Raw genomic sequence first — 57671 nt, 5'->3', positions numbered from 1 at the left:
AGTAGAGCCTAAGCTTGACTACGATAAAGCTATGGCAAGCTTGTCCGAAGCCATTAAAAGTAAAACAGCTGAGTTGGGTGATGACAAGGAAGCTAAGAAGAAACTAGTTGAACTAGCAGAACAAGCCTTAGCTGCTATTGAAGAAGCCAAAACTCAGGATGCAGTAGATAAGGCCTTGCAAGATGCTTTGACATCTATCAACAATCTTCAGGCGACACCAAAAGAGGAACCAGCTCCAGAAGAGCCAAGTAAGCCAGAGGAGCCTGCAAGACCAGAGGAGCCAAGTAAGCCAGAAGAGCCTGCGATACCAGAGGAGCCAAGTAAGCCAGAAGAGGAAGTGAAACATTCAAATCTTCCAGCTGAAGGTGTTAAAGAATTGAGTGTAACTCAACCAAGCCTTGAAGTAACGACAGAGCCGATTGCCTTCAATACGATTCGTCGTGAAAATTCTCTTCTACCTAAAGGTAAGGAACAAGTCGTTTCTGAAGGAAAAGACGGACAAATAAGGACCTATGTAGAAGTTGACGGTAGCGATCGTAAGGTTGTTAAGGTTGAACGTGAGGAAGCTCAAGACCGCATCGTTGAAGTCGGTACTCAAGAAGGAACTGCTATGCCGACAGAAGGCGTTATGAATTTGGACTTTAATCTACCAAATCTAAAAGTAGAGAAAGAACCAATCGCCTTCAAGACTGTTCGCCGTGAGAATGCTGATTTAGCTAAAGGTAAGGAACAAGTCGTCTCTGAAGGAAAAGACGGACAAGTAACGACTTATGTAGAAGTCGATGGTGACAACCGTAAGGTTCTTAAGGTTGAACGTGAGGAAGCCCAAGACCGCATCGTCGAAGTTGGAACCAAGGAAGAAAGTCCATCAACTGATAGCACATTGAAGGTCTTGAAAGATTCATCAACAAACTTGAAACTGATTGCTCGAGAAGGGGACCTCAATGGTGGTTCTGTTCTAGAGGTCGATAAGGTTGCTAACCAAGTCTTGGAAGGTCGCCGTTTCGATGCTTATCAAATTCAATTGAAGAATGAGAAAGGCGAACTTGTTCAATTGAAAGGTGCAGCCCTTGTTCAAGTTGCTGTGGCGTCTGATGTAGCCAATGTCTATGCCATGAATGCAAATCGAGAATTGCAGGAAGTGAAGTTTGAACAGAAAGGTTCAGCACTTGAATTTGTAGCTCCACACCTAGGTGTCTATGCGGTAGTGTACAAGGATGCAGCTCAACCAAGTGCACCAGCAAATGTAGAAACTCCTGCTCCACAACCTATGGGAGAAGATAAGCCATTAGCAGAGGCTAAAGGAACTGTAGCAGATTCTACAAGTAAACAGTTGCCGGCAACAGGAGAAGAAGTAAGTTCAGCTCTCTTGCCTGCTCTCACTCTAGTTTCAGGAATGATGCTATTATTCTTCAAAAAAGAGATGAAGGATTAGCAGAGACTAAATCAAAGAAAGTGTTTTAAAACACTTAAAAAGGGGGTCCCATAGTGGACTCCCTTTTGTTGATAAAGTTATTCCAAACAGAAAACCCTGAATGGTTTCCAATTTCAGGGCTTTCTATGTCTTGTATTTCTACGATAACCATTCAGTCTATTATTCTCCCAATAGCTATTAAAGATTTTTTCTTTACTTTCGCGATCGATCTCTAGGAAATAAGCGTAGAGTAAATCAATGATAATCAGCATTGGAATCTGAGCAGAAATTCGTTGAATATAAGATGCTTGGTTTTGGCTTGCGACCAAAATAGTTTCTGTAAATGCTTGAGTATCCTTATTCGGTGCACTTGTAAATAGAACTGTCTTAGCTCCCATATCTTGGGCATCTAATAAACTATCGATGATGGACGGTGTTGTTCCTGAGAGGGAAAAACCAAAGACCAAACATTTTTCATCAATGATACTAGTCGTCCAGGCAAAACCGTCTGGATCTGTTAAGGCTTCACAGACGACACCCAATCTCATAAAACGTAGCTTCATCTCACGTGCGACTAGACCAGAACTCCCAGTTCCGAAAAAATACACGCGTTCTGATCGCTCAATCATCTGAGCTACACGTTCCAACTGCTCATCGTCAATCAATCCTTGAGAAATTTCTCGCACATTTGCATAACTTCTGAGAACTCGTTGAGTCAAAGGATTCATATCCTGTTGAGGAGCAGAAAGAGTGTCTTTTTGTTGTTGATATTTGAAGATGAATTCTCGATAGCCCTTAAAACCACACTTCTTGGCAAAACGAGTGAGCGCCGCCTGGGAAATATGAAGTTTTTGCGTGACTTGTTGAGAGGATAAATCATCATTTATGGTGTCTGCCTGCAGAAAATAGCGGGCAATTTCTTGCTCTAAATCGGTCATTTCTTCAAAGTGAAGGTCGATAATCGTAGAGATATCTTGCTTATTCATGGAACTCCTTTTATAGCTATTTGCCAAAATTACTTTGACAAATCTAACAAATAAAATAGCGCTTACCTCCATTATATCATAGAAAATAATTTTTGGACCAAAAAGGAAAAGTCTTTTCTTTTTCCATAATTTTCTACCTAAATTATGGTACAATGAAGAGTGTGATTTTGATTAGAAATGAGATTGATGTGTATGAGAAAATTCAATAGCCACTCGATACCGATACGGCTTAATTTGTTATTTGCAATCGTCATTTTGCTCTTTTTAGCAATTATTGGTCGTTTGCTTTATATGCAAGTTCTTCATAAGGATTTTTATGAAAACAAACTCGCTTCTGCTAGCCAAACTCGAGTAACCATGGGTTCCGCTCGTGGAGAAATTTATGACGCAACAGGAAAACCTTTAGTCCAAAACACGGTTAAGCAAGTTGTTTCCTTTACACGAAGCAACAAGATGACTGCGGCTGATTTGAAGGATATTTCTAAAAAATTGTTGACCTATGTCACAGTCACCTCTCCAGAGTTGACGGACCGTCAAATGGCTGATTACTACTTGGCTGATGCTGAAGTTTATAAGAAGACAGTTGAAGCTCTTCCAAAGGATAAACGATATGATTCAGATGGCAATCAACTTTCCGAATCTGAACTCTATAACAACGCTGCTGAGAGTATTACTTCCAGTCAATTAGACTACTCAGAGGATGAAAAGAAGGCAATCTATATCTTTAGTCAGCTCAATGCAGTAGAAAATTTTGCGACAGGAAATATTCAAACGGATCCTTTGAGCGATACACAGGTAGCTGTGATTGCTTCTGCATCTAAGGAATTACCAGGTATTTCCATCTCTACTTCATGGGACCGAAAAGTCTTAGAAACCTCTCTTTCATCAATAGTTGGAAGTGTTTCTAGTGAAAAATCTGGTCTTCCAGCAGAAGAAGTGGACGCTTATTTGAAAAAAGGTTACTCACTCAATGACCGTGTTGGGACTTCCTATCTTGAAAAGCAATACGAAGAAGTCTTGCAAGGAAAACGTACCGTCAAGGAAATCCATTTGGACAAGCACGGAGACATGGAGAGTGTAGAGAATATCGAAGAAGGAAGCAAGGGTAAAAATATCAAATTAACCATTGATTTGGCCTTCCAAGATAGCGTAGACAACCTCTTAAAGAACTATTTCAACTCAGAACTTGCAAATGGGGGAGCTAGATATTCAGAAGGTGTCTATGCAGTAGCCCTCAATCCTAAGACAGGTGCTGTATTAGCCATGTCAGGGATGAAGCACAATGTAGAGACTGGAGAACTGACCACAGACTCACTCGGAACTGTCACCAATGTCTTTGTTCCAGGATCTGTCGTTAAGGCAGCTACCATCAGTTCAGGTTGGGAAAATGGGGTTTTGTCAGGAAATCAAACCCTGACAGATCAACCAATCGTCTTCCAAGGTTCTGCGCCTATCAATTCCTGGTATACCCCTTATTATGGTTCTTTCCCGATTACAGCCGTTGAGGCCTTGGAGTATTCATCCAATACCTACATGGTCCAGACAGCTCTTGGCATCATGGGGCAAACTTATCAGCCGAATATGACAGTAGGAACCAACAATCTTGAATCTGCCATGGGAAAACTTCGTTCAACCTTTGGTGAATATGGTTTGGGCGTGTCTACAGGGATCGATTTACCGGATGAGTCAACAGGCTTTATCCCTAAAGACTATGATTTGGCTAACTATCTAAATAATGCCTTTGGACAGTTCGATAACTACACACCAATGCAGTTAGCTCAGTATGTGGCGACTATTGCCAATAATGGTGTCCGCTTAGCTCCTCATATCGTGGAAGGAGTCTACGACAACAACGAACAAGGTGGTTTGGGAGAACTCATTAAGCAAACGGACAGCACAGAAATGAATAAGATTAATATTTCTGAGTCTGACATGTCTATCTTGCAACAAGGCTTTTACCAAGTATCGCATGGGACAAGTGCTCTCACGACAGGTCGTGCCTTTTCAAATGGGGCAGCAGTATCCATCAGCGGAAAAACCGGTACAGCCGAAAGTTACGTGAACGGCGGCCAAAATGCCGACAATACCAACGCCGTAGCCTATGCGCCGACCGATAATCCGCAGATTGCAGTCGCAGTTGTTTTCCCGCATAATACGAATCTAACTAATGGTGTCGGACCTTCGATTGCTCGCGACATTATCAATCTATACAACCAACACCATCCAATGAACTAGAAAGGAAGCCATGCTTTACCCAACACCTATAGCTAAGCTGATTGACAGTTATTCAAAACTTCCGGGTATCGGGATTAAGACAGCAACCCGACTGGCCTTTTATACCATTGGGATGTCGGATGATGACGTCAATGAATTTGCAAAAAATCTTCTTGCAGCCAAGCGAGAATTGACCTATTGCTCTATTTGTGGGCGTTTGACAGATGATGATCCTTGTTCTATCTGTACCGATCCTAGCCGTGACCAGTCTACGATTCTGGTTCTGGAGGATAGCCGCGATGTCGCAGCTATGGAAAACATCCAAGAATACCACGGACTTTACCATGTTTTACACGGTTTGATTTCCCCTATGAATGGGATTAGCCCAGATGACATCAACCTGAAAAGTCTCATGACTCGCCTCATGGATAGTGAAGTTTCTGAGGTCATCGTAGCCACCAATGCAACAGCAGATGGTGAGGCGACCTCCATGTATATCTCTCGACTACTCAAACCTGCAGGGATTAAGGTCACTCGTCTAGCAAGAGGTCTAGCAGTAGGAGCAGATATCGAATATGCAGATGAAGTAACGCTCCTAAGAGCTATTGAAAATCGTACCGAACTTTAGTCTGTAAGGATATGGAACAGACAATGAGCTAGTAGATACTATATACAAGAAATCAAGAGACTGGATTTATTTTTAATCCAGTCTCTTTTTTGTTATACAAGTTTCAAAAAATAGACAAATGTGATATACTAAAAAGCGAGTATTCTAGTAGAAATAGGACAATCATATGAAACAAACAATTATTCTATTATATGGTGGACGCAGTGCAGAACGTGAAGTCTCTGTATTGTCAGCTGAGAGTGTCATGCGTGCGGTTAACTATGATCGTTTCGCAGTCAAAACCTTCTTTATCAGCCAGTCTGGTGATTTCGTCAAAACCCAAGAATTTACCCAAACTCCTGGGCAGGATGACCGTCTCATGACCAATGAAACGATTGATTGGGACAAGAAAATTGCTCCAAGTGTCATCTACGAAGAAGGCGCAGTTGTTTTTCCAGTTCTTCATGGACCTATGGGAGAAGACGGTTCCGTTCAAGGTTTCCTAGAAGTCTTGAAAATGCCTTATGTCGGTTGTAATATCCTATCTTCAAGCCTTGCTATGGATAAGATCACTACCAAACGTGTCTTGGAATCTGCTGGCATTGCCCAAGTCCCTTACGTAGCCATTGTTGAAGGGGATGACTTAGCTTCTAAGATCGCAGAAGTTGAAGAAAAATTAAGGTATCCAGTCTTTACTAAACCATCTAATATGGGTTCTAGTGTTGGTATTTCTAAGTCTGAAAATAAAGAGGAACTCCATCAAGCTCTCGAACTCGCCTTTAAATATGATAGCCGTGTCTTGGTGGAGCAAGGAGTCAATGCGCGTGAAATCGAAGTTGGGCTCTTAGGGAACTATGATGTCAAGAGCACTCTTCCTGGTGAAGTTGTCAAAGACGTAGCCTTCTATGACTACGATGCCAAATATATTGACAATAAGATTACCATGGACATCCCAGCTAAGATTAGCGATGATGTGGTAGCAGTCATGCGTAAAAATGCAGAAGCTGCCTTCCGTGCTATTGGTGGACTTGGTCTCTCACGTTGTGACTTTTTCTATACAGATAAGGGAGAAGTTTTCCTAAATGAGCTCAACACCATGCCAGGATTTACCCAATGGTCTATGTATCCCTTGCTTTGGGACAATATGGGCCTTCCTTATCCAGAACTAATCGAGCGTTTGGTTGACCTTGCTAAAGAAAGCTTTAACAAGCGTGAAGCGCACCTATTGTAAAGATAGCTATAAGGGCGGGGCAAGACTCCCTGCCCCTTTTTAAAGGAGTAAACATGAAACTTACGATTCACGAAGTTGCGCGTGTTGTCGGTGCAAAAAATGATGTGACCAGCTATGCGGACAGTCCACTAGTCAAGGCAGAGTTTGATAGTCGTTTGATTGGACCTGGTGATCTATTTGTGCCACTCAAGGGGGCGCGTGATGGTCATGACTTTATCGAGACGGCTTTTGAAAATGGCGCTGTTGTAACCCTGTCAGAAAAGGAAGTAGAAGGTCATCCTTACATTTTAGTAGAGGATGTTTTGACAGCCTTTCAAGCTCTTGCAGCTTATTACCTTCAAAAGACAGGAGTAGATGTCTTTGCTGTTACAGGTTCAAATGGGAAGACAACGACCAAGGATATGTTGGCTCATTTACTTTCTACAAGCTACAAAACCTACAAAACGCAAGGAAATTACAATAACGAGATTGGCTTACCCTATACAGTTCTTCATATGCCGGATGACACTGAGAAGTTAGTCTTGGAAATGGGGCAGGATCACTTAGGAGATATCCATCTCTTGTCTGAACTAGCTCATCCAAAGACAGCCATTGTGACCTTGATAGGAGAAGCTCATTTGGCCTTCTTTAAAGACCGTTCTGAAATTGCCAAAGGGAAATTGCAAATCGCTGATGGGATGGAAAAGGGTGCCTTGTTTTTAGCACCAGCTGATCCTATTGTAGAGGATTATCTACCTACTGAGCAAAAAGTGGTTCGTTTTGGTCCAGGTGCAGAACTTGAAATTACAGAATTGATCGAGCGTAAGGATAGCTTAACCTTCAAGGCTAATTTCTTGGAACAGGCTCTCGACTTGCCAGTAACTGGTAAGTACAATGCGACCAATGCCATGATTGCATCTTATGTTGCTTTGCAAGAAGGAGTAACTGAGGAGCAAATCCATCAAGCCTTTCAAAATCTTGAATTGACCCGCAATCGTACCGAGTGGAAAAAAGCTGCCAACGGTGCAGATATCTTGTCAGATGTCTACAATGCCAATCCAACTGCCATGAAATTGATTTTAGAAACTTTCTCTGCCATTCCAGCCAATGAAGGTGGCAAGAAACTCGCAGTTTTGGCAGATATGAAAGAACTAGGAGACCAGTCTGTCCAACTTCATAATCAAATGATTTTAAGCATTACACCCGATGTCCTTGATACCGTAATTTTCTACGGTGAAGACATTGCTGACTTGGCTCAGTTAGCTAGTCAAATGTTCCCCATCGGTCATGTTTACTACTTCAAGAAAACAGCTGAGGAAGACCAGTTTGAAGCCATGGTTAAGCAGGTCAAGGAAAGTCTTGGTGCACATGACCAAATCTTGCTTAAAGGTTCGAACTCTATGAATCTAGCTAAGCTAGTAGAAAGTCTAGAAAATGAGCACAACTGATTTTGCTAAGGCTCTGCAGAGAATGTTAGCCATTACCGATACTGGTTTGACCTATACAAGGGATCCTTTTGACCGTGAACGTTATGAGGATTTACGTCAGATTTTATGGAGTGTTTTGCAGGATCAAACAGAGCTCAAACAAGAGGAATTGACTGCAATTTTAAAACCAACAGGTAGCTATGCAACTCCCTTGATGGATGTGCGAGCTTGGATTGTTCAAGACCAGAAGATTTGTTTGGTTAGAGGACAAGGAGAGGATACTTGGGCATTACCTGGTGGCTTTGGTGAGGTAGGATATTCTCCCAAGGAAAATATCCGAAAAGAAGTTCAGGAAGAAACAGGATTTTCAGCAGAAGTAGGCTCTTTATTGGCAGTTTTTGATACCAACCGCTTTCAACTTCAGAACAAGCAGTATGCAAAGTTCGTCTTTGACTGTCAGTTATTAGATGGACAATTTCAAGAAAATCAAGAAGTTGCTGAATTAGGATTTTTTGACATTTCGGCTCTCCCTCCCTTATCTGAAAAAAGAATAACCAAGGAACAAATGGATATTCTATGGCAGGTCTATAAGGGTGAGCGGGAACAATATATTGATTAGAAGCTTGGCTTTATCTTAAGGCCGATAGCTACTTTGGAACACAAAAATATAAGAAATAAATGTAAGCTAGGCTCTATAGAAATGAGTAAGAGGTCTGCTTATATGAAAATGAGGAAAGTTACATGAATGTTTGGGATGCTTTATTTAGCACGAAGCCGACAGAGCCACCCCAATTTGATCTTCTTTGGTATGGAAGTCTATTTAGTTTATTGGCATTGACTGTATTTCTTGCCTATCGCTATGGTAATAATAAGATTTGTCAGCGATTTTTCCAGATTTTACAGGCGACCCAGTTAATCCTTCTCTACGGTTGGTATTTGGTCAATCAGATGCCTTTAACAGAAAGCCTACCCTTTTATCATTGTCGATTAGCTATGTTTGTAGTGCTTTTGACCCCGGGTGTCTCTAGAGTCAAACAGTATTTTGCTGTTCTCGGAACCTTTGGGACTTTGGCAGCCTTTGTTTATCCAGTACCAGATCCCTATCCCTTCCCACATATTGCCATTTTGTCCTTTATTTTCGGACACTTAGCCCTTCTTGGAAATTCCTTGATTTATCTCTTGAAGGACTACGATGCTCGTCTGTTGGATTTCAAAGGTATTCTTATACTGACCTCTTTACTCAATGGTTTGATTTTTATAGTCAATTTAGTGACGGGTGGAGATTATGGCTTTTTGACAAAACCACCATTGGTTGGAGACCACGGTCCTTTGATCAATTATTTAGTCGTTACCCTATTCTTGACTTTCGCCATTTACATAGTCTCTAAAGCTTTTCAGACCATGCTTGAGGAGAAGGGTGAAAGAAGATTACGAATCTGGCAGAAATAAAAAAATATTTTCCCAACCGCTTGACTTTTATCTGAGAATTTTGATACAATAGTAGGCGGTATTGTTTACCCCATTTGTAAGGCCCCGGAACCTTTCAAATAACTTGCGGACCGGAACATCCGCCCTGTAAACAAAAACGACATTCATATAGGAGAAATCATGAACAAAACTACATTCATGGCTAAACCAGGCCAAGTAGAACGCAAATGGTACGTTGTTGACGCAACTGATGTACCTCTTGGACGCCTTTCAGCAGTTGTTGCTAGCGTGCTTCGCGGAAAAAACAAACCAACATTCACACCTCACACTGATACAGGTGACTTCGTAATCGTTATCAATGCTGAAAAAGTTAAATTGACTGGTAAAAAAGCAACTGATAAGATCTACTACACTCACTCAAACCACCCAGGTGGATTGAAATCAATCTCTGCTGGTGAACTTCGTTCTAAAAATGCAGTACGTTTGATCGAGAAATCAGTTAAAGGTATGCTTCCACACAATACTCTTGGCCGCGCTCAAGGTATGAAATTGAAAGTATTCGTTGGATCTGAGCACACTCACGCTGCACAACAACCAGAAGTTCTTGATATTTCAGGACTTATCTAAGGAAAGGAACAATAAAGTATGTCACAAGCACAATATGCAGGTACTGGACGTCGTAAAAACGCTGTTGCACGCGTTCGCCTTGTTCCAGGAACTGGTAAAATCACTGTTAACAAAAAAGATGTTGAAGAGTACATCCCACACGCTGACCTTCGTCTTGTCATCAACCAACCATTTGCAGTTACTTCAACTGCAGGTTCATACGACGTTTTCGTTAACGTTGTAGGTGGTGGATACGCTGGTCAAGCAGGAGCTATCCGTCACGGTATCGCTCGTGCCCTTCTTCAAGTAGACCCAGACTTCCGCGATTCATTGAAACGCGCAGGACTTCTTACACGTGACTCACGTAAAGTTGAGCGTAAGAAACCAGGTCTTAAGAAAGCTCGTAAAGCATCACAATTCTCAAAACGTTAATCAATACGATTATATCAACGTTTACAGACATTCAAGAATTATTTCTTGGATGTCTTTTTTGTTTCAAAAAATCAAAGTTCACCCCAAAATTCACCCCATATTCACCCCATCAATTTTTTAAACTACGAAAAGCAATATCACCTACAGTCTGATTGACTTTATCTTTGATATTAACGTAAGTTTTTGTAATCTCTTTATCACTATGAGTAAGAGCTTCTGAGAAGGCTTCAAGAGAAACCCCAGCTTGTTTTGCGAGTGTCGCACCAGTATGTCTTAGTTTGTGTGGGGAAGCTGGTGCTAGTTCAGGGTGCCTGCGTCTGACTGATTTCATCTTGATAAAACTTAAAATCTTTCTAATTATAACAAAGCATAGTCAAAAAGCTATGACCTCTATATTCACAAAAAAATCCAGACCAATACTAGTCCAGATTTCTTGTCTATTAAACATTCTTTTCAAAGAATGGAAGAACGGCTGTAACGGATTTGTCAACGCAATTATTTAACTGTGAGAATCCGACGCACATAAATTTTAAATGGTGTCTCAGTCACATTTAAATTTATGAGACGCTTAGACGTTAGGCTTTCAATTTATCAAATTTTGATTTGATGTTTGCCTTGAACTCTTCAAGTTTGGCCTTGCGATCTGCTTTACGTTCAGCCTTCATTTGCGCACGCGCTTGGTTGTAGAGGTCTTCTTGGACTTGCAGGGCTGCTTCAACTTCAGCTACGACGGTTGCCACATCCCAACGCATGATTTGGGTGTCGTACTTGGTGAAGTAAGCATCGATGACTGCTTCGTTGTCTTCTTGCACCAAGGCAACAACGGCTGTTTCACCGTTAGTCAATTTCTGAGAAACAACGTCAATCAGGCCAGTTTCTGCCGTATCAATGGTATCACCAGCAGCCAAACCATAGAGGCTACCCATACCATAACCAAACAAGACGCCGATAGGACCACCCAAAAGCCCGATAACTGCACCGAACAAGCCACCTTTTAGGGCTGCATCCGTCGTTGAATCTTCAAAGTCATAGCGTTCTTTTTCAACGATATGACCGTTTTCATTTTTGACCAAGGCGATTTGAGCAACCTTGGTCGTCTGAGTTTGGCGGAAAGCCTTCAAATCCGCAAAGGACTGATAAGCTTCGCTTTCAGTGTTAAAGATTGAAACTACTAGGTTTTCCATAGTTAGTACCTCTTTTCTAAAAATTACATATACATTATAACACGGTTTCAATTACTTTTCAATCATTTTAGTGCGACATTTTATTTGATATGTCGCGTTTATCAGCGTTAAAGAACAGTTTCAGGCAGCGGTATATCTTTGCCATATCCCAGCCCAGACACTCTGGAGACTCTGAGTGACTATCAAGAAAGATGTCCATTAGATTCTTAAAGCCTCCCGTGCAAAAAGTAAATAAATAGTGTTTTTCCTGTATGCCTGTCACACGGCTAAAAGACCGCTTGACCAAATCTTCCAGAAAATTATAGCAGATATTATGTACCAGCTCTGTGTAGCGAGTCTGATGAGCGTGCCGAATCACAACGACACTTTTATAGAATCTGCCAACTGTTTCCTTATGGTCGAATCCTTGAAAGAAGTCGCTTTATTCGTCGGTCAAGACAATTAATTTGGCTGGTGCAACTGATTCGCCAAGCTATGAATAAGCAATTATTACCTTTTGAAAGCGAAAATGGCAATTATGAAGGTGAATCTACTCAGGTCTTAGTTCTTCTATCTAATTACTATGCAGACAAAAAACTATTTGATGAAAATACAGATGGATATGGAAATATCTTGATTTTAAAGGATTCATCCATCATTTCTAAATTATCGGTTATCCCAGATTTATTAAAAAGGGGATCTAGTAGGTAACAATAATATCGAATATATCAAAGCACGCAATATTTGGATTTCTTCAGAGGTTGAGTTAGAGTCAGATATTGATGGGGATAAGTAGGATAATCTGCCAGTAGATATAAAAATACTAGAAAACAGGCTTGAAAAAGGCTCGTAAAGCTAGCCAGTTCTCTAAACGTTAATTCGTTGCTGGACAGCAGAATACAAACGAAAACACTTTGCATCTTGCAAGGTGTTTTTTTCTATGAGAACTGGCGGTGCGCAATTAGGATAGCTCTAGCGACTTTAGTCGCATAGAGATATGCTATGCACAGTTGCCCCAAGAAAACAAGCGAAGCGATGTTTGATTGGATGGCAACCACTGCACTCAAAACGTTCTTCGAAAGAATGACTATACTTACAAAGAGCACCTTTTTGGGGTGTTCTTTTTTAATCCTCAATAGAGAGTTCACCCCAAAATTCTCACCACTAGTCTTTGTCTTATACAATTTCTTCCTAGTATCAGTTTAGTATGATATAATTAAATACAAATAATATAAAGGAGTTATAAATGAAAATAGGAAAAGGCATCAATTGGATTTTGATTCTGTTAAGTTGCTTAATTGCTATAGTACTGATAAGTTTTATGTTCTTCTTTAATCATAAGAAGCAAGATACAGAAGCAGTAAGTACTACAAAAGAACAGGTTTCTACTACTAGTACGACAGCGACTAGTACAACAACCACTAGTTCAACGACTACTCAAGATAGTGTTGCGACTACTGAGGAAAAAATCTCGACACAAGAAGAGAAAACGAATGCTAAATCACAAAAAATAGATGAGCAAGCCATTCTAAATGGAGATTTCTCGACTCTAGTTGGAACTTGGAGAAATGGCCTTGGGCAAGAGTTTACATTCGATAAAAATGGACTAGTAAACAGTGGAAATATTGAAAAAGTGCGCATGGGTAGCCATGGAACGATTGAATTCAGCATTAGAGATGGTATCTCAGGCTATGGAATGAGTATTTATCCTGCTGGACTTATTATGGATGGGTTAGATACTGATTTAACTAAAAATAGGCTGATTGCTGGTCAAGCTGCCCCAACCAGATCAGAACAAGTCTTTTATAGAGTAGACTAAATGATTAACCATCTCATCAAATTTGAGGTGGTTTTCTTCTTTATTTGTAAGTCATGATCATTTTATGAAGATGAAGTAAACAGGGTTTAAAGTTGGATTTTCCCACTAGACATTCGTCTACTTTTTTTATATAATAAAACTAAACCAAAATGGTTGAATTTTAAAAATGGAATCAACCTAGGATGAAAGATAACGCTAGGAGGTAAAACATGTACCAACCAGAAAAACTCAAGGCTAGGAGAAAAGAGTTAAAGCTAACACAAAAAGAGATTGCAGAGCAGCTTGGCATTAGTTTTCAGGCTTATTCGGCTTGGGAGCGTGGAGTCAAGGAGCCTTCCGAAGAAAAAGTTAAACAGCTAGAAGAGATTTTAAAAGTACCAAAAGGCTATTTTACTCAAATCGAAATTGTCCGTCTCTATAATAGTCTTTCCAATAAAGGAAAAGAAAAGGTGATAGTCTATGCTCGCAACTTGGCTCAAGAAGAACAAGCCAAGAAGGTGACTGCTATTTCAGAAAAACTCTACGAGTATCATGTCTATGAACGCATGTCGGCTGGTATCGGTGCTTCGGTTTATGATGATCGAAACTTCGATACGGTTTATTTCAATGAAGAACTAGCTCACGATTTTGCTTCATGGGTGTCTGGAGATTCCATGGAACCCAAATATCAAAATGGTTCAGTAGCTTTGATTCGAGAAACCGGATTTGATTATGACGGTGCTGTCTATGCAGTGGTTTGCAATAACCAGACCTATATCAAACGAGTCTATCGAGAAGAGGATGGCTTGCGTCTGGTTTCCATCAATCCTAAATACAAGGATATTTACATCTCTTACGAAGAAGATCCGCGGATTGTAGGCATTATCGTGGGTAACTTTGTGCCAATGGAGGGATAGTCTATGGGCTACTTTGATTATTCCAGAGAGCCCAAAAGTGATATTGCCTTTGTCGATATGAAGTCCTTTTATGCCAGTGTTGAGTGTGTGGAAAGAGGACTCCATCCCCTCAAAACCTCCCTTTGTGTCATGAGCCGGGCGGATAATTCTGTTGGGCTTATTCTTGCCTCCTCGCCTATGTTTAAAAAGGTTTTTGGGAAAGCAAATGTCGGACGTGCCTATGACCTCCCCTTTGATATTAAGACGCGTAAATTTTCCTACTACAATGCCAAGAAACAAGGCTTACGGACAGACCCAGCCTATGTGAAATTTATCGAGGATTGGGCTCGGGTGACCGTCATTGTCCCTCCTCGGATGGATAAGTATATCGCAGTCAACATGGAAATTCAGCGCATTTTCCAGAATTATGGCAGTCCAGATGATATTTATCCTTATTCAATTGATGAAGGCTTTATTGACCTAACCAGTTCGCTTAATTATTTTGTCCCGGACCAGCAGATTTCTCGCAAAGATAAGCTAGATATGCTTTCGGCTCGTATCCAGAGAGATATCTGGCGGCAGACCGGGATTTATTCGACGGTCGGCATGTCGAATGCCAATCCCCTGCTTGCTAAGTTGGCCTTGGATAATGAAGCCAAGCACACACCGACCATGCGAGCCAATTGGTCTTACCAGGACGTGGAAGATAAGGTCTGGTCCATTTCAAAGATGACCGACTTTTGGGGGATTGGGCATCGGATGGAGAAGCGCTTGAATAGCTTGGAAATCTATTCGATTAAGGAATTAGCCAATAGCAATCCGGATTTCCTGAAGAAAGAACTTGGGCAAGCTGGACTTCGCTTGTGGTTTCATGCTAATGGAATTGATGAGAGTAATGTTCACAAGCCCTATAAAGCCAAATCTCACGGCTTAGGCAATTCGCAAATTTTACCGAGAGATTATGTCAAGCAGCGAGACATCGAAATTATCCTTCGAGAGATGGCTGAGCAGGTGGCTATCAGGCTTCGACGGGCTGGGAAAAAGACAACGGTCGTTTCTATACATCTTGGGTTTTCTAAGCAGGAACAAAAACGCTCCATCCATACCCAGATGAAGGTGGAGCCGACCAATAATACCAGTCTTTTAGTCAGTTATGTACTGAAATTATTCCATAGCAAATATACTTCTGGAGCTGTCAGGAGTGTAGCCGTTAGTTATTCAGGATTTGTGGACGAATCCTTTGGGTTGATTTCCCTTTTTGATGATGTTGATAAAGTAGAAAAAGAAGAAAGGCTCCAGACCGCCATTGATTCCATTCGAGAGCAATTCGGCTTTACTTCTCTCTTGAAGGCGACTGCCTTAGAGGATGCATCGAGAAGTATTGCCAGAAGTAAGCTGATCGGAGGGCACTCTGCTGGAGGATTAGATGGACTAAAATGATTGATCGCTCTTATTTGCCCTTCCAATCCGCGAGGGATTATCAGGATCCAGGCATGCAGAAGTGGATGGGCTTTTTTCTATCGGAGCATACCAGTTCACTCAGTGCAGAAAAAAATCGTGTTGATTTATCGACAGATTTGAATTCAGTCGAGAAGTTGTTGCTACTTTCTCAGCTCTACGTTGGACGACTAAAAGGCTCTTTTATGGTCAAGGAGAAAAATCATAAAAGCACGATAGTGGGTGAAGTAAGAGAATTATCTCCTCAAGAAATCTCTGTTAGAACGGATGAAGGCTATCGATTAATAAGGGTAGATGATATTCTTACAATCCAACTTTGTCAGGAGGAAGTTGATGACTAGAAAAGAGTTATATGAAAACAAATTGCAGATGGATTATTTTTCAGATGACTACATTCGTTTTGAGGAAGATTTCCAAAAATACTCTGCCATGAATGTACCCCTGACTTTCTTGATTGATGACATTCTACGAACCATGGCTATCAACCAAAAGGACTACTTTGTATTGAACAAGGAAAATGCCAAGGACGGTAGGGAACATCGGTTTTATTTTAGGGTAAAGATGTCCGAAAATAAAGCAGTTAGAGGTTTTAGCTATACTTTTTGTATCTAGAAAACGAAAAATCTTCATCTTTTACTGAAGATTTTTTATATTATATAATATTGAATAATATATATGATATAATAGGTTTGTAAAATTATATAAATTAACAAAAATGTCAGTTAATATGGAGGATTATTATGTTTGAACAAAATATAAAAAAATTAATCATTGTTTGTGATGATAATACAGTTGGCTATGCTAATTATTTGCGCCAACTTGTAAGCGCTAACGACGACGAAGATGATGTAATTGTGGGAACTAAAGATGATGCGATTAAAGTGAGTGTCTGGTTAGAACAAAACTATTTAGATAATATGTCTACAATTTCTTCTAATGAACATGTACTTTTTATTGGTGAAAATCAGGCAAGTAAGAATGAAATATCCAGTATGCATGTAAAATTTGACAAATATGGAATGAAATATGGTTGGTTAGGAAAACGTGGGATGATGATTATTTCAAAAACTATAGATAATCCGGAAGACTATAATGAATTTATTGAGCTTTGTCGAAATTATAAAACAGAATTTGAACTTATCGAATTTAAAAAATCTCTACCAGAACAAGCTATAGATGCTGCGGTAGGTGCTATGGGGGATATTCCTAATGTTATTTCGAATGTCGGGAATACACTATTTTCTTTCCTAGTAGGTTCGGCTCCAGCTATTGCAGCGGATGCAATCAATGCGGTTGCAGAAGCTACAAAATGGATTACCACAACAGAGGATCAGAGAAAAATTACTGACCAACAATTCCGAGCTTTGACTTTAATATTATATATGGATGGACTATCAGAATTCTTGGAGGCATAAAGAATGGAAGCCTTTAAAGAGGGATATGAATTCTTTGAGAAGAACGCAGGTAATTTTGCAGGACATGCTACCGGAATACATTATGTAAACGCTGTAGAATCAGAGATAAAGAAGCTGGTGAATAATCTAAATGACTTTGAAACAAGTGGTGCACGTATAGATACACTAAAGGGAGATGTTGCTGAGTTTTGGCATGCTGGGACTTTTAATATTAATGCAGCTATTAATTCTTCAAAAAACAGAGTACAAGTTGATCGTAGCCATGATTTTGGTTCTGCTGATATTACGGGAGTAAACTTCGATGCTAAGTTTGGTTTAAAATATTATAAAAACGGAGCATCCAGTGCAGAACAACAAGCTAAGAGTATTTTTCAACGTTTTAGCGAATATAAATCACAAGGTGGGAAAGAAAGTTTAGATTTATATTTGGAGAAGAGAGGATACTCAGCAGACACAATTTTGAGTGATCCAGTTTATACAGGGCAGTATAGAGTAATTCCATCAGATCAGCTAAAAGAAGCGACTATGTTTTTAGAGCGAAAAATAAGAGAAGAAGCTGTAAAGCGATCGGAGCAAGTTCATCGCTATGAAGAAACTCTAAAATTACTGAGTGATAAAGTTAAAGATAATAAGGGGAATGAATCGATTGCTTTGTCGGAACAGGAAGCACGTGAACTTGCAAGTTTGTCTAAGGAGGGTGGAGTAAATCCTGAGGGATTAAATTTTACAACCGAAGAGTTGATTAAGTTTACCAATATCTTAAGGCAGGCGTACAAAGCTGGCTTAACTGCAGCAACAATATCAATGGTGTTAAGAGTTGCTCCTGAAGTATTGAATGCCATAGCTTATCTAATTAAAAATGGAGAAATCGAAGAAGGTCAATTTAAAAAGATAGGATTTGCAGCGATTACAGGTGCAGGTGAAGGATTTGTAAGAGGTACAGTTTCAGCAGCAATTACAGCAAGTTGTAAGGCAGGATTATGTGGTAGTGCAATGAAATCTATTGATCCGTCAATTGTTGGAGCAGTAACTGTATTAGTGATGAATTCCATGAAAAATTCGTATCAAGTCACTACTGGAAACATGAGCAGAGCTGAGATGGTTAATGAATTAATCAAAGAAATGTTTGTAACAACATGTGCTTTATCTATGGGAGCTGCAAGTCAATCACTAATTTAAATTCCTGTGTTAGGATTCATGATTGGTAGTTTTGTAGGATCGATAGCTGGATCTGTAATTTACTCTTCAATATACAATCCAGTACTATCATTTTGTGTCGATTCAGGATTTACTCTATTTGGTTTAGTAGACCAAGATTACGAGTTGCCAGAAGAAGTATTAAAAGAAATAGGAATTGAAGTTTTTGAATATGAAAAGTTTGAATACGAACCGTTTGAATATGAGAAATTTGAATACGAGCGATTTGAGTATGAACAATTTGAGTATGAGAAACTTCATACGATATTCCTAAGACGAGGAGTAATTGGTGTAAATTGTGTAGGTTATATGTAACTCTATTTAACGTGATAAAAATCTTTAGAAAAACTTCTAGGAGGTAGCTTATGCTAGGTGCAGTTATTGGAGATATTATTGGTTCCCGATTTGAGGCGGATAATCATAAGAGTAAAGAGTTTGATTTGTTCACTCGTGATTCTTGTCCGACGGACGATAGTGTTATGACTTTGGCGGTTGCTAAAGCCTTATTGGCTAGTAGGGAAGACTGGAGTCAACTCTCGAAAAATGCAGTGAAATACATGCAAGAGATAGGGAGACAATATCCAAATTGTGGCTATGGCGGTCATTTTTTCTACTGGATCTTTTCAGATGATCCTCAACCCTATGGGAGTTATGGGAATGGATCTGCCATGAGAATTAGCCCTGTCGGTTTTGCGGCAGATAGTATAGAGCAGGCAAAGGCTTTGTCCCAAGCAGTGACAGAAGTGAGTCATGACCATCCTGAGGGACTAAAAGGTGCAGAAGCAGTTGCAGTAGCTATCTTCTTAGCTAGAACTGGTTCTAGCCACCATGAAATCAGAGACTACATCGATAAAAATTACTATCCGATGGACTTTACTCTGGACCAAATCCGTGAGGACTATAGCTTTGATGTGACTTGTCAAGGTTCGGTTCCTCAGGCCTTTCAAGCCTTTTTCGAGTCACAAGATTTTGAAGATGCTATCAGAAATGCTATTTCCATCGGAGGAGATAGCGACACCATCGCTGCCATCTGTGGAGGTCTTGCGCAAGCCTACTATGGAATTCCTGCTCCAATCAGAAATCAAGCTATGGCCTATCTGGATGATCGTTTAGTAGAGATAGTGGATACTTTTGAAAGTGCCTATCCCATCCACCCTAATAAATAATTGGCTACGAGGAGTGAGAAAAGATAAACTATGATATCTAGTGTTAGATAGGGTATGGATATCAGTTGATTAGCTATATTTCTAAGCCGTTCAAGAGTTATTTCTTGAATGGTTTTTTGTTTGCAGTTTAAAAGCAATTGAGCTATACCAATTTTTATTCTTGACAAGTTAAAGAAACAAGTATATACTGTTTTCACTGATTCTAAAAACAGAAAATCAGACTATACCAATTTCGATAAGGAGAAAGCACAGCTTGTCTGTGTCGTATATACTATGTGTGGAATTGTTGGTGTTGTTGGTAATACAAATGCAACTGATATTTTGATTCAAGGGCTTGAAAAGCTCGAATACCGTGGTTATGATTCGGCTGGAATTTTTGTTCTAGGTGGTGCTGAAAGCCATTTGGTCAAGGCTGTTGGTCGTATCGCAGAATTGTCTGCCAAGACAGCTGGGGTTGAGGGAACAACTGGTATCGGACATACTCGTTGGGCCACTCACGGAAAACCAACAGAAGATAACGCTCACCCACATCGCTCTGAGACAGGACGTTTTGTCTTGGTCCACAATGGGGTGATCGAAAACTATCTTGAAATCAAGGAAGAATACCTTGCAGGTCACCACTTTAAGGGACAAACGGATACAGAAATCGCTGTTCACTTGATTGGGAAATTTGTAGAAGAAGACGGCTTGTCAGTACTTGAAGCCTTCAAAAAAGCTCTTCACATCATCCGTGGTTCATATGCCTTTGCCTTGATCGACTCTGAAAATCCAGATGTCATCTATGTAGCTAAGAATAAATCACCTCTCTTGATTGGTCTTGGAGAAGGCTATAACATGGTCTGCTCAGACGCCATGGCCATGATTCGTGAGACCAACCAATACATGGAAATCCATGACCAAGAGTTGGTAATTGTGAAAGCTGATAGCGTTGAAGTTCAAGACTACGATGGCAATCGTCGTGAGCGTGCTAGCTACACTGCTGAACTTGACTTGTCAGATATCGGTAAAGGAACTTACCCTTACTACATGCTCAAGGAAATCGATGAGCAACCAACGGTGATGCGTAAGTTGATCCAAGCTTACACAGATGAGGCTGCTCAAGTAGTGGTAGACCCAGCTATCATCAAGGCTGTTCAAGACGCTGACCGCATTTACATTCTTGCAGCTGGAACTTCTTACCACGCAGGGTTTGCTTCTAAGAAGATGTTGGAAGAATTGACAGATACGCCAGTTGAACTCGGTATTTCATCTGAGTGGGGTTATGGGATGCCACTTCTCAGCAAGAAACCAATCTTCATCTTTATCAGTCAATCTGGTGAAACAGCTGATAGCCGTCAGGTTTTGGTTAAGGCCAATGAAATGAGTATTCCAAGCTTGACAGTGACAAACGTGCCAGGGTCAACTCTTTCTCGTGAAGCCAACCATACTATGTTGCTTCATGCAGGTCCTGAAATTGCCGTAGCTTCAACCAAGGCATATACAGCGCAAATCGCAGCCCTTGCCTTCCTTGCAAAAGCAGTTGGTGAAGCAAATGGCAATGAAAAAGCCAAAGCTTTCGATTTGGTTCATGAGTTGTCTATCGTGGCTCAGTCTATCGAATCAACCCTTTCAGAAAAAGAATTGATTGATAGTAAGGTTCGTGAGCTTCTTGAAACAACACGCAATGCCTTTTACATCGGACGTGGTCAAGATTACTATGTAGCCATGGAAGCCAGTCTCAAACTCAAAGAGATTTCTTACATCCAATGTGAAGGTTTTGCGGCTGGAGAACTCAAGCATGGAACCATTGCCTTGATTGAAGAGGGGACACCTGTTTTAGCCCTCTTGTCAGACCCAGTTCTTGCTAACCACACTCGTGGAAATATCCAAGAAGTGGCAGCGCGTGGCGCTAAGGTCCTCACAATTGCAGAAGAAAATGTTGCCAAAGATACAGACGATATCGTTCTTACGACCGTACACCCTTACCTCTCACCAGTCTCAATGGTCGTACCAACGCAACTAGTCGCTTACTTTGCAACCCTACATCGTGGACTTGATGTGGACAAACCACGTAACCTTGCTAAGTCTGTAACGGTAGAATAAGGAAGTCCTGTTACTGAATTCCAACATTTCTTGTCAACCTAGCAAAATCTTGTTATACTATAGAAAAGTAGTTAATAGTGAAGTATAAGGAGATTGGAGCGGAAATGAAAAAGGGGAAAATTTCATCTATCATAGGACTCTTGTTTGCAAGTTCGTTTTTGATTCGGACTGTAGTGATTCATCAAATGAGAGCTTCAAAGAAACAAGAGAGTGAAAAGATTGCTGCAGTTCAGGAATTTATCAAATCTCAAGAACAGGCTGAGGCAGAAAAGCAAAAGGATACTTTTAAGGGTATCCTTGGAAATGGATCAGGAACTTCTGAACCAAGACCTAGCTACGACAAAACCATATTTGTGAATCAACAATACGATATTGGTGTTCGAGACGGAGCCTATTATCTACTGACACTCAGTAGCAACAAAGAACTCTTGCTAGAAGGGGTCGATGACGCCTATGCCTTGGCTGTTAAGAATGAAGATAAAAACAAACAAGAAGTTGCTATGGTTGTTCATAAAGATGGAGCTTGGCATATTATAAATGGTGAAGGGGAAGTTACAACAACCCTTGACCGACAATATATAACAGCTCATACCAAGCTTGTGATTAAGAATAAGACTCTTGATTTTGAATAATGTGATTAGCTCATGATTCTTTAGAGAAAACATAGATTTACAAAAACCTCCTAGATATTTTCTAGGAGGTTTTTAAATTTATAAATCTTGCATAGAAATCTTATTGAGTTCATTAACAACTTGCAGAATAGATAGTCGACTGATATTGATGACAAGCATGTCTTCGAGACCTTTGATGTCGAAATTAGTGATGATAGCATCATAGTCGCTATCTAAGATTTCTTCAATATTAAGAGTTTCCTTATCCCAAGTTTCATACTGGATGTTGTTAGAAGTATGGAATTCGTAGAGAGATATCAAAAACTGTGGATGGGCAAAGTCATACTCACTTAGGACTAAGACTTTGACTTTCTTCTTATGTTCAAATAATTGATCTGTAAGACCCTCGGCGTGAGTAAAGAGGGTGTAGATCAGGTGAGAAAGGGCAGGTGTCTTCTCCTTTTGTCCCATAATGCTCTTATAACGCATCATTTCAAAGACAGTTGCCTCATAAAATTTGGGGAAGAATTTTTTAATCTTTCCAAGCGTGTAATCTTTATTTTGTGAAATGATTGATTCGGAGTTGATTTCTCTTCGCTCAAGCAAGGCAGTATTGTGTAAGTTCCAAATCAAGGTATCAGTATTTGAAAATTGAACACCAAATCTTCGAGTTAAGTTGTCTAGAATGTCTCGCGCAGCGTGGTAAGAACGATCAACTTGTTCGTAAGACTGACGGGCAGCTAGGAAATCTTCAACTGTAAAGAAGAGAGCAGGTTCTGCAAAGGGACTGAAAATCTGATTGAGGTTCTCTGGTGTAATTTCAACATTGAGCCCTTGGGCCAAGTCTTGTAACTGACTCTGAAAGTCAGAGAGTTGATCGTAGATAGGGCTCAACCAGGAAGTGGTTTGTTTTGGGAAACGAACAAAATAACCTCTCTTCATTCGGTGCAAATCGACTGTAGCCTGAGTTCTGATTTGGTAGAGGTTTTGATATTTTGCAGGGAATTTTGCCAAATTGATAAAGAAGGAAACAAAGCTATCAATGTCTGCTTCTTTGATTTCTGTGAAGGGCCATTCTAAAAAGCTATATGCTTCATGGAAATATTGGGAGAAGAAAAATCGAATATCTTTTTCATCACCAATAATAGAGATAGGGGTTACCTTGAGCTTGAAGCGGTAGGTTCCGTCAAGAATCTTATTGATGTCCGCAACCTTCTTACGCAAAGAAGGAAGGGAAATATCCAAAGATTCGGCAAGATGTTCATAGGTAAAGGGGCTGTTCAAGAGGAAGAAAGCTTTTAAAATTTGGAAATAATCAGATGTCTGTAAAAAATATTGGTAGATTCGCTCAATACCATTATTTTGTACATTCACCATCATAATTCCTGCAGTTGAGTGTCTGATATCAAAGTCTGGGAAGACTTCGCGTAAATCCTTGATATCACTCTTGATGATGCGAGCATTGTAGCCGATGATCTTAGATAAATCATCTAGGTAAATCCAGTCAGGATTTTCAAACAAATATTCTAAAACCTTTAATTGCCTTTGCTCTTTTTGGCTGAGTAATTCTCTCATTATAAATAAACTCCCGAAGTAATGTTAGAATAATTAGAAAAGAAGATAACCGAAGATTATCAGAATTCTAGCATAAAAGAAAGCCACCCCTTAAGAGAGATTCGAAATCTATCGAGGAGGGGTGATGCTTGATATGAAGTTCTTACGAGTCTTCAATCTACTTACGATATAAACGATCGTATTGGTAGTATGGATCAAAGGTTACGTTAATTCCCAATTTACGGAGAACGTTCTTGTCTTCATCTGTTAAGATAATCGTAGAATGAGCTTCGCTACCTTTGAGATTTCCGAGTTCTTTCATAGCACGGTCTGCATCAGGATTCTGCATAGCTGTGATTGCCAGAGCGATAAGAATCTCATTAGAATGAAGACGTGGATTACGACTACCTAAGTGATTGATTTTCAAACCTTGGATTGGTTTCACCACTTCTGGTTCAATCAATTTTGTTTCGGCATCGATGTTCGCTGACTTCTTGATAGCATTGATCACGGCAGCGGCTGTCGGACCAAAGAGTTCTGAATTCTTACCAGTGACGATTTCACCAGAAGGTAACTCAAGTGCTAGAGCAGGTCCATCTGTTTCTTCAGCTTTTTGTCGAGCGGCAACAGCAACCTTACGGTCAGCTGGCGTGATGCCGAGATCATTCATGAGAAGTTCGATTTTCTTGACAGCAGACTCAGCAACTTTTTCAGCCTTGAAGTCGAGAACTGTTTGGTAGTAGCGACGGATAATCTCTTGTTTCGATGCTTCGATTGCAGCGTCGTTATCAGTGATTGCAAAACCAACCATATTTACACCCATGTCAGTTGGAGATGCATAAGGAGATTCACCCAAGATACGTTCGAGCATACGCTTGAGAACAGGGAAAATTTCGATATCACGATTGTAGTTAACGGTAGTTTCTCCATAAGTTTGGAGATGGAATGGGTCAATCATATTGACATCGTCAAGGTCTGCTGTAGCAGCCTCATAAGCCAGGTTAACTGGATGATGGAGAGGTATATTCCAAACTGGGAAGGTTTCAAACTTAGCATAACCAGATTTGATACCATTCAGTTGGTCGTGGTACATGTTGGACATACAAGTTGCCAACTTACCTGAACCAGGTCCAGGAGCAGTCACGACAATTAAATTGCGACTCGTTTTGATATAGTCGTTTTTCCCCATACCTTCAGGTGAGATAATATGGTCCATATCTGTCGGATAACCCTTGATTGGGTAGTGGAGATAAGAGTCAATCCCATTTTTTGCCAATTGATTACGGAAGGTATCTGCAGCAGGTTGGCCGGCGTATTGTGTGATAACGACAGAGCCGACAAAGATACCAAGTTCGTTGAATTTGTCAATCAAACGAAGCACTTCTTGGTCGTAAGAAATACCCAAGTCACCACGAGCCTTTGAGTGCTCGATATTGCTAGCGTTAATGGCAATAACAACCTCGACTTGTTCTTTCAACTCTTGCAAGAGTTTGATTTTGTTATCCGGCTCATATCCAGGAAGGACACGGGCAGCGTGGAAGTCCTCCAACATCTTGCCTCCAAACTCCAAGTAGAGTTTGCCGTCAAACTGGTTAATACGCTCCAAAATATGGTCGCGTTGTAAATTTAGATATTTTTCAGAACTAAAAGCTTGTTTTTTCATTTTTTTACCTCTATTTTCTATTATATAAAAAAAATAGAAGATAAGAAACTACAGAGTAATAAAAGTAAGAAAAAAGATAAAGCAAACGCTTGCACAAACGATTAAAAAAGTCTATGATGGAGTAAAGTGAATTTAAAAGAGGTGAAAAGATGCAAGAAAAATGGTGGCATAATGCAGTTGTCTATCAAGTCTACCCTAAAAGCTTCAAGGATAGTAATGGAGATGGGATTGGTGATTTGCCTGGAATTACTAGCAAGTTAGACTATCTAGCTAAGCTTGGGATTACAGCAATTTGGCTTTCTCCAGTTTATGACAGTCCAATGGATGATAATGGCTATGATATTGCCAACTACCAAGACATCGCTTCTATCTTTGGAACCATGGAAGACATGGACCAGCTGATTGCTGAAGCCAAAAAAAGAGATATTCGAATCATCATGGACTTGGTTGTCAATCATACATCCGATGAGCATGCTTGGTTTATTGAAGCGCGTGAAAATCCTCAAAGTCCCGAGCGTGACTACTATATCTGGCGTGATGAACCTAACGAATTGGAATCAATTTTCAGTGGTTCTGCCTGGCAATATGATGAAAAATCTGGTCAATACTATCTACACTTTTTCAGTAAGAAACAACCAGACCTCAATTGGGAAAACGAAGAGCTCCGTCATAAAATCTATGAAATGATGAATTTCTGGATTGATAAAGGGATTGGTGGATTCCGTATGGACGTTATTGACATGATTGGGAAAATTCCTGATCAGAAGATTGTCAACAATGGTCCTATGCTCCATCCCTATCTCAAGGAAATGAATCAGGCTACTTTCGGCGACAAAGAGCTCTTGACAGTAGGGGAGACTTGGGGAGCAAATCCAGAAGAAGCCAAGAAATATTCGAATCCAGAAGGTCAAGAACTGTCTATGGTCTTCCAATTTGAACATATCTGTCTTCAGTATCAGGAAGGACAACCTAAGTGGCACTACCAAAAAGAGCTAAATGTAGGGAAATTAAAAGAGATTTTCAACAAATGGCAGACAGAATTAGGAGTTGAGGATGGCTGGAATTCCCTCTTCTGGAACAACCATGACCTCCCTCGAATCGTCTCTATCTGGGGAAATGACCGAGAATACCGCGAAAAATCGGCTAAAGCGTATGCAATCTTGCTTCATCTTATGAGAGGAACACCTTATATTTATCAAGGCGAAGAAATCGGCATGACCAATTTCCCGTTTGAAACACTGGACCAAGTAGAAGATATTGAATCTATCAACTATGCCAAAGAAGCGCTAGAACAAGGTGTACCGCTAGAGCAAATCATGGATAGCATTCGTGTGATTGGGCGTGACAATGCGCGTACCCCAATGCAGTGGGATACTACAGACTACGCTGGCTTTTCAAGCTCGAAACCATGGTTAGGAGTCAATCCAAACTATGCGAAGATTAATGTAGAAGAGGCTTTAGCAAATCCAGATTCCATCTTCTATACTTATCAAAAATTAGTCCAGATTCGCAAAGAAAACAGCTGGCTAGTTCAAGCTGACTTTGAATTATTAGAAACGGCTGAGAAAGTCTTTGCCTATATTCGCAAGGACGGGGAACGTCGCTTCCTAGTAGTAGCTAACCTCTCAAATCAAGAACAAGAATTTCACTTTAATGGGGTTCTCAAATCAATCTTAGTTGCTAACACCGAGATTCAAGAAAATCTCGAGCAACTAACACTAGCTCCTTGGGATGCATTCTGTATCGAATTGGCCAATTAAACCTAAAAAACTCAAGTATCCAAGATGCTTGAGTTTTTTCTAAAATAAGTGTAGAAATTTCTTAAAAAAATATTATTTTGAATTTTCTAAAAAATTGCATGAAAACCCTTGCTTTTATAAAAAAATAGGGTATAATGGTGAAAAATAGTATTTTAAAGGAGAATACCGATGAAATCGAAAAAGTGGCTTGCAGTAGTAGGGATAACGATGAGTGCAGCTCTTCTTTTGGCAGCTTGTGGCAAGACTGAGAAAAAAGCAGACGATCCAACAACATTTTCATACGTATATGCCATCGATCCATCAACATTGGACTATAGCGTTACTAGTAAAAGTTCAACATCGGACGTCATTGCTAACTTGGTCGACGGACTCTTGGAAAATGACAAATACGGAAACTTGATTCCATCTCTTGCTGAAGACTGGTCGGTTTCACAAGACGGTTTGACCTATACTTACAAACTACGTAAAGGTGTCAAATGGTATACTTCTGAAGGTGAAGAGTATGCCGAGGTCAAGGCTCAAGACTTTGTGACTGGTTTGAAACATGCTGCTGATGGTAAGTCAGATGGCTTAAGTCTGATCCAAGATTCTATCAAAGGTTTAGCAGAATATGTCAGTGGTGAAAGCAATGACTTCTCAACAGTTGGAGTTAAAGCAATTGACGACTACACTGTTCAATACACCTTGAACCAGCCAGAAAGCTTCTGGAATTCTAAGGTAACAACAGCGACTATGCTCCCTGTTAATGAAGAATTTCTGAATTCTCAAGGTAAAGATTATGGTGCAGCAACACCTTCAGGTATTCTCTATAATGGACCATATATTTTGAAGAACTTCACTTCAAAATCAGTGATCGAGTACGAAAAAAATCCAAATTATTGGGATAAAGACAATGTTAAGATTGACCACGTTAAACTTACTTTCTACGATGGATCTGACCAAGAATCATTGATTCGTAGTTTCTCATCAGGAGCCTATACAACAGCTCGTCTCTTCCCAACAAGTTCAAACTTTGATTCAACTAAGCAAGAATACGGGGATAAGATTGTCTATAGTCCGCAAGAAGCGACCAGCTATTACTTTACTTTCAACGTGAATCGTCAGTCTTACAATAAAACAGCAAAGACAGATGAAGCACAAAAGACTTCTACAAAAGAAGCGCTTCTTAATAAAAACTTCCGCCAAGCCATCAACTTTGCTCTTGACCGTCATTCTTATTCTGCTCAGATGAATGGTGAAGAAGGAGCGGACAAGATTATCCGTACCAGTCTTGTACCGTATGACTATGTTCAGGTCGGTGAAAAGACCTTCGGTGAATTGGCTCAAGAGCAACTGGTAACATACGGAGACCAGTGGAAAGATGTAGCTTTGACAGATGGTAAAGATACCCTTTATAATCCAACAAAAGCAAAAGCTGCCTTTGAAAAAGCAAAATCAGAATTGCAAGCCAAAGGTGTAACCTTCCCAATCCATTTGGATATTCCAGTTGAACAGACAGATGTCATTGCTGTTCAACAAACCAACTCCCTCAAACAATCTGTCGAAGCAGCGCTTGGAACTGAAAATGTTGTCATCGATGTGCTTCAAATGACAGATAATGAGAAAATGAGTATTACTTCTCAAGCTAAGGTTCCTTCTCAAAAAGACTATGACTTGAACGGAACTGGTTGGGGACCAGACTATCAAGATCCAGCTACCTATCTAAATATCTTGGATGCTAAGAAGGGTTCTGCCCTTAAACACTTGGGTATCACAAAAGGTAAAGATCCAGAAGTCATGGCTCAAGTTGGACTTGATGAGTACAAGAAACTCTTGGATGATGCAGCATCAGAAACAACCGACCTTAACAAACGCTATGAAAAATATGCTAAAGCACAGGCTTGGGTATCTGATAGTTCACTTCTCATTCCTGTAGCATCTTCAGGAGGTTCTCCGACCGTGAGTCGTACAGTACCATTCTCGAAAGCCTACTCTCAAGTTGGTATCAAGGGAGATCCGTTTGTATTTAAAGGTTTAGAGTTGCAAAATGATATTGTAACCACTAAAGAATACGAAGAAGCTCTTAAGAAATGGCAAAAAGAGAAACTTGAAACAAACGCTAAATATCAAAAAGAGTTAGCCAACCACGTTAAATAATCTTAAACAATGATGAAAGAAATCCTGATTTTATGCGGGATTTCTTTCTTTTTTTCATATAATGACGAGAGGGCAAATAATTAAATAACTTTACTTTTAGGGTGAAATTTGATAAAATAGACTTATGTCATAAAACCTAACATTTAAGGAGAAAATGAATCATGAAACTCAAAAAACGACTGATTGGAGCGGGGCTGACGCTTGCCGCGGCGGTCTTATTGACAGCGTGTGGGAAGTCAGCATCAGATGTTAAAACCTACTCGTCAACATTTGGTGCCGACCCGACAACCTTCAACTACCTGTTGGACTACTCTGGTGACAATACTAATGTTATTACCAACTTGGTAGATGGTTTGCTTGAAAATGACAATTATGGAAATCTCATTCCTGCTCTTGCAGAAGATTGGAGTGTTTCAAAAGATGGTTTGACTTACACTTATAAACTTCGTCAAGATGCAAAATGGTTCACTGCTGACGGGGAAGAGTATGCCCCAATTAAAGCACAAGATTTCGTCACAGGTATCAAGTATGCAGCTGATAACAAGAGTCAAGCTCTCGATTTGATTCAAAACTCAATCAAGGGATTAGATGATTATGTGACAGGCGCAAATACTGACTTTTCAAATGTTGGTGTGAAAGCTGTAGATGATTATACTGTCCAATACACTTTGACACGTCCAGAACCATTCTGGAACTCTAAAACAACCAATAGTATCCTCTTTCCAGTCAATGAAGAGTTCTTGACTTCTAAAGGTAAAGAATTTGGAGAATTAAAACCAGATGGCATTCTCTATAGTGGTCCTTATTTGTTAAAAGATTTCACATCAAAATCATCACTTGAGTACATGAAGAACCCTCATTACTATGACCAAGAAAAAGTGACGATTGAAAGAGTTAAGTTGGCTTATGTTGATGGTTCTGACCAAGATATGACGATCCGTAATTTCGAAAGCGGAGCCTACTCGTCTGCTGGTGTTTACCCAAATAGTTCAAACTTTGCTAAGACAAAGGAAAAATACAAGGACAACATCGTCTATAGCTTGCAGGATGCGACTTCTTGGTACTATAATTTTAACGTTAATCGCCAAACATACAATCATACAGCTAAGACTAGCGATGAGCAAAAACAAGCTACCCAAGCTGCTATTTTAAATAAAAATTTCCGTCAAGCAATCAACTTTGCCATTGACCGTACAGCTTATTCGGCTCAGTCCAATGGAGAAGAAGCAGCTAAAAACACTCTTCGTAACACACTTGTGCCACCAACTTTCGTGCAAGTAGGTGACAAGACTTTCGGTGAGACAGTTTCATCTAAGTTGGTAAACTACGGTACGCAGTGGTCAAATATGAATCTCGAAGACGCTCAAGACGGCTACTTCAATAAAGAAAAAGCACAAGCTCAGTTTGCAGAGGCTAAAAAAGAACTAGAAGCACAAGGTGTGACATTCCCGATTCATTTGGACTTGCCTGTAGACCAAGTTAACAAAACCTTGCTTCCGAAGATTCATTCGCTTAAACAATCGGTCGAATCAACTCTTGGGGCAGAAAATGTAGTGATTGATGTCGTTCAAATTTCAACAGAAGACTATGCTAATGCGACATTCCAAGCGCCAACCACAGCTGATCATGACTATGACTTGAACTTGGATGGTTGGTCTGCGGACTACCAAGATCCATCGACTTATCTCAATCCTTTCAATGCTGAGGATGGATTCTATCTCAAGATTTTAGGACTTGATCCAAGCAAGGATACTGATAAGATTAGAAGTATCGGATTGGACCAATATACTCAAAAATTGAAAGCGGCAGATGCAGAAAATACAGACGTAGCCAAACGTTATGAAAATTATGCAGACGCACAAGCTTGGCTGATTGATAGTTCGCTATTGCTCCCTGTAAATTCAAACGGTGGTGGAGCTTCAGTAACACGTGTTACACCATTTACACGAGCTTACTCACTTGTCGGAATCAAAGGTACTGGAAGTAACTACAAGTACATGAAATTGCAAACCGATGTCGTAACAACTGCTCAATTTGATGAAGCTAAAGCCAAATGGGAACAAGAACGTAAAAACTCAGTCGAAAAGAGTCAAAAAGAATTCGAAAATCACGTTAAATAATTAAAAAATAGAGCTTTTTAAGAGCTCTATTTTTATTTTAGTTGTTTTTTGAAAACATAAAATGTAGTAAAAACGCTAATAAATATACACTAACTAAATACATTTTCAAAATAAAACGTTTCCTTGACTAATGTAGATAGCCTTTAGAGGTACTTTGTGATATAATTAAATTAAAATGTTTTGAAGAGGTGTTCCATGAAAAGTAGACGCATAAAAAAAAGTAAATCTAGTAAATTTCAGCAGAGTTTAAACATAGGTTTGTTGCTAATCTATGCTGTTCTAGCTTCTTTTTTATTGTTTTTGATTTTTAAATATCAGATTTTAGCGGTCAGCTATTTTAATATTATCTTGGCAGTAGTTTTAGTGCTCATAGCATTATTATCCCTCTTGTTGATCGTTAAGCGCAAAGCCAAGGTGTTCACCTTGATAGTCCTATTGCTCTCGGTTTTATTTAGCTCTGTAGCTTTAGTAGCTGTAAATCGATTTGTTGGACTCGCCAATCAATTTAATGCAACTTCAAATTATTCAAGCTACTCTATGAGTGTTGCAGTACTTGCAGATAGTGAGATCGATAACGTTTCTCAACTTTCTAGTGTAACTGCTCCAACAGGAACAGATGCTGAGAATATTCAAAAATTGATAGATGACATTAAAACAACTCAAAGCAAGGAATTGACAGTTGAGGAAGCTTCTTCTTACCTGGCGGCCTATAAGAGCTTGTTAGATGGAGAAACCAAAGCAATTGTTTTAAACGGTGTTTATGAAAATCTGATTGAGCAGGAATATCCCGACCACGCTAAGAAAATCAAGAAAATCTATACCAAGGACTTGACTAAGAAAGTGGAGGCGCCTAAGGTAGCCACAGGAAATTCTTTCAACGTCTACATCAGCGGGATTGATACCTATGGTCCTATCAGTTCTGTTTCGCGCTCAGATGTCAATATCATCATGACAGTGAATCAAGATACTAAGAAGATTCTCTTGACGACAACTCCTCGAGATGCCTATGTCCCTATTGCAGATGGTGGAAACAACCAAAACGATAAGTTGACGCATGCTGGTATCTATGGCGTAGATGCTTCTATCCATACCTTAGAAAATCTTTATGGTATCGACTTGAACTATTATGCTCGACTTAATTTCACCTCTTTCTTGAAGTTGATTGACCTTCTTGGAGGCGTTGACGTATATAATGACCAAGAGTTTACTGCTCATACAAACGGCAAGCACTACCCGGTTGGAAATATTCACCTTGATTCAGAAATGGCTTTAGGTTTTGTCCGTGAACGTTACTCTTTGACAAATGGTGATGGAGATCGCGGTCGTAACCAACAAAAAGTCATTACAGCCATTATTCAGAAGATGACTTCGGCAGAAGCCTTGAAAAATTACGATGCCATCATTCAAGGTTTGCAGGATTCAGTTCAGACCAATATGCCACCAGAAACAATGGTAAGTCTTGTCAATACTCAGTTGGCAAGCGGAGGGAAATATACAGTAACCAATCAAGATCTGAAAGGAACTGGTCGTATGGGTCTTCCGTCTTACGCTATGCCAGATAGCAATCTGTACATGTTAGAAATCGACCCAACTAGCTTGGAAGCTGTTAAAACGGCTATTAAAGATACCATGGAAGGAAAATAAGATGATTGATATTCATTCACATATTGTTTTCGATGTTGACGATGGACCTAAAAATAGAGCTGAGAGCAAGGCTCTCTTAGAGGAAGCTTACGCACAAGGTGTTCGAACCATTGTTTCCACCTCTCATCGCAGAAAAGGAATGTTTGAAACACCAGAAGACAAAATTGCAGCTAATTTTAGCGAAGTTAAACAGTTGGCTCAAGAAATCGCACCGGATTTGAAGATCGTGTACGGAGCTGAGATTTATTTTTCAAGTGATGTTTTAGAGAAACTTGAACAAAACATCATCCCAAAACTCAATGGCACTCGTTATGCCTTGATTGAGTTTAGCATGAATACACCCTACAGAGATATTCATAGCGCCTTGACCAAAGTTCTCATGTTAGGGATTACACCTGTGGTTGCTCATATTGAGCGCTATCACACCTTGGAAAACGATGAGAAAAAAGTAAGAGAACTCATCAATATGGGCTGCTATATGCAGATTAATAGTTCGAGCGTCTTAAAGCCACGGCTTTTCGGAGATACCTACAAGTTTATGAAAAAGCGTGCTAAGTATTTCTTGGACAAGGACTTAGTCCATGTAGTAGCTAGCGATATGCACAATTTGGATAATCGCCCACCGTATATGAGAGAAGCTTATGAACTCATCGCTAAAAAATACGGAGCAGGAAAAGCTCGTGAACTTTTTGAAACAAACCCGTCAAACATTATAAATGACCAAATAATTTAGGAGAAATGATGAAAGAACAAGAAAAATTTGAAATTGATGTATTTCAATTGGTAAAAGTGCTATGGAAACGAAAATTCCTCATTGTCTTAGCTGCACTAGTAGCAGGTCTAGCAGCTTTTGCATATAGCTCATTTGTGATCCAGCCACAGTATACTAGTACCACTCGTATCTACGTAGTCAATCGTAACCAAGCAGATAAGCCTGGTTTGACCAACCAAGACTTGCAGGCAGGTTCATACTTGGTAAAAGACTACCGTGAGATCATTCTTTCTCAGGATGTTCTTGAAAAAGTGGTGGCTGATCAAAACTTGACTATGGATGCCAAAACTCTTGGAAGAAAAGTTTCAGTAACAGTACCTGCAGATACGCGTATCGTATCAATCTCAGTTCGAGATGGGAAACCTGAGGAAGCGAGTCGTATCGCCAATGCACTTAGAGAAGTAGCTGCTCAGAAAATCATTTCTGTAACAAGAGTGTCGGATGTAACCACACTTGAGGAAGCAAGACCAGCGACATCGCCATCTTCACCAAACATTCGTCGAAATACAATGATGGCCACTATAGCAGGTGTAGGATTCGTCACGGTTATCGTGCTTTTAGTTGAATTGTTGGATGATCGAGTGAAGCGTCCAGAAGATATCGAAGAAGTGATGCACATCTCACTTTTAGGTGTTATTCCAAATCTTGAGAAATTAAAGTAAAGAGGGAAATATGGCAAAGTTAGAATTATCAGAACAACGATTACACTCTGTAAAAAAAGCTGAGGAGTATTATAACGCACTACGGACCAATATCCAGTTGAGTGGAGATGGTCTCAAAGTGATTGCTCTTTCTTCAGTTAGACCTGGAGAAGGGAAGTCGACTACTTCAACCAACATAGCTTGGGCATTCGCACGTGCAGGCTATAAGACACTCCTTATCGATGCCGATATTCGTAATTCGGTCATGTCAGGTGTCTTTAAATCTAGAGAAAAAATTACAGGTTTGACAGACTACTTATCAGGAACCAAAGATTTATCTCATGGTTTGTGTGAAACAAACGTAGAAAACTTGTTTGTCATTCAATCAGGAGCTGTTTCACCAAACCCGACTGCTCTTCTTCAAAGTGACAAATTTGAAGCAATGATTGAGACCTTACGCAAATACTTTGACTATATCATTGTGGATACAGCCCCTATCGGTGTTGTCATTGATGCGGCTATTATCGTACAAAAATGTGATGCCTCTATCCTGGTGACTGAAGCTTCTGCAACAAAACGGAGAGAAGTTCAAAAAGCTAAAGACCAGTTAGAACAAACAGGAACACCATTCTTAGGAGTTATTCTGAATAAATTTAATATTCAGCTTGAAAAATATGGTTCTTACGGATCATATGGGAACTATGGTTCCTATGGGAAAAAATAAGAAAAAGTAAATATTAAAAAGAAGATTATATGAAAAGTAGGTGAAGTTTAAGTGGAGATTAGTGAAGTCTTATACAAAAGTTTTAAGCAACTTGCAGACTTTTTTATTGGATTGGTTGGAACTGTTGTATTAGCCTTTCCAGCTTCCTTGATTATTTTCATCATATATAAAGCAAAAGGATATAAGGGTAGCATTTTCTTTACTCAGTATCGAGTAGGTTTGAATGGGAAAAAATTTAAAATTATTAAGTTTCGTTCAATGGTTGAAAATGCTGAAGAAATTCTCTTGGCCAATAAAGAGCTACATCAAAAATATATTGACAATAGCTACAAATTGCCTCCTAACGAAGATCCACGCTTAACGATTATTGGGAATTTCATTAGAAAAACGAGTATTGATGAATTTCCTCAGTTTATAAATGTTTTGCGAGGGGAGATGAGCTTTATAGGACCTAGGCCGATCCTTGAAAAGGAGTTAGAAGAATATTCCGAAGAGGAACAGAAACTTTTGCTTTCAGTAAAGCCAGGGATAACAGGTATGTGGCAAGTTTCTGGGAGAAGTGAAGTCTATTATCCTGAACGTTGTGAGATGGAATTATACTATCCTAGAAATCAATCTTTCAAATTGGATGTAAAGATATTTTTATTAACCATTAAGCAAGTTTTGCTAGGAAAAGGGGCTCATTAAAGAACAGATATGTTTTTTAGGATTTTATAATCTGTTGATGAGTTCGAAATGAAAATGATACGAAATCAAATACTGGTAGTCATGTTTTAGAATTTGGAAAGGGTGTTTTACCATTTTAAAATGGTGAAATATGCTTCCAGAGTTATATGATCTGAGTAGTCTAATAGAGGCATGGCAAAAGAGTCAACTAGTTTCTTAGGTGAACTCTGTGAAACTAGGATGCTAGTGTTTGGTTTCTTTTTTAGCGCAAACAGTTCAATCTAAATGAGGGGGGTTAAAATGACAAAGAATTATAAAATTATCGTGGCAACACACAAGCAATTTACCATGCCTGCTGATACTGATCTTTACCTACCTATCCATGTTGGTAGTGAAGGAAAAGAAAAGTTAGGATACCAATGTGATAATGAAGGAGACAATATTTCAAGTTTGAACCCCTATTATTGCGAATTAACTGGACTTTATTGGGCGTGGAAAAATTTAGAATGTGACTATCTTGGTTTGGTACACTATCGTCGCTATTTCACGGCGAAACGTCACTCATATAGTGAAACGATTGATATGAATGATATTATCCTGTCTAAAGCAGAACTGCAAGATTTGTTGGCGGAAAGTGATGTAATCGTTCCAAAAAAACGGAAATACTACATTGAAACGCTATACTCACACTATGCACATACGCACGATGCTAATCATTTAGACGTAACATGCCAGATTGTTAGCGAGTTGAGACCGGACTATATCGATGCTTTTGATCAGGTCATGAAACAACGCAGTGGCTATATGTTCAATATGTTTATCATGTCCAAAGAAAATGTAGCAGCCTATTGTGAATGGTTGTTCCCGATTATTGATGAGCTCTATAAGAGATTGGATATTACAGACTATTCTGCTTTTGATGCTAGATTGTTTGGTCGTATCAGTGAACGCTTGTTCAATGTTTGGTTGGCAAAACAAGATTTGCGGGTAAAAGAGATACCGTTTATCTATATGGAGAAAATTGACTTGATTCAAAAAGGAAAATCCTTCTTACAAGCAAAATTCTTCGGGAAAAAATATGGACAGAGTTTTTAGATAGGGATAAAAGAATAAGGATGAAATTAGTAGTAAAAATAAAATCTTTGCCAGAGCTCTTGGCTCTTGTTGCTTTAGGAATATTTTTAACGGTTTCGATATTAAATGTAACTTTTTATGCTCGATATCTGCCTGGAACAGTTTATAAATTAGCGATAGCTTTTTCAATCTTTCTTTTGCTCCTAAAAGAGTCTTTTAAGAGAAAATATGATTATAGAGCACTCATTGGATTATTTGCAACAATTTTAATTTATCTTATCGTAGGGAAAATGACAGCTCTCAGTTCAGAACTTTCTGTAACTATATTATTTATTTATGCTTTACGAGATGTCCCCTTCAAGAAGGTAGCGCAAACTTCTTTAGTCGTTAGTATGTTCTTGTTGTTGTTTGTTATCATCAGCGCAAAATTAGGAATCATAACGAATTATATAGAAGTTTCTGGCTCTCGAGTACGAACTTATCTAGGGTTTCGTTACGCATTATTCCCATCTATTTTGCTGATGAATATAGTCGCTATTGTGTTTTATTTAAAGCAAAATAAAATCCAATATTGGCAATGGCTGCTGTTAGCTCTATCAGTTTATTGGGTATATGATCAAACGGATTCTCGTTTAACATTTTATAGTTCCTGTGTACTTTTGGCATGCAGTTTGCTAATAAAGTGGTTTCCAGAACTATTCTCTAAACTAGGACATGTGTTTAAGGTTTTTAAACTGACCTTTATCGTAAATGCAATTATTAGTTTTTGGGTCTCTGTTATCTATCTCAATTCAAGTCATTCTCTTATCAATGACCTTCTTTTTAAAGTAAACCGTATGTTAGGTGGTCGCATATACTTGGCAAACAAATCTTTAAATCTGTATGGTTTTGGATTCCTTGGACGACCGGTTGAATGGTACGGTAACGGTCTGACTATTGAGGGAATCAGAAACTATCAGACCTATCTGTATGTGGACAATTTGTATGTCCAAGTTTTACAAAAATTTGGCTTACTCATCCTGGGATTGATGCTCTCAGTCCTAACTTTGACTTTGTCTAAAGTTATTAAAAGTCGTCAATGGGTTCTTGCTTTTATTTTGATAATGATGAGTTTTCATTCCATGATTGATGATTTGAATTTCTATCTTCATTACAATATTTTTTGGATTTTGGTAGGCGCTTTAATCTACCCGGATTATCAGTTTTCTGATGAAGGCGATGAACAGTTGAAATAACATTCATTTGAAAAAACGTATAGTGAAATGGTAAGAAGTATTTAACAAGAACTTAAAAGAGCATAGACTGGGAAGACGGTTTTATTTCGATTTATATAGGAGGAAAGTATGTCGAATATCAAAATCATTCAAGATAAGATTTTATCTATTTTGAAAGAGTTTATTAATATTTGCGAAGAAAATAACCTAACCTACTATGCTCTAGGTGGAACCTTGCTAGGAGCGGTACGTCATAATGGTTTCATACCTTGGGATGATGACATCGATATCGGTATGCCGAGAGAGGATTACGAAAAGTTTAAAAAAATAGCTTCAAATGTCTTGCCAGAAAACTACAAGTTTTTAAGCGAAGATACATTAAACTATAAAAAGGCTTTCTCTGTGATTCGAGATGATTCTACAAAAATCATCATGAATTATAGTAAAGAAGAATTGGTAGAAAGTTTGTGGATAGACATTTTCCCGCTAGATGGTATGCCCTCTAATGCTTTAAAGAAAAAAATTCATTCTTTGAGATACTTGTACGCAAGGATGATGGTTCAACTCTCGCAATTCAATAGTTTGGTGAATCAGAAAAAAGAAAATCGACCATTCATTGAAAAGATAATTATTGCTTTTGCGAATGCTGTTAATATTGAGAAGATTATTTCCTTTACCTGGGCACAGAAAAAATATTTACAAACGATAAAAAAATATTCGTTTGATGAAGCTTACGCAGGAAATTTTACGGGAGCTTACAAATTAAGAGAGATAGTACCGAGTGATTACTTTGGAGAACCAGTCCTATTACAGTTTGAAGATCTTAAACTTTGTTGTCCTTGCAAATACAAAGAATATCTAACAGCCATTTACGGAGCGGATTATATGCAATTGCCACCAGAAGATAAAAGGGCTCTTCACCACTACGAGATTATATCACTTGGTGAAAATGAAGGGGAAGTGTAGTTTAAAGATGAAAAAAATCGCTTTAGTGAAATGGAGTATTGATAGAACAGATGGAGGACTGAAAGTAGCAACCAGCCTTGCAAATGAGTTATCAACTATGTATGAAGTTCATCTTCTCTCGATGATTTCTACAGAAAACAATTTCTTCTCGCTGAAACAATCGGTTCGATATCAAAATTTATCATCAAAGAAAATATCAATGAGTAAAAATTTTCTCGAAGCGGTCAAGTTATTGAGAAACTATCTGAAAGAAGAGAACATTGATATTGTTTTTGGAATCGGAATGAGTATGAATACAGTTGGTGTAGCAAGCACAATTGGTTTGAGAACAAAATTTGTTTCCTGCGACCATACAAATTCTATAGTAGATATTGATACTAAAGTTAAGAAGATACAAAGGTATATTGGAGCGAAATTTGCTGATAAACTCGTGACACTTACTCAAGAAGACCGTAAAAATTATATAAAAAAATACGGTGTTTCTGATGAAAGAATTTGCTACATCTATAATTGGAAAGAGGCTGCTCTTTCAGAAGTGTCCTATAATAAAAAATCAACTAAAATCGTGACGGTTGGCCGTTTTGACTATCAAAAAGGATATGATTATCTTGTTCAAGTCGCGAAAAAAGTGTTAGCGAAAAGGTCTGACTGGATTTGGGAAATCTACGGTTCCGGCAATCAAGATGAAGTGGACAAAATCAGAAATTTAATCAACGAAAATGATTTACAGGATAAGTTAGTCATAAAAGGACTCGAAAAAAATCAGGATTTGATTTATGGAGATAAAGGGATTTATGTCATGACTTCTCGCTATGAAGGTCTACCTCTAGTTCTGCTGGAAGCACAACAATACAATCTTCCTATAGTTAGCTTTAGTTGTCCGACAGGACCGAACGAAATTGTTGAAGATGGAGTTAATGGCTATCTGGTTGAGTGCTATGATACGGACAAGTTGAGCCAAAAATTGCTTGAACTGATGGGAGATGAAGTTTTGAGACAGTCTTTCTCAGAACACGCAAAAGAAAATATGGATAAATTCGATAAAGATAAAATTCTCAAGCAGTGGATTGAACTAATTGAGACGATTTAGGAGATAAGATGAAGGATTGTTTGTTAACAATTGTAATGCCTAGTTATAATATTCAGGACTACGTTTCAAAAGGGCTGGAGTCTTTCCAACAAGTGCAATCAGATTATAAAAATAAATTTGAAGTACTGGTTGTTAACGATGGAAGTACAGACGATACTGCTAAAGTAGCAGAAGAAATATTAGCCCAAGATTCGTTGCTGGATGGCCGTGTAATTACAAAAGAAAACGGTGGTCATGGTTCAACTATCAATCGCGGTATTCAAGAAGCAAAGGGAAAATTTTTTAAAGTAATTGATGGGGATGACTGGGTTATTCCATCAGAATTTGAAAAGTTTTTAGATACTCTTGAAACTGTTGATGTGGATATGGTGATTACAGACTTTACAGAGCAACATGTCTACAATAATACTACAGTACGAAATGACTTCGTAGACAAGTATGAAATTGGCAAAAAATACATGGGAATTCCGGATGTTCGCATCCCGATGCACTCGGTTACTTATAAGACATCAATCTTGTCGGAAAACAAGATTCGTTTAAGTGAAAAAACATTTTATGTTGATATTCAATACACACTTTTTCCTTTGGAGTATGTTCATAGTTTCAGTTATTGGAATTATGATATTTATCAATACTACATAGGTAGACCAGAGCAAAGTATGAATATCGAGAGTATGAAGCGTAATGTTCGTCACCATTTGACTGTTACAAATTCAGTTCTAGATTATTTTACAAAAATTGAAAGTGACCCCGTTTTAAACCGAGTAGTTTCTGAAACCTTAGTTTATCTCATCAGTTTGCAGGTTGATTTGTCTTGGATGGTTAATGATTCCGAAGCACTCTTGAAAGAACTATATAGCAAAATTGAGAAAAGTGCATATGACTATATTCCTAGGAAAAAGTTTGACAGATTGTCTTATTTGAACTATAAGACCAAGTTTGCAATTGCCTTAATACTTAATCCAATTTTGAAGAAATACTCTAAAAAGAAAGAAAAAGAGAGAGGGGTTTAGGATGTTTATTAGCATCGTTGTTCCGGTATATAACATTGCCGACTATTTGCACTATGCGATAGATAGCCTGCTGAAACAAACCTATCAAAATTTTGAAGTGATCCTCGTCAATGACGGTTCAACAGATGATTCTCCTCGATTGTGTGAAGATTACGCCCGAGAATATGAAAATATCCATGTTTTTCATAAGGAAAATGGAGGCTTATCTGATGCGCGTAACTTTGGAGTTACAAAAGCCAACTCAGATTGGATTTTCTTTTTAGATCCAGATGATTACCTTGAAGACTACACGCTTGAATTAATAGTAAAAATACAAGAAATACATCAAGCAGACTTGATTTCAACAAAGGTCAAAGCAACTTCAAAGTATGATGATTATAGTTCTTATCATCTTAAACAGTCAGACTATGAAAGCTTGAGTGTGGTTACAAAGGAGAAGGCCTTGGAACTAATGTTGGACGACAAAGTTGCAACGGTTTCTGCCTGTGCTAAGCTTTATAAAAAAAGCATATTGGAACGCGTCCCTTTTCCAGTTGGGAAAATCTATGAGGATTTTTATGTTGTAGGAGAACACCTTGCCTTGGCTGAAAGAATCGTGATAAGCCCGCTTGAAACCTACAATTACTATCGTAGAGAAGGAAGTATAGTTCGTTCAACATTTACTGAAAAAAGATATGATTTCTTTAAAGCTGTTGCAAAAAATGAGGAAGTTGTTAAAAGAGAGTACATTCAGAGCCCAGAATTAAAGCAAGCTTTGCAAGCTAAAAAATTATTAGGTGGCTTTGTAGTGATTGGTGCAAAAGCTGACTCAGGCTTAAAAGATTTTTCAAAAGATAAAGAGTTGTTGAAAGTCGAAATGAGTGAGTTGCTAAAAAATAGTAAGCTATCATGGAAAGTAAAACTAAAATACCTTGTTTTTATGTTTAGCCCTAAATTGTATTTGTTGCTACGATAGTATCGTGCATAAAACCAATTTAATTTGCAACAAATATCAAAAAATTGTAGGAAAGAGGAAGTATGATAGAAGCTTTTAGAATAATTGCCCATTATAAGTCTGTTCGGTCACAATTTCTAATTTCACGGATTGATTATAAATAGGACGGATTGACATGAAAGTATTAAAAAACTACGCCTACAATCTTTCTTATCAATTGTTGGTGATTATACTCCCGATTATTACGACTCCCTATGTGACACGGGTCTTTTCTTCGGATGATTTAGGAACTTATGGTTATTTTAATTCCATTGTCACCTACTTTATTCTATTAGCGACACTAGGAGTTGCTAACTATGGAACAAAGGTCATTTCAGGGCATCGCAAGGAAATCGAAAAAAACTTTTGGGGAATCTACTCCCTGCAATTAGGTGCAACACTTCTTTCTCTAACCTTGTATGGCCTTCTTTGTATGGCTCTTCCCTTTATGCAAAATCCGGTAGCCTACATTCTAGGCTTGAGTTTAGTTTCTAAAGGTTTAGACATCTCTTGGCTCTTTCAAGGGTTGGAGGATTTTCGAAAGATTACTGTTCGAAACATCACGGTTAAAATCGTTGGGGTTACCTCTATCTTTCTCTTTGTCAAATCTGCAAACGACCTATATCTCTATGTTTTTTTACTAACCATATTTGAGCTTTTGGGGCAACTAAGTATGTGGTTGCCTGCTCGAGAGTTTATCGGTAGTCCTCATTTTGACATAGAATATGCTAGGCATCATTTGAAACCCGTCATCTTATTGTTCCTTCCACAAGTGGCGATTTCCTTGTATGTAACGCTAGATCGTACCATGCTTGGAGCCTTAGCCTCTACAAAGGATGTAGGGATTTATGACCAGGCTCTAAAGTTGGTAAATATCCTTCTGACCCTGGTAACTTCCTTGGGGAGTGTTATGTTGCCACGTGTCGCTCATTTGTTAGCGACAGGTGATCATAAGGCGGTCAATAAGATGCATGAAATGTCCTTCCTCATTTATAATTTAGTCATTTTTCCAATGATGGCAGGGATCTTGATTGTCAATGATGATTTTGTTCAGTTTTTCCTTGGTCAAGATTTTCAGGATGCACGCTATGCAATTGCCATTATGATCTTCCGTATGTTCTTCATCGGTTGGACCAATATTATGGGAATTCAGATATTGATTCCTCATAACCGAAATAAAGAATTCATGATTTCGACTACGGCTCCTGCAATTATCAGTGTAGGATTAAACTTATTATTCCTTCCTAAACTTGGTTATATCGGAGCAGCCATTGTTTCTGTCTTAACAGAGGCGCTAGTGTGGGCGATTCAATTGTACTTTACCCGCAGATACCTAAAAGAAGTTCCTATTATTGGTTCTATGACAAAAATTATTCTAGCATCAGCTATCATGTATGGCATTTTGCTAGGTTCAAAAACAGTAATACATTTTTCGCCAACCCTAAATGTTCTAGTTTTTGCAGTGCTTGGCGGAATCATTTATCTTTTTGCAATTCTATCTCTGAAAGTGGTAGATGTAAAAGAATTAAAACAAATCATTGGGATAAAATAGAATGCATAAAACTCGGAATATTAATTTAGATTTAATAAAAGTGCTTGCATGTATTGGAGTTGTTCTACTTCATACAACGATGGTTGGATTTAAAGAAACAGGTTCTTGGAATCTTTTGGCATATTTATATTATTTAGGTACCTACTCTATTCCCCTATTTTTTATGGTCAATGGTTATTTATTGTTAGGAAAGAAGGAGATAACTTATCCCTACATACTTCAGAAAGTCAAATGGATTTTAACAATAGTATCATTATGGACCATTATCGTTTGGCTTTTTAAAAGAGACTTTACAGTTAATCCAATTAAAAAAATTATAGGTTCTCTGTTACAAAAAGGGTATTTCTCCCAGTTTTGGTTTTTTGGTGCACTAATACTTATCTATTTGTGTTTGCCAATTTTAAGAAAATTTCTAAATTCAAAAAGAAGCTATTTATATATTCTATCTTTCTTTGTCGCTACGGGTTTAATTTTTGAGTTAGTAAATATTATACTTCAAATGCCGTTGCAGTCCTATGTTATACAAACCTTTAGGTTATGGACGTGGTTTTTCTACTACATTTTGGGAGGTTTGATAGCACAATTTGATAAAGAGTTTATAAAAAAATGCTTTAAGAGATGGATGAAAATAGCTTCAGTACTGTTGATGTTAATTTCCCCATTAATTCTATTTTTCTTAGCAAAGACCGTTTACCATAATCTTTTTGCTGAATATTTTTATGATATTTTATTTGTAAAAATTGTCAGTTTAGGAATTTTCCTGACGGTATTAACACTCTCTTTGGAAGAAAACAAAAGTAAATGGATTGTTACACTTTCCAATCAAACAATGGGAGTTTTTATAGTACATACTTACGTTATCAAAGTGTTAGAAAAGTTACTTGGTTTTAGTTATACAGGTGCATATTTGCTTTTTCCAATACTCACTTTGTGTGTAAGTTTAATTGTTGTTAGTTTATTAATGAAAATTCCTTATTTCAATCGAATCGTCAAATTATAAAAAGGAGAATAAAATGTACGACTATCTTATCGTTGGTGCAGGTTTGTCTGGGGCAATCTTTGCACATGAAGCTACAAAACGTGGAAAAAAAGTAAAAGTGATTGACAAACGTGATCACATCGGTGGAAATATCTACTGTGAAAATGTTGAAGACATCAATGTCCACAAGTATGGTGCCCACATTTTCCATACTTCTAACAAAAAAGTGTGGGACTATGTGAACCAGTTTGCTGAATTCAATAACTATATCAACTCACCAGTGGCTAACTACAAGGGCAGCCTCTACAATCTTCCTTTCAACATGAATACCTTCTACGCTATGTGGGGAACTAAGACACCACAAGAAGTCAAGGATAAGATTGCAGAGCAAACAGCTGATATGAAAGATGTTGAGCCTAAAAACCTTGAAGAACAAGCCATCAAGTTGATTGGTCCGGATATCTATGAAAAATTGATCAAGGGCTATACAGAAAAGCAATGGGGACGTTCTGCAACAGACCTTCCTCCATTTATCATCAAGCGTCTTCCGGTGCGTTTGACCTTTGATAACAACTACTTTAACGACCGTTACCAAGGGATTCCAATCGGTGGCTACAACGTCATCATCGAAAACATGTTAGGCGATGTAGAAGTAGAACTTGGGGTTGATTTCTTTGCTAATCGTGAAGAGCTAGAAAGCTCAGCGGAAAAAGTTGTCTTTACAGGGATGATTGACCAGTACTTTGATTACAAACATGGGGAGTTAGAATACCGCAGCCTTCGATTCGAGCACGAAGTCTTGGATGAGGAAAACCATCAAGGGAATGCTGTGGTCAACTATACAGAACGTGAGATTCCTTATACTCGTATCATCGAGCACAAGCATTTCGAGTATGGTACTCAACCGAAGACGGTTATCACTCGTGAGTACCCTGCTGATTGGAAACGTGGAGACGAACCATATTACCCAATCAACGATGAAAAGAACAACGCTATGTTTGCCAAGTATCAAGAAGAAGCAACCAAAAATGACAAGGTTATCTTCTGTGGCCGCCTGGCAGACTATAAATACTACGACATGCATGTGGTCATTGAACGTGCTCTTGAGGTAGTAGAGAAAGAATTTTCATAAAAAGAAGCTAGTTTCTAGCTTCTTTTTTCTTTTTTAGGAAGATAAAAATGAACGATAATATCATGCAAAAAGGGGAGCGTATAGCCTAGTGTATTTTGATATCACCCCTTGCCTTGAAAATGAATAGGAAAATAATTGCAAATGGATATATCGGTTTTGGAAAAGATAGGGATTTTCATAGCCATTTTTCAGCTTTTCTGACATTTTTACACTGTTTTTCATAGAAAAAATAAAAAAGAGGGACTTGTAATGGAATATTAAAATAAATTTAATGAAAAACCTTCGATAAAATCACAAAAAATTAGGCACGAATCGGATTTTTGTGATATAATATTCTGTGAATAGCTATGCCTTCTTGTAGCTGTTAAAAAATCAAAGTGTGAAACTTGGAAGATAGAGAGGACGCAATGTAATGACTAGAAATGGTTTCTTTACAGGCTTAGATATTGGGACAAGCTCAATTAAAGTGTTAGTTGCTGAGCTTGTAGATGGTGAAGTAAATGTAATCGGTGTTAGTAACGCCAAAAGTAAAGGTGTCAAGGATGGGATTATCGTTGACATCGAAGCCGCAGCAACGGCTATCAAATCTGCTATTTCTCAAGCAGAAGAAAAAGCAGGAATTTCAATCAAATCAGTAAATGTTGGACTTCCAGCAAACTTGTTGCAAGTGGAACCAACTCAAGGAATGATTCCTGTAACATCAGATACAAAAGAAATTACAGATCAAGATGTTGAGAATGTTGTCAAGTCAGCTTTGACTAAGAGCATGACACCTGATCGTGAAGTGATTACGTTTGTGCCAGAAGAATTTGTAGTAGATGGTTTCCAAGGTATTCGTGACCCTCGTGGTATGATGGGTGTTCGTTTGGAAATGCGTGGGCTTCTCTATACAGGTCCAAGAACCATTCTTCACAACCTTCGTAAAACTGTAGAACGTGTTGGAGTTCAAGTCGATAACGTGATTATTTCACCACTTGCAATTGTAAACTCTGTTCTTAACGAAGGCGAACGTGAGTTTGGAGCGACTGTTATTGATATGGGTGGTGGCCAAACAAGTGTTGCTACTATCCGTAATCAAGAGCTACAATACACAAATGTTTACCAAGAAGGTGGCGATTACGTCACTAAAGACATTTCAAAAGTTCTTAAAACTTCTAAGAAGATTGCAGAAGGTTTGAAACTTAACTACGGTGAAGCTTATCCGCAACTTGCAAGCAAAGAAACTTTCCAAGTTGAAGTGATTGGTGAAGTAGAACCTGTTGAAGTTACAGAAGAATACTTGGCTCAAATTATTTCAGCTAGATTGAAACACATCTTTGAACAAATCAAACAAGATTTGGAAAGAAGACATTTGTTGGACTTGCCAGGTGGTATTGCTCTGATTGGTGGGAATGCTATTCTACCAGGAATCGTTGAGCTTGCCCAAGAAGTACTTGGAGTTCGTGTGAAACTTTACGTTCCAAACCAAGTAGGTATCCGTAATCCTGCATTTGCTCATGTGATTAGTTTGTCAGAATTTGCTGGAAGTCTTACAGAAGTGAATGTTTTGGCTCAAAGAGCTATCAGAGGAGATCAAGTTCTACGTCAACAACCAATTGATTTCAGAACTTCAAATCAGGAAAAACCTGCAGCTTCTCAACGTTCTGTGTTTGGTACAACTTCAACTGAATCAGCAGAACCAACTTATACTGCTGAATCAGCAACTCCAAATCAATCAGAAGAAAAACCAAAATTGACTGAACGATTCCGTAGCTTAATCGGAAGCATGTTTGATGAATAGGATAGAGGAATAAAATATGACATTTTCATTTGATACAGCAGCAGCACAAGGTGCAGTAATTAAAGTAATTGGTGTCGGTGGTGGCGGTGGAAACGCCATTAACCGCATGGTTGACGAAGGCGTTTCAGGTGTTGAGTTCATCGCAGCCAACACAGATGTACAAGCCTTGAGCAGTACAAAAGCTGAAACAGTTATCCAACTTGGTCCAAAATTAACTCGCGGACTTGGTGCTGGAGGACAGCCTGAAGTTGGTCGTAAGGCTGCTGAAGAAAGCGAAGAAGCGATTACTGAAGCTATCAGTGGTGCAGATATGGTCTTCATCACTGCTGGTATGGGTGGTGGTTCTGGTACAGGTGCTGCACCAGTTATCGCTCGTATCGCTAAAGGTTTAGGTGCTTTGACTGTCGGTGTTGTGACACGTCCATTCGGTTTCGAAGGAAGCAAACGTGGTCAATTCGCAGTCCAAGGGATCAATGAACTTCGTGAACATGTTGATACTCTCTTGATTATCTCAAACAACAACTTATTAGAAATTGTTGACAAGAAAACTCCACTTCTTGAAGCTTTGTCTGAAGCAGATAATGTTCTTCGTCAAGGTGTTCAAGGGATTACAGATTTGATTACAAATCCTGGTTTGATCAACTTGGACTTCGCAGACGTGAAGACAGTAATGGCAAACAAAGGAAATGCCCTTATGGGTATCGGTATCGGTAGCGGAGAAGAGCGTGTTATCGAAGCAGCTCGTAAAGCTATCTACTCACCACTTCTTGAAACAACTATTGATGGAGCAGAAGATGTTATCGTTAACGTAACTGGTGGTTTGGATATGACTTTGATTGAAGCAGAAGAAGCTTCTGAAATCGTCAATCAAGCTGCTGGACATGGCGTAAATATCTGGCTCGGTACTTCTATTGATGAATCAATGAAAGATGAAATCCGTGTGACTGTTGTTGCAACTGGAGTTCGTCAAGATGCAGTCGAAAAAGTTGTAGCGCCACAACCAAGACAAGCGTCATTCCGTGAACCAGTAAAATCTGGACATACACACACTTATGACCGTCATTTTGATTTGGCAGAAACAGCTGAACTTCCAACTCCTTCCCAACGTCACACTGAAGCGCCTAAAGCATCAGCTTTTGGTGACTGGGACTTGAGACGTGATTCAATTGTTCGTCAAGGTGAATCAGTCGTATCTCCAGTTGAACGTTTCGAAGCACCAGCTTCTGACGAAGATGAGTTGGAAACACCACCATTCTTTAAAAACCGTTAATAGAGATGGATTTAAAAGAAAATACAAATCAGGTATTTCAACAGGTTACAAAAGCAATTCAAGAAACCGGCCGTGAAGACGGTTCGGTTTCTGTAATTGCCGTAACAAAATATGTTGATATTGCAACTGCAGCAAATTTGATTGACCAAGGAGTCAAAAACATCGGTGAAAACCGTGTTGATAAATTTCTTGAAAAGTATCATGCTTTAAGTGATAAAGATGTTACTTGGCACTTGATTGGTAGCTTGCAAAGAAGAAAAGTCAAGGATATCATTCCTTATGTTGATTATTTTCACGCTTTAGATTCTTTGAAATTAGCCCAAGAGATTCAAAAACGTGCCGATCGAACAGTTAAATGTTTTTTGCAGGTCAATATTTCTGGAGAGGAAAGCAAGCATGGTTTTTCAAAAGAAGAACTATTGACAGTCTTGCCAGACTTGTCTAGCTTGGATAACATAGAGTATGTTGGTCTCATGACCATGGCTCCCTTTGAGGCCCAAACAGAAGAGTTGCAAAAAATCTTTAAAGAAACGCAAGAGTTGCAACAATACATTCGTGAACAACAATTCCCCAATATGCCAATGACAGAACTAAGTATGGGAATGAGTCGTGACTACAAAGAAGCGATTCAATGTGGCTCGACTTTTGTTCGAATTGGTACAGCATTTTTTAAATAGGAAATAATCATGTCATTAAAAGATAAATTTGATAAATTTATAGATTACTTTACAGAAGATGGAGATGAAGTTGCTTCAGAAGTTGTAGCTGCACAACCTGAACGTTCACTAGCTTCGGTCCCTCAAAAAAGAGAATTGCCACAGCAAGCTGCTGCTCAAGAATCTTCTTCAGTCGAAGCAAAAGAGAAAAATATTACAAAACTTCATGCGCGTCAGCAACAACTAGCAATTGAAAGCCATCGCTCTACTGAAAAAGTAACCATCGATGTTCGTTATCCACGCCGTTACGAAGATGCAACAGATATTGTTGATTTGTTGGCTGGAAATGAAAGTATCTTGATTGACTTCCAATATATGACAGAAGTTCAAGCTCGTCGTTGTTTGGATTACTTGGATGGAGCACGTCATGTCCTTGCTGGTGAGTTAAGAAAAGTAGCGAACACAATGTATCTTTTGACACCTGTTGGTGTTGTGGTAAACATTGAAGATATTCGTTTGCCAGAAGAAGCTCAAAGCGAAGAGTACGATTTTGACATGAAGAGAAATAGAGTACGTTAATGTTTCTAATAATTCGTTTTATCCAAAATGCTACAGATATCTATTCACTGATACTTGTAGCTTTTGCTCTATTATCATGGTTTCCAAATGCCTATGACACCCAGTTGGGGAAATTTTTAGAGACTTTGTGTAAACCAATTCTTGAACCTCTAAAACGTCTACCTCTTCAAATCGCAGGTTTGGATTTCTCTGTTTGGATTGCCCTAATTCTCTTACGCATGATTAGCCGCTATCTCATCAATTTGCTGGTCGTATTATGAGCAAGGAGCTTTACCAACATTTCGCAACGGAGGATATTCCATTCATCGATAAGGGGTTGGAATGGTTGAGTCAAGTCGAGGAGCACTATGCACCGATTTTATCTCCTTTTATAAATCCTCACCAAGTATTTATCTTGGAAACTTTGGGAAATAATAGAGGGATAAAAGTCTTCTCTAGTACGAGTTATATCTCTTCGGAATACGCTAGGGTTATTTTAGCGCCTGATTACTTCACGCCAAGTTTGGAAGATTTTGAAATGACCTTGCTTGAGATCGTGTATCCCAGCAAGTTTCAGCAACTGACCCATTCAAAGATATTGGGTACAGTTCTCAATCGACTAGGTATTGACCGGAAGTTATTCGGAGACATTCTGGTGACAGAAGATAAAGCCCAAATTATTGTCGATCGAAGATTTACCACTCTTTTCCAGGATGGAATTCAAAAGATTTCCAAGTTGCCTGTAAGTTTAGTAGAACGTCCTTTTTCAGATATAATAGAATCCAAAGATGACTATCAAGAAAAAGAAGTCTTGGTTTCAAGTCTTCGTCTGGATACCTTCTTATCTAGCATATTGAAATTATCTCGTTCCCAAACTTCGGCTTTGGTTGAAAAAAAGTTGGTTCAAGTCAACTATCATATAGTTGAAAAATCGGACTATCCGGTAAAAATTGGTGATTTAATCAGCGTCAGACGCTTTGGTCGAATTATCTTACTCAAAGAAAATGGTCAAACCAAAAAGGATAAGAAAAAATTAACAGTCCAGCTACTATTAAGCAAGTGAGAAAAATATGTCAATTACACCACAAGAAATTAGTGATAAAGCTTTCTCAAGATCATTCAGAGGCTACAATCAGGAAGAAGTTGATTTATTTCTAGATAAGATTTATTTTGAATTAGAGGAATTAATCCGAAACAAAGAGGAAACTGAACTCTACATCAAAAAACTAGAAGAACGTCTTTCCGACTATACGACTGATATTCCTAAGAGAACAGTAACAAACGAGCAAGAACCAGAAGCAATTAATGATTCTATTTTTTATTAAATAAGTGAGGAAAAATATGCCAATTACATCGTTAGAAATTAAGGATAAAACCTTTGGTGTTCAGTTTAGAGGTTTTAACCGTGAAGAAGTTGATGAATTTTTAGATATTGTTGTTCGTGACTATGAAGATTTGGTTCGTAGTAATCATGAAAAAGATCAGCACATTAAAAATTTAGAAGACCGTCTATCTTATTTTGATGAGATTAAGGATTCATTGAGTCAGTCAGTATTGATTGCTCAAGACACAGCTGAACGTGTGAAACAAGCTGCGAATGACCGTTCTAATAACATCATTCAACAGGCTGAGCAAGATGCTCAACGCTTGCTTGATGAAGCAAAATACAAAGCCAATGAAATTTTGCGACAAGCAACAGATAATGCTAAAAAAGTTGCTGTAGAAACTGAAGAGTTGAAGAACAAGAGTCGCGTCTTCCACCAACGTTTGAAATCAACAATCGAAAGTCAGTTGGCTATTGTTGATTCATCAGATTGGGAAGAAATTTTGCGTCCTACTGCAACTTATCTTCAAACGAGCGACGAAGCATTCAAGGAAGTCGTCCAAGAGGTTCTAGGTGAAGATGTATCTTCATATCATGATGAAGAACCAATTGACATGACTCGTCAATTTTCTCCAGAAGAAGTTGCAGAACTTCAAGCGCGTATTGAAGCAGCTAACAAAGAATTGTTAGAGGCTGAACAAGCTGCTGAAGAATCAACTGAAACTGAAGTTGAAGTTCAGCCTGTTACTGAAACACCTGTCGAGCCAGCACATGAGGAAGGACCTCAAGATGATGCTGACACTCAACAAGAATCAGTTCTAATTTTATAAAAATCTCATTAGAGAACAAGAATTTATCAATCACATTTCTAGCGAGTAGGAGATGGTGGAAGTCCTACAATCCCTGTTGGTAAATTTATCCTCTCTTAGTATCAAATCTGAAAATAGTAAGATTTGACGTTGCCCACGTTACGGGAAAAGAGGGAAAGAGACTAGGTCTTTTTCCGAACAAAGGTGGTACCACGATTTTCGTCCTTTTTGCGAGTCGTGGTTTTTATATTGTCAATTTACATTAAAGGAGTACTAATGAAACTTAAAGAAACCCTCAATCTTGGGAAAACAGAATTTCCAATGCGTGCCGGTCTTCCGACCAAAGAGCCAGTTTGGCAAAAGGAATGGGATGAAGCTAAACTTTATCAACGTCGTCAAGAGTTAAATGAAGGAAAACCACATTTCACGCTTCATGATGGCCCTCCGTACGCCAACGGGAACATCCACGTAGGACATGCCATGAACAAGATTTCTAAAGATATCATTGTTCGTTCTAAGTCTATGTCAGGATTTTACGCACCATATATTCCAGGTTGGGATACTCATGGTTTGCCAATTGAGCAAGTTTTGGCTAAACAAGGTGTTAAACGCAAAGAGATGGACCTTGTTGAATACTTGAAACTTTGCCGTGAATACGCTCTGTCTCAAGTAGATAAACAACGCGAAGACTTTAAACGTTTGGGTGTTTCTGGTGACTGGGAAAATCCATATGTAACACTAACTCCTGACTATGAAGCAGCGCAAATCCGTGTCTTCGGTGAAATGGCTAATAAAGGCTATATCTACCGTGGAGCGAAGCCTGTTTACTGGTCATGGTCATCTGAGTCAGCCCTTGCAGAAGCGGAAATTGAATACCATGACTTGGTTTCTACGTCCCTTTACTATGCCAACAAAGTCAAAGATGGCAAAGGTGTTCTAGATACTGATACTTATATCGTCGTTTGGACAACAACTCCATTCACCATCACGGCTTCTCGTGGTTTGACTGTTGGTGCGGATATTGATTACGTCTTGGTGCAACCAGCTGGCGAATCTCGTAAGTTTGTGGTTGCTTCAGAATTGTTGAACAGTTTGTCTGAGAAATTCGGTTGGTCTGATGTTCAGGTTTTAGCTACTTACCGTGGTTCAGAATTGAACCAAATTGTGACAGAGCACCCATGGGATACAGCAGTAGATGAACTCGTTATCCTTGGTGACCACGTTACAACTGATTCTGGTACTGGTATCGTCCATACAGCTCCTGGTTTTGGTGAGGATGACTACAATGTCGGTGTTGCCAATGGGCTTGAAGTTGCTGTGACTGTTAACGAACGCGGCATCATGATGGCCAATGCTGGTGCAGAGTTCGAAGGTCAATTCTACGACAAGGTTGTGCCAACGGTTATTGAAAAACTTGGTGATTTACTTCTTGCTCAAGAAGAAATCTCTCACTCTTACCCATTTGACTGGCGTACGAAAAAACCAATTATCTGGCGTGCAGTGCCTCAATGGTTTGCTTCTGTATCTAAATTCCGCCAAGAAATCTTGGACGAAATTGAAAAAGTGAAGTTCCACTCAGAGTGGGGTAAGGTCCGTCTTTACAACATGATCCGTGACCGTGGTGATTGGGTTATCTCTCGTCAACGTGCTTGGGGAGTTCCTCTTCCAATCTTCTACGCAGAAGATGGAACACCAATCATGACAGCTGAAACCATCGAGCATGTAGCTCAAGTCTTTGAAGAACATGGTTCCATCATCTGGTGGGAACGTGATGCCAAAGACCTCTTGCCAGAAGGATTTACCCATCCAGGTTCACCAAATGGCGAGTTCAAGAAAGAAACGGACATCATGGACGTTTGGTTTGACTCAGGTTCATCATGGAATGGTGTCGTGGTTAATCGCCCTGAACTTAAATATCCAGCAGACCTTTACCTAGAAGGTTCTGACCAGTACCGTGGTTGGTTCAACTCATCTCTCATCACATCTGTTGCCAACCATGGCGTAGCACCTTACAAGCAAATCTTGTCACAAGGTTTTGCTTTGGATGGTAAAGGTGAGAAGATGTCTAAATCTCTTGGAAATACCATTGCTCCAAGCGATGTTGAAAAACAATTTGGTGCGGAAATCTTGCGTCTCTGGGTAACAAGTGTTGATTCAAGCAACGACGTACGTATCTCTATGGATATCTTGAGTCAAGTTTCTGAAACATACCGTAAGATCCGTAACACCCTTCGTTTCTTGATTGCTAATACTTCTGATTTTAACCCAGCTGAGGATGCAGTAGCTTACGAAGAACTTCGTTCTGTTGATAAGTACATGACTATCCGCTTTAACCAACTTGTTAAGACTATTCGTGACGCTTATGCAAACTTCGAATTCTTGACAATCTATAAAGCCCTAGTGAACTTTATCAACGTTGATTTGTCTGCTTTCTACCTTGACTTTGCCAAAGATGTTGTTTACATTGAAGGGGCTAAGTCACTTGAACGCCGTCAAATGCAAACAGTCTTCTATGATATTCTTGTGAAAATTACCAAACTCTTGACACCAATTCTTCCTCACACTGCTGAAGAAATCTGGTCATATCTCGAGTTTGAAACAGAAGACTTTGTTCAATTGTCAGAATTACCTGAAGCTCAAACATTTGCTAATCAAGAGGAAATCTTGGACACATGGGCAGCCTTCATGGACTTCCGTGGACAAGCTCAAAAAGCCTTGGAAGAAGCTCGTAATGAAAAAGTGATTGGTAAATCACTTGAATCTCACTTGACAGTTTATCCAAATGAAGTGGTGAAAACTCTTCTTGGAGCTGTTGATAGCAATGTAGCCCAACTCTTGATCGTCTCTAAATTGACAATCGCTGAAGGTCCAGCTCCAGAAGGTGCAGTTAACTTTGAAGATGTAGCCTTCACGGTTGAGCGTGCGGCTGGTGAAGTTTGTGATCGTTGCCGTCGTATCGATCCAAGTACAGCAGAACGTAGCTATAATGCAACCATCTGTGATCACTGTGCAAGCATCGTTGAAGAAAACTTTGCGGATGCAGTAGCAGAAGGATTTGAAGCTAAATAGTCTAACAAAAATACAGGGTCTTCCTGTATTTTTTTTAAAAAATAAAAACTTTAATAAAAATATGGTATAATAAACCTTATTAAAATAAAAGGAGATATTTATGAAGACAAAAACACTAGCACAAGTAGATGGCTTTATTGGTATTATTGCAGGGGCAATTTTAGCTTTCTTACCAATTTTTATGGTATTTCTTGCAGCCATTTCTGAAGACGAAGATGTTGCAGGGCTAATTTTGGGCATTATTTTCATTGTTTTTTCTTTAGTGAAAATTGCAACCCTCATTCTTGGAATCCTCTCACTTGTCTACTATAAGGATGACAATCGTATTTCACTAGCACCATCGATTCTATTTATCGTTGGTTCCGTAGTTGCCTTGATTCCTTTCCTTGGATGGATTGGTGGAATTGTTCTTGTGATTGGTGGAGCTTTGTACCTAGCAAGCTTGAAACAATTTAGAATTGAAGAATAAATTATTTTTTAGGGAAGAGTCCATGAGCTCTTCTCTTTTTCGTTGATTTTAACTAGCTTTTTTGTGAAAAATTGTGTAAAATAGAATAGATAAACGAGGGCAACCTCGAAAAATAAAAGGAGAATCCAACTAATGGTAAAATTGGTTTTCGCTCGCCACGGTGAGTCTGAATGGAACAAAGCTAACCTTTTCACAGGATGGGCTGACGTAGATCTTTCTGAAAAAGGTACTCAACAAGCTATCGATGCTGGTAAATTGATCAAAGAAGCTGGTATTGAATTTGACCAAGCATACACTTCAGTATTGAAACGTGCGATCAAAACAACTAACTTGGCTCTTGAAGCATCTGACCAACTTTGGGTTCCAGTTGAAAAATCATGGCGCTTGAACGAACGTCACTACGGTGGTTTGACTGGTAAAAACAAAGCTGAAGCTGCTGAACAATTTGGTGATGAGCAAGTTCACATCTGGCGTCGTTCATACGATGTATTGCCTCCAGCAATGGATCGTGATGATGAGCACTCAGCACACACAGACCGTCGTTACGCATCACTTGATGACTCAGTAATTCCAGATGCTGAAAACTTGAAAGTGACTTTGGAACGCGCTCTTCCATTCTGGGAAGATAAAATCGCTCCAGCACTTAAAGATGGTAAAAACGTATTCGTAGGTGCACACGGTAACTCAATCCGCGCCCTTGTGAAACACATCAAACAATTGTCAGACGACGAAATCATGGATGTGGAAATCCCTAACTTCCCACCATTGGTATTCGAATTTGACGAAAAATTGAACGTAGTTTCTGAATACTATCTTGGTAAATAATGTAAAATAGAGTCTAGGATTATTCCTAGGCTTTTTTTATTTTGAAAATAGGAAAATGCAGAGTGCAATTTAACTTGTCAAAGACAAGGATTCTTGTTATAATAGATAGGATGGAGGCGCTATGGCACTTAAAAAAGCAAGTTTAGCCTGTGCGGTTTGTGGTTCAAGAAACTACTCAATTAAAATTAGTGGGAATCCAAAACCGACTCGCTTAGAAGTAAATAAATTTTGTAAACATTGTGGTAAATACACAACACATCGAGAAACGAGATAGGAGATAAGAATGGGTTTTATTAAAGATATCTTTACACTTCTTAAAGATACAACTTGGCCAACTCGAAAACAAAGTTGGGTAGATTTCAAATCTATCATGGAATACACTGCCTTCTTTGTTGTCATCATTTATATTTTTGATCAGTTAATCGTTAGCGGATTAATCCGATTCATTAACATTTTTTAAGATAGTATAAATAGGCTGAAAGAAGTTTACCATTAAGAAAGGAAAAAAGATGGATAGTTTTGATAAAGGATGGTTTGTCCTACAAACATATTCTGGTTATGAAAATAAAGTAAAAGAAAATCTCTTGCAACGTGCACAAACATACAATATGTTGGATAATATCCTACGCGTGGAAATTCCAACTCAAACTGTGCAAGTTGAAAAAAATGGGAAGAAAAAAGAAGTTGAAGAAAATCGCTTCCCAGGATATGTCCTTGTAGAAATGGTTATGACTGATGAAGCTTGGTTTGTAGTTCGTAACACACCAAACGTTACGGGATTTGTCGGCTCACACGGGAACAGATCTAAACCAACTCCGCTTTTGGAACAAGAAATCAGAGATATCTTGGTATCAATGGGACAAACGGTTCAAGAATTCGATATCAATGTTGAAGTTGGTCAAACAGTTCGAATCATTGATGGTGCCTTTGCTGATTACACAGGAAAAATTACTGAAATTGATAATAACAAAGTGAAAATGATTATTTCAATGTTTGGTAATGATACAGTAGCAGAAGTAAACTTGAATCAAATTGCTGAATTGTAATATCAGTTACTCATCTACTTGTGTACCTTGAATCTTGTCAACTAATTTTAAAAAAACTAGTTGACAAGATTCTAAAAGTAGG

The 57671-nt window shown here is 38.8% G+C and carries 56 protein-coding genes, 3 pseudogenes and 1 other annotated feature (1 of these 60 running past the window's edge); of the genes and pseudogenes, 54 read left to right on the top strand and 5 right to left on the bottom strand.

The window, feature by feature from the left end:
- A protein-coding gene (locus AB2B47_RS03075) for an alpha-L-fucosidase (protein ID WP_320693609.1) crosses the window boundary here: on the top strand, window positions 1-1435 show its 3' portion. It extends 5648 nt beyond the left edge of the window; the window shows 1435 of its 7083 coding nt (coding positions 5649-7083); the start codon falls outside the window, past its left edge; its stop codon occupies window positions 1433-1435.
- A 113-nt stretch (window positions 1436-1548) separates the two neighbouring features.
- Here AB2B47_RS03075 and AB2B47_RS03070 read toward each other — a convergent pair whose 3' ends face one another.
- Entirely contained in the window at window positions 1549-2400 is an 852-nt protein-coding gene (locus AB2B47_RS03070; protein WP_320693608.1) for a MurR/RpiR family transcriptional regulator, read from the bottom strand.
- 192 nt (window positions 2401-2592) lie between these two features.
- Here AB2B47_RS03070 and pbp2b point away from each other — a divergent pair, with 192 nt between their 5' ends.
- The 8 genes from pbp2b to rpsI all read left to right on the top strand — a co-directional run bounded on the left by pbp2b (window position 2593) and on the right by rpsI (window position 10324).
- A complete protein-coding gene (gene pbp2b / locus AB2B47_RS03065) occupies window positions 2593-4635 on the top strand; it encodes a penicillin-binding protein PBP2B (RefSeq protein WP_320693607.1) in 2043 nt (680 codons plus the stop codon).
- 10 nt (window positions 4636-4645) lie between these two features.
- Window positions 4646-5242, top strand: a complete 597-nt coding sequence (gene recR, locus AB2B47_RS03060; RefSeq protein ID WP_000966747.1) for a recombination mediator RecR — start codon at window positions 4646-4648, stop codon at window positions 5240-5242.
- A 166-nt stretch (window positions 5243-5408) separates the two neighbouring features.
- Window positions 5409-6452 (top strand): D-alanine--D-alanine ligase, encoded by a 1044-nt coding sequence (locus AB2B47_RS03055; RefSeq protein WP_320693606.1) that lies wholly within the window; start codon window positions 5409-5411, stop codon window positions 6450-6452.
- A gap of 53 nt (window positions 6453-6505) precedes the next feature.
- The gene (locus AB2B47_RS03050) at window positions 6506-7879 is read left to right on the top strand and encodes a UDP-N-acetylmuramoyl-tripeptide--D-alanyl-D-alanine ligase (RefSeq protein WP_320693605.1); all 1374 of its coding nucleotides are present in this window, start codon (window positions 6506-6508) and stop codon (window positions 7877-7879) included.
- The gene (locus tag AB2B47_RS03045) at window positions 7866-8477 is read left to right on the top strand and encodes an NUDIX hydrolase (RefSeq protein WP_320693604.1); all 612 of its coding nucleotides are present in this window, start codon (window positions 7866-7868) and stop codon (window positions 8475-8477) included. Before AB2B47_RS03050 ends, AB2B47_RS03045 begins: the two co-directional genes overlap by 14 nt.
- 122 nt (window positions 8478-8599) lie before the next feature.
- Window positions 8600-9307 (top strand): YwaF family protein, encoded by a 708-nt coding sequence (locus AB2B47_RS03040; RefSeq protein ID WP_320693603.1) that lies wholly within the window; start codon window positions 8600-8602, stop codon window positions 9305-9307.
- Window positions 9308-9466: 159 nt separating this feature from the next.
- Window positions 9467-9913, top strand: a complete 447-nt coding sequence (gene rplM / locus AB2B47_RS03035) for a 50S ribosomal protein L13 (protein ID WP_024418516.1) — start codon at window positions 9467-9469, stop codon at window positions 9911-9913.
- Window positions 9914-9931: 18 nt separating this feature from the next.
- Window positions 9932-10324: a 30S ribosomal protein S9 gene (gene rpsI, locus AB2B47_RS03030; RefSeq protein WP_002893764.1), complete on the top strand. Its 393-nt coding sequence runs from the start codon at window positions 9932-9934 to the stop codon at window positions 10322-10324.
- A gap of 109 nt (window positions 10325-10433) precedes the next feature.
- Here the strand turns inward: rpsI and AB2B47_RS03025 are convergent, their stop codons facing one another.
- Together AB2B47_RS03025 and AB2B47_RS03020 are read right to left on the bottom strand one after the other, a co-directional pair.
- The gene (locus AB2B47_RS03025; RefSeq protein ID WP_002893762.1) at window positions 10434-10655 is read right to left on the bottom strand and encodes a tyrosine-type recombinase/integrase; all 222 of its coding nucleotides are present in this window, start codon (window positions 10653-10655) and stop codon (window positions 10434-10436) included.
- A 244-nt stretch (window positions 10656-10899) separates the two neighbouring features.
- Entirely contained in the window at window positions 10900-11508 is a 609-nt protein-coding gene (locus AB2B47_RS03020) for a DUF1269 domain-containing protein (RefSeq protein WP_320693602.1), read from the bottom strand.
- A gap of 351 nt (window positions 11509-11859) precedes the next feature.
- On the opposite strand from AB2B47_RS03020, the pseudogene AB2B47_RS03015 reads away from it, so the two are divergent.
- From AB2B47_RS03015 to AB2B47_RS02955, 13 genes and pseudogenes are all read left to right on the top strand, one after another.
- A pseudogene (locus tag AB2B47_RS03015) lies at window positions 11860-12003 on the top strand (IS982 family transposase); the annotation flags it as partial.
- Window positions 12004-12006: 3 nt separating this feature from the next.
- Window positions 12007-12280: pseudogene (locus AB2B47_RS03010) on the top strand (diacylglycerol/lipid kinase family protein); the annotation flags it as partial.
- Window positions 12281-12808: 528 nt separating this feature from the next.
- Window positions 12809-13306: a DUF6287 domain-containing protein gene (locus AB2B47_RS03005; RefSeq protein ID WP_320693601.1), complete on the top strand. Its 498-nt coding sequence runs from the start codon at window positions 12809-12811 to the stop codon at window positions 13304-13306.
- A gap of 209 nt (window positions 13307-13515) precedes the next feature.
- On the top strand, window positions 13516-14202 hold the full coding sequence (locus AB2B47_RS03000) for a helix-turn-helix domain-containing protein (protein WP_036756106.1): 687 nt from the start codon (window positions 13516-13518) through the stop codon (window positions 14200-14202).
- Between the two features lie 3 nt (window positions 14203-14205).
- A complete protein-coding gene (locus tag AB2B47_RS02995; RefSeq protein ID WP_036756102.1) occupies window positions 14206-15621 on the top strand; it encodes a Y-family DNA polymerase in 1416 nt (471 codons plus the stop codon).
- Entirely contained in the window at window positions 15618-15980 is a 363-nt protein-coding gene (locus tag AB2B47_RS02990; RefSeq protein ID WP_320693600.1) for a hypothetical protein, read from the top strand. The genes AB2B47_RS02995 and AB2B47_RS02990 overlap by 4 nt, the downstream gene beginning before the upstream one ends.
- A complete protein-coding gene (locus AB2B47_RS02985; RefSeq protein ID WP_006152976.1) occupies window positions 15973-16251 on the top strand; it encodes a DUF5960 family protein in 279 nt (92 codons plus the stop codon). The genes AB2B47_RS02990 and AB2B47_RS02985 overlap by 8 nt, the downstream gene beginning before the upstream one ends.
- A gap of 128 nt (window positions 16252-16379) precedes the next feature.
- Entirely contained in the window at window positions 16380-17054 is a 675-nt protein-coding gene (locus AB2B47_RS02980) for a hypothetical protein (protein ID WP_075231905.1), read from the top strand.
- A gap of 3 nt (window positions 17055-17057) precedes the next feature.
- A complete protein-coding gene (locus AB2B47_RS02975; RefSeq protein WP_320693599.1) occupies window positions 17058-18233 on the top strand; it encodes a hypothetical protein in 1176 nt (391 codons plus the stop codon).
- A gap of 18 nt (window positions 18234-18251) precedes the next feature.
- Window positions 18252-18566, top strand: coding sequence for a hypothetical protein (locus AB2B47_RS02970; protein WP_320693598.1), 315 nt, complete (start codon window positions 18252-18254; stop codon window positions 18564-18566).
- 50 nt (window positions 18567-18616) lie between these two features.
- Window positions 18617-19417 (top strand): ADP-ribosylglycohydrolase family protein, encoded by an 801-nt coding sequence (locus tag AB2B47_RS02965; protein WP_320693597.1) that lies wholly within the window; start codon window positions 18617-18619, stop codon window positions 19415-19417.
- A 273-nt stretch (window positions 19418-19690) separates the two neighbouring features.
- Window positions 19691-21499 carry a glutamine--fructose-6-phosphate transaminase (isomerizing) gene (gene glmS / locus AB2B47_RS02960; RefSeq protein ID WP_320693596.1) on the top strand — a complete coding sequence of 603 codons (1809 nt, stop codon included), beginning with the start codon at window positions 19691-19693 and terminating at the stop codon, window positions 21497-21499.
- Between the two features lie 104 nt (window positions 21500-21603).
- Window positions 21604-22131, top strand: coding sequence for a hypothetical protein (locus AB2B47_RS02955; protein ID WP_320693595.1), 528 nt, complete (start codon window positions 21604-21606; stop codon window positions 22129-22131).
- Window positions 22132-22209: 78 nt separating this feature from the next.
- Here the strand turns inward: AB2B47_RS02955 and AB2B47_RS02950 are convergent, their stop codons facing one another.
- Both AB2B47_RS02950 and AB2B47_RS02945 read right to left on the bottom strand, forming a co-directional pair.
- Window positions 22210-23685 (bottom strand): M protein trans-acting positive regulator PRD domain-containing protein, encoded by a 1476-nt coding sequence (locus AB2B47_RS02950; protein ID WP_036756088.1) that lies wholly within the window; start codon window positions 23683-23685, stop codon window positions 22210-22212.
- A gap of 157 nt (window positions 23686-23842) precedes the next feature.
- On the bottom strand, window positions 23843-25327 hold the full coding sequence (locus tag AB2B47_RS02945; protein ID WP_320693594.1) for a DUF1846 domain-containing protein: 1485 nt from the start codon (window positions 25325-25327) through the stop codon (window positions 23843-23845).
- A gap of 149 nt (window positions 25328-25476) precedes the next feature.
- On the opposite strand from AB2B47_RS02945, the gene AB2B47_RS02940 reads away from it, so the two are divergent.
- The 32 genes and pseudogenes from AB2B47_RS02940 to nusG all read left to right on the top strand — a co-directional run bounded on the left by AB2B47_RS02940 (window position 25477) and on the right by nusG (window position 57589).
- On the top strand, window positions 25477-27087 hold the full coding sequence (locus tag AB2B47_RS02940) for a glycoside hydrolase family 13 protein (RefSeq protein WP_320693593.1): 1611 nt from the start codon (window positions 25477-25479) through the stop codon (window positions 27085-27087).
- A 168-nt stretch (window positions 27088-27255) separates the two neighbouring features.
- Window positions 27256-29223 (top strand): peptide ABC transporter substrate-binding protein, encoded by a 1968-nt coding sequence (locus tag AB2B47_RS02935; RefSeq protein WP_320693592.1) that lies wholly within the window; start codon window positions 27256-27258, stop codon window positions 29221-29223.
- A gap of 161 nt (window positions 29224-29384) precedes the next feature.
- Window positions 29385-31343, top strand: a complete 1959-nt coding sequence (locus tag AB2B47_RS02930; RefSeq protein WP_320693591.1) for a peptide ABC transporter substrate-binding protein — start codon at window positions 29385-29387, stop codon at window positions 31341-31343.
- Window positions 31344-31538: 195 nt separating this feature from the next.
- A complete protein-coding gene (gene cpsA, locus AB2B47_RS02925) occupies window positions 31539-32987 on the top strand; it encodes an LCP family glycopolymer transferase CpsA (RefSeq protein ID WP_320693590.1) in 1449 nt (482 codons plus the stop codon).
- 1 nt (window position 32988) lies between these two features.
- A complete protein-coding gene (cps4B, locus tag AB2B47_RS02920; protein ID WP_320693589.1) occupies window positions 32989-33720 on the top strand; it encodes a capsular polysaccharide biosynthesis protein Cps4B in 732 nt (243 codons plus the stop codon).
- An 8-nt stretch (window positions 33721-33728) separates the two neighbouring features.
- A complete protein-coding gene (locus AB2B47_RS02915; protein ID WP_024056817.1) occupies window positions 33729-34421 on the top strand; it encodes a CspC family polysaccharide chain length determinant protein in 693 nt (230 codons plus the stop codon).
- Window positions 34422-34431: 10 nt separating this feature from the next.
- The gene (locus AB2B47_RS02910) at window positions 34432-35124 is read left to right on the top strand and encodes a tyrosine-protein kinase (protein WP_006149526.1); all 693 of its coding nucleotides are present in this window, start codon (window positions 34432-34434) and stop codon (window positions 35122-35124) included.
- A gap of 51 nt (window positions 35125-35175) precedes the next feature.
- A complete protein-coding gene (locus tag AB2B47_RS02905; RefSeq protein WP_320693588.1) occupies window positions 35176-35811 on the top strand; it encodes a sugar transferase in 636 nt (211 codons plus the stop codon).
- A gap of 279 nt (window positions 35812-36090) precedes the next feature.
- Window positions 36091-36885: a DUF4422 domain-containing protein gene (locus tag AB2B47_RS02900; RefSeq protein WP_320693587.1), complete on the top strand. Its 795-nt coding sequence runs from the start codon at window positions 36091-36093 to the stop codon at window positions 36883-36885.
- A 20-nt stretch (window positions 36886-36905) separates the two neighbouring features.
- Entirely contained in the window at window positions 36906-38099 is a 1194-nt protein-coding gene (locus tag AB2B47_RS02895) for a polymerase (protein WP_320693586.1), read from the top strand.
- Window positions 38100-38207: 108 nt separating this feature from the next.
- Window positions 38208-39044 carry a LicD family protein gene (locus AB2B47_RS02890; protein WP_320693585.1) on the top strand — a complete coding sequence of 279 codons (837 nt, stop codon included), beginning with the start codon at window positions 38208-38210 and terminating at the stop codon, window positions 39042-39044.
- Between the two features lie 7 nt (window positions 39045-39051).
- Window positions 39052-40134, top strand: coding sequence for a glycosyltransferase family 4 protein (locus AB2B47_RS02885; RefSeq protein WP_320693584.1), 1083 nt, complete (start codon window positions 39052-39054; stop codon window positions 40132-40134).
- A gap of 8 nt (window positions 40135-40142) precedes the next feature.
- Window positions 40143-41147 carry a glycosyltransferase family 2 protein gene (locus tag AB2B47_RS02880; RefSeq protein WP_320693583.1) on the top strand — a complete coding sequence of 335 codons (1005 nt, stop codon included), beginning with the start codon at window positions 40143-40145 and terminating at the stop codon, window positions 41145-41147.
- Between the two features lies 1 nt (window position 41148).
- On the top strand, window positions 41149-42102 hold the full coding sequence (locus AB2B47_RS02875; RefSeq protein ID WP_254724920.1) for a glycosyltransferase family 2 protein: 954 nt from the start codon (window positions 41149-41151) through the stop codon (window positions 42100-42102).
- 154 nt (window positions 42103-42256) lie between these two features.
- A complete protein-coding gene (locus AB2B47_RS02870; protein WP_320693582.1) occupies window positions 42257-43672 on the top strand; it encodes a flippase in 1416 nt (471 codons plus the stop codon).
- Window position 43673: 1 nt separating this feature from the next.
- Window positions 43674-44672 (top strand): acyltransferase, encoded by a 999-nt coding sequence (locus AB2B47_RS02865; RefSeq protein ID WP_320693581.1) that lies wholly within the window; start codon window positions 43674-43676, stop codon window positions 44670-44672.
- 13 nt (window positions 44673-44685) lie between these two features.
- A complete protein-coding gene (gene glf, locus AB2B47_RS02860; protein ID WP_254724922.1) occupies window positions 44686-45783 on the top strand; it encodes a UDP-galactopyranose mutase in 1098 nt (365 codons plus the stop codon).
- A 412-nt stretch (window positions 45784-46195) separates the two neighbouring features.
- Window positions 46196-47387, top strand: a pseudogene (gene ftsA, locus AB2B47_RS02855) (cell division protein FtsA); the annotation flags it as partial.
- Window positions 47378-47563: a cell division protein FtsA C-terminal domain-containing protein gene (locus AB2B47_RS08630; RefSeq protein WP_414170563.1), complete on the top strand. Its 186-nt coding sequence runs from the start codon at window positions 47378-47380 to the stop codon at window positions 47561-47563. The pseudogene ftsA and the gene AB2B47_RS08630, both read left to right, overlap by 10 nt.
- Window positions 47564-47579: 16 nt before the next feature.
- On the top strand, window positions 47580-48833 hold the full coding sequence (ftsZ, locus tag AB2B47_RS02850) for a cell division protein FtsZ (protein ID WP_006149538.1): 1254 nt from the start codon (window positions 47580-47582) through the stop codon (window positions 48831-48833).
- A gap of 5 nt (window positions 48834-48838) precedes the next feature.
- Window positions 48839-49510: a YggS family pyridoxal phosphate-dependent enzyme gene (locus AB2B47_RS02845; protein ID WP_320693580.1), complete on the top strand. Its 672-nt coding sequence runs from the start codon at window positions 48839-48841 to the stop codon at window positions 49508-49510.
- A gap of 9 nt (window positions 49511-49519) precedes the next feature.
- Complete coding sequence (locus AB2B47_RS02840) at window positions 49520-50068, top strand: cell division protein SepF (protein WP_254731009.1); 549 nt, start codon at window positions 49520-49522, stop codon at window positions 50066-50068.
- On the top strand, window positions 50068-50328 hold the full coding sequence (locus tag AB2B47_RS02835) for a YggT family protein (RefSeq protein ID WP_314944723.1): 261 nt from the start codon (window positions 50068-50070) through the stop codon (window positions 50326-50328). The genes AB2B47_RS02840 and AB2B47_RS02835 overlap by 1 nt, the downstream gene beginning before the upstream one ends.
- Window positions 50325-51110, top strand: coding sequence for a YlmH family RNA-binding protein (locus AB2B47_RS02830; protein ID WP_320693579.1), 786 nt, complete (start codon window positions 50325-50327; stop codon window positions 51108-51110). The genes AB2B47_RS02835 and AB2B47_RS02830 overlap by 4 nt, the downstream gene beginning before the upstream one ends.
- A 7-nt stretch (window positions 51111-51117) precedes the next feature.
- On the top strand, window positions 51118-51372 hold the full coding sequence (locus tag AB2B47_RS02825) for a DivIVA domain-containing protein (RefSeq protein ID WP_006152946.1): 255 nt from the start codon (window positions 51118-51120) through the stop codon (window positions 51370-51372).
- A gap of 16 nt (window positions 51373-51388) precedes the next feature.
- A complete protein-coding gene (locus AB2B47_RS02820) occupies window positions 51389-52201 on the top strand; it encodes a DivIVA domain-containing protein (protein WP_320693578.1) in 813 nt (270 codons plus the stop codon).
- Window positions 52199-52410, top strand: a binding site (T-box leader). It overlaps the preceding gene by 3 nt.
- 46 nt (window positions 52411-52456) lie before the next feature.
- Window positions 52457-55249 carry an isoleucine--tRNA ligase gene (ileS, locus tag AB2B47_RS02815; RefSeq protein WP_320693577.1) on the top strand — a complete coding sequence of 931 codons (2793 nt, stop codon included), beginning with the start codon at window positions 52457-52459 and terminating at the stop codon, window positions 55247-55249.
- Between the two features lie 100 nt (window positions 55250-55349).
- Window positions 55350-55718, top strand: a complete 369-nt coding sequence (locus AB2B47_RS02810) for a hypothetical protein (RefSeq protein ID WP_006152785.1) — start codon at window positions 55350-55352, stop codon at window positions 55716-55718.
- Window positions 55719-55850: 132 nt separating this feature from the next.
- On the top strand, window positions 55851-56543 hold the full coding sequence (locus AB2B47_RS02805; protein WP_000240128.1) for a phosphoglycerate mutase: 693 nt from the start codon (window positions 55851-55853) through the stop codon (window positions 56541-56543).
- Window positions 56544-56664: 121 nt separating this feature from the next.
- The gene (rpmG, locus tag AB2B47_RS02800) at window positions 56665-56817 is read left to right on the top strand and encodes a 50S ribosomal protein L33 (protein WP_001809375.1); all 153 of its coding nucleotides are present in this window, start codon (window positions 56665-56667) and stop codon (window positions 56815-56817) included.
- A 9-nt stretch (window positions 56818-56826) separates the two neighbouring features.
- A complete protein-coding gene (gene secE / locus AB2B47_RS02795; protein ID WP_004254104.1) occupies window positions 56827-57003 on the top strand; it encodes a preprotein translocase subunit SecE in 177 nt (58 codons plus the stop codon).
- Window positions 57004-57052: 49 nt separating this feature from the next.
- Window positions 57053-57589 carry a transcription termination/antitermination protein NusG gene (nusG, locus tag AB2B47_RS02790; protein WP_004254102.1) on the top strand — a complete coding sequence of 179 codons (537 nt, stop codon included), beginning with the start codon at window positions 57053-57055 and terminating at the stop codon, window positions 57587-57589.
- Window positions 57590-57671: the final 82 nt, after the last annotated feature.

The organism is Streptococcus wuxiensis, assembly GCF_040888245.1.
Classification (GTDB): domain Bacteria; phylum Bacillota; class Bacilli; order Lactobacillales; family Streptococcaceae; genus Streptococcus; species Streptococcus wuxiensis.
Note: the sequence above shows the minus strand (reverse complement) of the source record. Positions and strands in the feature narration are given on the sequence as shown.

What these genes read in the sequence shown, in the direction of transcription:
- AB2B47_RS03070 (WP_320693608.1), bottom strand. Translation starts at nt 2,400, where the DNA reads ATGAATAAGCAAGATATCTCTACGATTATCGACCTTCACTTTGAAGAA.
- pbp2b (WP_320693607.1), top strand. Translation starts at nt 2,593, where the DNA reads ATGAGAAAATTCAATAGCCACTCGATACCGATACGGCTTAATTTGTTA.
- recR (WP_000966747.1), top strand. Translation starts at nt 4,646, where the DNA reads ATGCTTTACCCAACACCTATAGCTAAGCTGATTGACAGTTATTCAAAA.
- AB2B47_RS03055 (WP_320693606.1), top strand. Translation starts at nt 5,409, where the DNA reads ATGAAACAAACAATTATTCTATTATATGGTGGACGCAGTGCAGAACGT.
- AB2B47_RS03050 (WP_320693605.1), top strand. Translation starts at nt 6,506, where the DNA reads ATGAAACTTACGATTCACGAAGTTGCGCGTGTTGTCGGTGCAAAAAAT.
- AB2B47_RS03045 (WP_320693604.1), top strand. Translation starts at nt 7,866, where the DNA reads ATGAGCACAACTGATTTTGCTAAGGCTCTGCAGAGAATGTTAGCCATT.
- AB2B47_RS03040 (WP_320693603.1), top strand. Translation starts at nt 8,600, where the DNA reads ATGAATGTTTGGGATGCTTTATTTAGCACGAAGCCGACAGAGCCACCC.
- rplM (WP_024418516.1), top strand. Translation starts at nt 9,467, where the DNA reads ATGAACAAAACTACATTCATGGCTAAACCAGGCCAAGTAGAACGCAAA.
- rpsI (WP_002893764.1), top strand. Translation starts at nt 9,932, where the DNA reads ATGTCACAAGCACAATATGCAGGTACTGGACGTCGTAAAAACGCTGTT.
- AB2B47_RS03025 (WP_002893762.1), bottom strand. Translation starts at nt 10,655, where the DNA reads ATGAAATCAGTCAGACGCAGGCACCCTGAACTAGCACCAGCTTCCCCA.
- AB2B47_RS03020 (WP_320693602.1), bottom strand. Translation starts at nt 11,508, where the DNA reads ATGGAAAACCTAGTAGTTTCAATCTTTAACACTGAAAGCGAAGCTTAT.
- AB2B47_RS03005 (WP_320693601.1), top strand. Translation starts at nt 12,809, where the DNA reads ATGTTCTTCTTTAATCATAAGAAGCAAGATACAGAAGCAGTAAGTACT.
- AB2B47_RS03000 (WP_036756106.1), top strand. Translation starts at nt 13,516, where the DNA reads ATGTACCAACCAGAAAAACTCAAGGCTAGGAGAAAAGAGTTAAAGCTA.
- AB2B47_RS02995 (WP_036756102.1), top strand. Translation starts at nt 14,206, where the DNA reads ATGGGCTACTTTGATTATTCCAGAGAGCCCAAAAGTGATATTGCCTTT.
- AB2B47_RS02990 (WP_320693600.1), top strand. Translation starts at nt 15,618, where the DNA reads ATGATTGATCGCTCTTATTTGCCCTTCCAATCCGCGAGGGATTATCAG.
- AB2B47_RS02985 (WP_006152976.1), top strand. Translation starts at nt 15,973, where the DNA reads ATGACTAGAAAAGAGTTATATGAAAACAAATTGCAGATGGATTATTTT.
- AB2B47_RS02980 (WP_075231905.1), top strand. Translation starts at nt 16,380, where the DNA reads ATGTTTGAACAAAATATAAAAAAATTAATCATTGTTTGTGATGATAAT.
- AB2B47_RS02975 (WP_320693599.1), top strand. Translation starts at nt 17,058, where the DNA reads ATGGAAGCCTTTAAAGAGGGATATGAATTCTTTGAGAAGAACGCAGGT.
- AB2B47_RS02970 (WP_320693598.1), top strand. Translation starts at nt 18,252, where the DNA reads ATGATTGGTAGTTTTGTAGGATCGATAGCTGGATCTGTAATTTACTCT.
- AB2B47_RS02965 (WP_320693597.1), top strand. Translation starts at nt 18,617, where the DNA reads ATGCTAGGTGCAGTTATTGGAGATATTATTGGTTCCCGATTTGAGGCG.
- glmS (WP_320693596.1), top strand. Translation starts at nt 19,691, where the DNA reads ATGTGTGGAATTGTTGGTGTTGTTGGTAATACAAATGCAACTGATATT.
- AB2B47_RS02955 (WP_320693595.1), top strand. Translation starts at nt 21,604, where the DNA reads ATGAAAAAGGGGAAAATTTCATCTATCATAGGACTCTTGTTTGCAAGT.
- AB2B47_RS02950 (WP_036756088.1), bottom strand. Translation starts at nt 23,685, where the DNA reads ATGAGAGAATTACTCAGCCAAAAAGAGCAAAGGCAATTAAAGGTTTTA.
- AB2B47_RS02945 (WP_320693594.1), bottom strand. Translation starts at nt 25,327, where the DNA reads ATGAAAAAACAAGCTTTTAGTTCTGAAAAATATCTAAATTTACAACGC.
- AB2B47_RS02940 (WP_320693593.1), top strand. Translation starts at nt 25,477, where the DNA reads ATGCAAGAAAAATGGTGGCATAATGCAGTTGTCTATCAAGTCTACCCT.
- AB2B47_RS02935 (WP_320693592.1), top strand. Translation starts at nt 27,256, where the DNA reads ATGAAATCGAAAAAGTGGCTTGCAGTAGTAGGGATAACGATGAGTGCA.
- AB2B47_RS02930 (WP_320693591.1), top strand. Translation starts at nt 29,385, where the DNA reads ATGAAACTCAAAAAACGACTGATTGGAGCGGGGCTGACGCTTGCCGCG.
- cpsA (WP_320693590.1), top strand. Translation starts at nt 31,539, where the DNA reads ATGAAAAGTAGACGCATAAAAAAAAGTAAATCTAGTAAATTTCAGCAG.
- cps4B (WP_320693589.1), top strand. Translation starts at nt 32,989, where the DNA reads ATGATTGATATTCATTCACATATTGTTTTCGATGTTGACGATGGACCT.
- AB2B47_RS02915 (WP_024056817.1), top strand. Translation starts at nt 33,729, where the DNA reads ATGAAAGAACAAGAAAAATTTGAAATTGATGTATTTCAATTGGTAAAA.
- AB2B47_RS02910 (WP_006149526.1), top strand. Translation starts at nt 34,432, where the DNA reads ATGGCAAAGTTAGAATTATCAGAACAACGATTACACTCTGTAAAAAAA.
- AB2B47_RS02900 (WP_320693587.1), top strand. Translation starts at nt 36,091, where the DNA reads ATGACAAAGAATTATAAAATTATCGTGGCAACACACAAGCAATTTACC.
- AB2B47_RS02895 (WP_320693586.1), top strand. Translation starts at nt 36,906, where the DNA reads ATGAAATTAGTAGTAAAAATAAAATCTTTGCCAGAGCTCTTGGCTCTT.
- AB2B47_RS02890 (WP_320693585.1), top strand. Translation starts at nt 38,208, where the DNA reads ATGTCGAATATCAAAATCATTCAAGATAAGATTTTATCTATTTTGAAA.
- AB2B47_RS02885 (WP_320693584.1), top strand. Translation starts at nt 39,052, where the DNA reads ATGAAAAAAATCGCTTTAGTGAAATGGAGTATTGATAGAACAGATGGA.
- AB2B47_RS02880 (WP_320693583.1), top strand. Translation starts at nt 40,143, where the DNA reads ATGAAGGATTGTTTGTTAACAATTGTAATGCCTAGTTATAATATTCAG.
- AB2B47_RS02875 (WP_254724920.1), top strand. Translation starts at nt 41,149, where the DNA reads ATGTTTATTAGCATCGTTGTTCCGGTATATAACATTGCCGACTATTTG.
- AB2B47_RS02870 (WP_320693582.1), top strand. Translation starts at nt 42,257, where the DNA reads ATGAAAGTATTAAAAAACTACGCCTACAATCTTTCTTATCAATTGTTG.
- AB2B47_RS02865 (WP_320693581.1), top strand. Translation starts at nt 43,674, where the DNA reads ATGCATAAAACTCGGAATATTAATTTAGATTTAATAAAAGTGCTTGCA.
- glf (WP_254724922.1), top strand. Translation starts at nt 44,686, where the DNA reads ATGTACGACTATCTTATCGTTGGTGCAGGTTTGTCTGGGGCAATCTTT.
- ftsZ (WP_006149538.1), top strand. Translation starts at nt 47,580, where the DNA reads ATGACATTTTCATTTGATACAGCAGCAGCACAAGGTGCAGTAATTAAA.
- AB2B47_RS02845 (WP_320693580.1), top strand. Translation starts at nt 48,839, where the DNA reads ATGGATTTAAAAGAAAATACAAATCAGGTATTTCAACAGGTTACAAAA.
- AB2B47_RS02840 (WP_254731009.1), top strand. Translation starts at nt 49,520, where the DNA reads ATGTCATTAAAAGATAAATTTGATAAATTTATAGATTACTTTACAGAA.
- AB2B47_RS02835 (WP_314944723.1), top strand. Translation starts at nt 50,068, where the DNA reads ATGTTTCTAATAATTCGTTTTATCCAAAATGCTACAGATATCTATTCA.
- AB2B47_RS02830 (WP_320693579.1), top strand. Translation starts at nt 50,325, where the DNA reads ATGAGCAAGGAGCTTTACCAACATTTCGCAACGGAGGATATTCCATTC.
- AB2B47_RS02825 (WP_006152946.1), top strand. Translation starts at nt 51,118, where the DNA reads ATGTCAATTACACCACAAGAAATTAGTGATAAAGCTTTCTCAAGATCA.
- AB2B47_RS02820 (WP_320693578.1), top strand. Translation starts at nt 51,389, where the DNA reads ATGCCAATTACATCGTTAGAAATTAAGGATAAAACCTTTGGTGTTCAG.
- ileS (WP_320693577.1), top strand. Translation starts at nt 52,457, where the DNA reads ATGAAACTTAAAGAAACCCTCAATCTTGGGAAAACAGAATTTCCAATG.
- AB2B47_RS02810 (WP_006152785.1), top strand. Translation starts at nt 55,350, where the DNA reads ATGAAGACAAAAACACTAGCACAAGTAGATGGCTTTATTGGTATTATT.
- AB2B47_RS02805 (WP_000240128.1), top strand. Translation starts at nt 55,851, where the DNA reads ATGGTAAAATTGGTTTTCGCTCGCCACGGTGAGTCTGAATGGAACAAA.
- rpmG (WP_001809375.1), top strand. Translation starts at nt 56,665, where the DNA reads ATGGCACTTAAAAAAGCAAGTTTAGCCTGTGCGGTTTGTGGTTCAAGA.
- secE (WP_004254104.1), top strand. Translation starts at nt 56,827, where the DNA reads ATGGGTTTTATTAAAGATATCTTTACACTTCTTAAAGATACAACTTGG.
- nusG (WP_004254102.1), top strand. Translation starts at nt 57,053, where the DNA reads ATGGATAGTTTTGATAAAGGATGGTTTGTCCTACAAACATATTCTGGT.